The following is a 55,567-nucleotide window of genomic DNA, read 5'->3' on the forward strand; positions in this document are numbered from 1 at the left end:
AGTGCCGCACCCCACAGGCAGCAGCACAGTCTGGCCTGGCTTGAGGTTGGCAACATCCGCGGCGACTTCCAGCACTTCACCCACACCCTCGTTGCCGCCGATGGCCGGCAGCGGCGGCAGCATGCCGTATTCGCCAGTCAGGGTGAGTACGTCGGAGGGGTTGATCGGCGCGGCCAGCACCTTTACCAGGGCCTGGCCGGCGCCCACCGGCGGCAGCTCGAACTCCACGGCTTCGATCACGTCCTGGGGCGCGGGGCCACGGGTCTTGTATTCGGCTTTGAGCATGACGCTTCTCCTGGCGGCTCTGAGGGGCCTTGAGTCTAGCCGCTGATGGGCGAGAGGCGCTGAATCCCTTGGCATTTGCATGGGTGATGCAGTGGCGCGATGAGGATGCTGGAGGTCGTTCTGGAGCGGGGGCCGGGCGAGGCCTTTGCTAGGTTCGGCTGCGAAGCAGGAGTAGCGCTTCCTCACGCCATCCATCGAAGGAATAAGAAGAAGATGAAGATCGCCAAGACCCTAATGTCCATCGCGCTGTGCCTGGGGTTGGCCGGCGGCGCCCAGGCCGCTACCGAGTTGAAGCACTGGCCGGAACCCGCTGCCAGGCAGCTGGACGCGCTGATCGCCAAGCATGCCAACCAGGGCAACTTCGCCGTGTTCGACATGGATAACACCAGCTATCGCTACGACCTGGAGGAATCGCTTCTGCCTTTCCTGGAGATGAAGGGCGTGCTCACCCGCGAGAAGCTCGACCCATCCCTCAAGCTGATTCCCTTCAAGGATGTGAAGGGGCATAAGGAAAGCCTCAACAGCTACTACTACCGCCTGTGCGAGGTGGACGACCTGGTCTGCTATCCCTGGGTCGCCCAGGTGTTCTCCGGCTTTACCCTGCGTGAGTTGAAGGGGTACGTCGACGAGCTGATGGCCTACGGCAAGCCGATCCCCGCCACCTATTACGAAGGTGACGAGGTGAAGACCATCGAGATCAATCCGCCGAAGATCTTCAGCGGCCAGAAGGAGCTGATGAACAGACTCAGCGAGAACGGTATCGAGGTCTACATCATGACCGCCGCCCTCGAAGAGCTGGTGCGCATGGTCGCTTCGGACCCGAAGTACGGCTACAACGTCAAGCCGGAGAACGTCATCGGCGTCACCACCCTGCTGAAGGACCGCAAGAGCGGTGCCGTGACCACCAGCCGCAAGCAGATCACCGATGGCAAATATGACGAGAAAGCCAACCTCGACCTGGAACTGACCCCTTATCTCTGGACCCCGGCTACCTGGATGTCCGGCAAGTACGCGGCCATCCTCAGCTACATCGACGAGTGGAAGAAGCCCATCCTGGTCGCTGGCGACACACCGATCAGCGACGGCTACATGATGTTCCACGGCACGGATGTGGCCAAAGGCGGTATCAACCTGTGGATCAACCGCAAGGCCAAGTACATGGACCAGATCACCGCCATGCAGAAGGCCAACGCCGAGGCCCAGGCCAAACAGGGCCTGCCGGTGACGGCGGACAAGAACTGGGTGGTGGTGACGCCCGAGCAGATTCAGTGAGGCTTCACTGACAGCAGCGGCCGCCCTCGGGCGGCCGTTTCGTTTCATGCACTAGAGTCAAGGCTGTCGGCTTGATTGGTGAGTCCGGCTGTCCTGGCTGGACAGTGAAGCCGCGCACGGCGGCTGCTACCCTGCCGCCGTGCTCGAACCTGTCATGGAGTGATCGATGAAGTACCTGGCGCTCGCCCTCAGCCTGAGCCTTGCTGGCTTGCCATCCGCGGCCCTGGCCTGGTCCAGCCACGCTCTGGGGACCGCCCTGGCGCTGGCCGGGCTGCCGCAGATCAAGGATGCGCCGCCAGTCGAGGTGGAAAACCTGGAGTTCTTCCTCGAGGAAGAGGGCGTGGCCCTGGAGCAACTGCTGGACGAGCAGGAAGAGTTCTTCCGCGAGAACCTGTCGGCTTATCCCGCACGACCTGATGACCTGCGCTGGATTCCCACCCATGGCGGCGATCGCCGCAAGGCCTTCCTGATGGCGCTGCGGGTGAACCCCGAAATCAAGCTGGCCTACTTCGTCCAGGGCCTGCCGGGGATGGACTGGAGCGGACGCACGCCTCTCGACGCGGCCGATGTGCTGGTGTTCCGCAAGCTCAGCCTGTGGCGTGAGTGGCGCTTCTACCAAGTGCAGCCCGGCGACAAGCTGCCCGCCCTGGCCGTGGTGGCCAGTGCCGCCGACGAGCCGGACTACGGTCACGACATCAACTTGTTCAGCGACAACCCCGGCGAAGTCGGTGCGCGCTACAACTTCGGCAAGCAGCCCTTCGGCGACGCCCGGTTCGAGTACTCCTCCCAGGCGCCGTTCCATATCGGCTACTACCACGAAGACAAGATCATCTACCGCGCTGCACCCTACCTGGCGCGTACCTATCCGGAGGTGCGTGTCTACCAGTACCTCGGCCTGGCGCGTTTCGCCTTCGAGAGCGGTCACCCGTACTGGGGTTATCGCTTCCTCGGCTGGGGCCTGCATTACATCCAGGATCTGACCCAGCCGTACCACGCCAAGGCCCTGCCGGGTCATGGTACGCCCCGGCTGATCTGGATCGCGCTGAAAGCCGCGGTGGGCCTGGACAGCGACAAGCTGGCGGCTATCGAACAAGCGGCCAACCGGCACACTGAGGTCGAGCAGTACCAGGCCGACTGGTTGCGCAAGCTGCTGCGAGAGGGGCGCAACGACAGCCCGCTACTGCGCGCCTACGCCGATGACCGTGCGGATGGTGAGTACCCGCCCTTCGACGGCGAGTTCCTGCGCCTGGTGGTGTCCAAGGAGTCCTACGACGCCGCCGATGACTTCGATGCGCGCATCGGCCAATGGCGCGTGGGTGGCCAGGCACCGGCGGGCTTCAGCCGGGACAACCAATTGGCGCCGTTGCCCGATGATGTGCAACTCAACCAGGCGCTGGTGCGGCTGATCCGCCATTTCGGCGCCCATAGCCGAAATGCCACGCGGGCGACTCTGCCTTAGGTCGGGCAACGCGGGGAATATCCTGTGGGAGCGATTTCAATCGCGAATGAATTCGCTCCCACAAGGCGACGCCTGTAGCCGGGTAGCCCGGATGCAATCCGGGAAATGGCGGCGCCGTTCCCGGACCTTCATCCGGGTGACGGGGCAGGGCGGGAGGGGAGGCGGTGCTCAGTGATACTGCTGCAGGCGCAGTTCGGTGCTGTCCGGCAGCACCGCACGTTCGTCGCCCGGGTTTTCCCCTTCGCTCTCCAGCGCATCCTGCTGGCGGGCCAGGAGGCCGAACAGCGTGGTGATTGGATGCAGCGGGCGCTTCTGCGCGACCTGTCCGCCGTTGTCGGCGGCAACCGCCGAGGTTGGCAGGGGTTCGGTGGTCACCTTGAAGTCGCTGATCTCGATCACGCCACGACCTTCGGCCAGCAGGTGGAAGGAGAAGGCCTTGCGTGCTTCGGGGTTGTCGAAGGCAAAGTCGACCTTCAGCGGCTTGCCCTGTTTCAGCAGCGGCATTTCGGGAATCGGCAGGGCCACGTCGCGCTCGAACTCCTTGGCTTTCAGGCGCAACTGAGCACCTTGCTTGTCCATGCGCAGCACCTTGATGGTCATCTGCACGCTGGTGCGGCTGTTCTTCGGCAATTCCATGTACTGCGCGCCGATCAGGTTGTCAGCCCAGTCATCCCTGGCTTTTTCTTTCAGGCGGATGCGGTCGCGCGTGGCGAACTGGTACTCCTGGCCCAGGGTGCCGCCTTGCAGCGATTGGTCAAGCAGCGCCGCACGCTGGGAAACCAGGCGTGCTTTCTTGCCGCTGTAGCTACCGAGATAACGGGCCTCGTCGGCAATGAAACCCTCACTCTGGTAGCGCCGGCAGACCTGACGGAAGTCGCATTCGGTAAAGGTGTCGTTGCCGTCGTGGTAGCGTAGTTTGCCGTTGGTATAGGACATCATCTCGCGGCCGATGGCGTAATCGCGGAACAGCGAGCGGCCGGAGAGGTTCTGCGGTACCCGGTAGCCGAAGTAGTCGAGGATCGAGGTGGTCAGGTCGACGTGGCCGTAGACGCCGCTCTTGATCGGTGGCAGCGACGCCTGCTCGGGGGCCAGCACCAGGTTGAAGCCCCAGGCCGAAGCGAGGCGGACATTTTCGATGCCGTGGGATTCGTCCGAGGTGACGATGACCAGGGTGTCCTTCAGCACGCCCTGTTTCTCCAGGCCGGTGAGGAAGGCGTCGACCGCATCATCCAGGTAAGCGATGGCGGCCTTCTTGGAGTCCGGGTAGCGCATCAGGTAGTCGGCGGGGGCGGAGTAGGGCTGGTGGGTGCCGACGGTGAGCAGGGTGAGCATCCACGGCTTCTTCTGCTGGCGCAGCTGCTTCACGTAGGTCTGCGCACCTTCGAAGAAGGCCTTGTCGTCCATGCCCCAGGGGAATTCCAGGTAGGCCTTGTTGCGGAACCAGTCACGCCCCAGGGTCTTGTCGAAGCCCATCTGCGGCATGATCTTGTCCTTGGCCATGAAGCGCAGCCCGGCGCCCTGCAGGAAGTGGGTGCTGAAACCATGCTGGTGCATCTGCGAGGGCAGGCAGGCCTTGGCGCGGGCCGGGTTGTTCAGCAGTTCCAGGCCTTTGGGCGTACCCGAATCCAGCTTGCTGTAGTCGCCACAGAGCATGGCGTACAAGCCGCGGATGGTCTGGTGGCTGTGCAGCACGTAGTCGGGCGTGGTCATGGCTCGCTCGGCCCAGGCGCTGAGCTTGGGCATCAGCGACTCCTGGTAGCTGCTGTTGATTGCTGCACGGTTGGCGGCAATGTACGCGCCGGGAACGCCTTCGAGGGTGATCACCAGCACGTTGCGCGCACGGCCGGGGCCCGGAAGCAGGGGCGTGCCATCGAGGTCGAGGCGCGCCAGGCCGGCGATGTCCGGCGGTGTGTCGGGCTTGTCGCCATCAAGCCAGTCTTCGACTGCCAGTTGGCCGCTGTTCACGGCGCTGGCCATCAGTTTGTGGGGCAGGTTGAACTGCCGCCACTGGTCGGCGTCGCTGGGTTGCACGGATTGCAGGGTGATGTGCCCCATCAGCAGGGCGGCCGGCGTGGCGAACCATTTCCAGTTCAGCGGGCGATGCCGGTGCCGCCAGAACAGCAGGCACGCCAGCAGGCTGGCGCCCAATGCCGCGCCCAGGTGCGGGTGGGTGATGCCGCCGCCCTGGGTGGAATGGCTGACGAATTGCGGGTCGAGCAGGTATTTCAGGTCGCCCGGTTCCGGCATCCGGCCGACGGCGCCGACCAGTTCGGCATTGCCGAGGACCATCAGGCACCAGAGCAGCATCAGCGGCAGGGCCAGCAGCAGCGAACGGCCGTACAGGAGCACGATCAGGAAGGTGCCGAAGGCGAGGTCGGAGAGATAGCCGAAGGGGTTGGACCAGCCCAGCCAATAGCGGCTGGCGAGGGGGATCGCCAGGAACAGCACGCCAAGTGTTGCGAGCGATGCGGATTGCGACAGCCAACGGCTGAATGGGCGCACAGGAACTCCTGAGATGGGACAGTGAGAATCCGTCGAGTGATGCCGGAATGCACGGAGGTCGTGGTTTCGGCGACATGATTCTGAAACATCGTTGTGCTAGCGACCAGTAGACAGTTTTGCAGAATGAAAATTCAGGCAGGTTCTTGCGACCTGTCTGGCGATGAAAGGACAGAATCTCAGGACGGGAAACGTGCCAGGCGCTGTCGGTGGCTCTCGAAGCCCGACAGGCGAATACGCCGGGGTTGAGCTTGGCTGCCGTGCTGCCAGTCCACTCGATTCACCCAGCGTCCCGGTCAGCGAGTAGAATGCCGCCTCGACATTCAGAGGTAGCGAAGATGGCACTAATCGGGCGTTTCAATTCACTTCAGGTGGCCAAGCACACGGACTTCGGCCTGTACCTGGACGGCGGCCCGGACGGCGAGATCCTCTTGCCCAAGCGTTACGTGCCCAAGGACGAACCGACCGACGTGGGCGATTGGCTGAATGTCTTCCTCTATCTCGACAGCGAAGATCGTCCGGTAGCTACCATGCTGAAGCCCAAGGTGCAGGTCGGCGGCTTTGCCAGCCTCAAGGTCGTGGAGATCAACCGGGTCGGCCTGTTCCTCGACTGGGGGCTGCCCAAGGACCTCCTGTTGCCGCATTCGGAAGAGAAGCGTCCGCTGCAGGTGGGTGACTATTGCGTGGTGTACGTCTACCTCGACAAGCGCACTCGCCGCATCACCGCCACCGCGCGCCTGGATCGCTACCTGGACGCCACTCCACCGCGCTACAAGACTGGCCAGGCGGTCGATCTGCTGGTGGCGGATCAGACCGACCTTGGTTTCAAGGCCATCATCGACGGGCAGCACTGGGGCCTTATCCACAAGAACGAGATGTTCAAGTTCCTGCGTAGCGGTATGCGTGAGCAGGGCTACATCAAGGAAATCCGTCCGGACGGCAAGATCAGCCTGAGCCTGCAGCCGGTGGGTGTGGAGGCGGTCAGTGGCCTTGGCGAGCAGATCATCGCCGCGCTGCGCGCGGAGGGCGGCATGCTGAAGTTGTCGGACAAGAGTCCGCCGGAACTCATCAGCCAGCGCTTTGGTGTCAGCAAGGGCACCTTCAAGAAGGCGATCGGCGGCCTCTACAAGCAGGGCCTGATCCGCATCGACGACGACCGCATAGAGCTGGTCTGATCCGCCCTTAGGTCGCGCCCTGCGCGACCTTGAATACAAAGCCCCCGGTCCGGAGCCTGCTCCTGCCGGGGGCTTTGCATTTCATCGGTCTTGCAAATTGCACGCTGCAAATGCCTCAAATCGTGCGCAATGCATGGCAAAAGTTGTTTAAAAATTTTGCAAACGACTGATTTATTTGGCGTTTCCGTTGTCATAGGGGTGGCATGCACGCTGCAGATGGGGTGCAGGAGCAATCAATTTTCTGGGAGAGAAGACATGGATCTGGATTTTGACAAACTGATCAGCGCCTTTCCGGAATACGAGTTGAGCACCAAGGCTCGGCCGGACGGTGGCTTTGTGCTGACACTGGAGCGCGAGGGGAAATTTTTCCAGCGCGTGGTGGCGGCTTCGGTACAGCTGGATTGGCTGATCAGCACGCTCAGGCGCGACCTGGCGCTGGAGCATGGGGAGGTTCCGCCGGTGGATTCGCTCAAGGTGCTTCACCGCAGGCCCTTGCCGCGCTATCTGCGGGCCTGACGGCTTCCAGGCCCCGATACGCAGTGGATAGTGGCCGCGACAGGACAGGACAGCTGCGGCCAGCTGTTTAAAGACTCAGGTCTCAATCCCGGAGGGTGGCAGCATGGCGTCCTCTTTCTTGCCCTTATCCTTGTTCGAAGGCGCGCGCGGCGGCTCCTCGCGGGCTTCTTCCTCTTTCTGCTCTCCGAGCAGTTCCTTGGCCGAAGCCTGGACTTCGTCCACTTGTTTGTTCAGTTCATTGACCGCTTCGCCAATGGCTTCCCGGACGATTTCCTGAGCGGCCGCCTCGGCTTTCTCCGCCAGTTTGTTGGCCGACTCCTCGGCCAGGTCGCAGCCAGCAAGGCTGGCCATCAGGCCGGCACCGAGCAGCAGGGCGGTGAGGCGGGGGACAGGTTTCATTCAGTAATTCTCCGGTTGCAACACGCGGCCGCCATCATTGCCTACGGCAGGCTCTGAGGAAACACGTCAGATTGGTGATTCTGTATACGGACGTTTCCGACATCCCGCGCACAGGAAAGCCCCGGGGTCCACAGCGGCGACTGAACAGAGCCCGGGGCTTGGGGCCGGCACTCGCCGGCCTCGAATAGACTGACCGACGGATCGGGGCGGGGTTCCGCGAATCTGCGCTTTACTGGCCCCTTCACTAGTCTTAGCCGGACAAGCCTGGCGGAAGGCAGACGTGAAATGGGCGAGCGGCTGGCGCGGATCATCCTCTGTTCGTGGTTCCTGGCGCAGGGGCCTGCGTTGGCCCAGACGGTGAGCTACGACGACATCCAGCCCATCCTCCAGGTGCGCTGCGTGATGTGCCACGCGGGTGAGGCGGCGCCGCTGGGCCTCAGGTTGACGAGTCTGGATGAACTGCTCAAGGGCAGTGTGAGCCGCCCCGTGGTCAACAGTGGCGACCCGGCGGGCAGCGAGCTGATCCGGCGCCTGAAGGGGCAGAGCCAGCCACGCATGCCCATGACCGGGCCGCCTTTTCTCAGCGATGCCGAGATCGGCGTGTTCGAACAATGGATCGCCGGTGGGTTGCAGCCGGGTAGCCGGCCGCCCTCGGTCATGGTTGAGTCCGCGCCGCTGCAGCGCCCTCCGGCAGGCCAGCCGCTCACTTACAACCATGTGGCACCGATATTTGCCAGTCGCTGCGTCAAATGCCATTCCACCAACGGCCTGATGGGGTCGGCTCCGGAAGGCCTCTTGCTCAGCTCGTACGCGGCTATTCTCGATCGCCACGAACGGGTGCGCGTGGTGCCCGGCGCTTCCGCTGCCAGCGAGTTGGTGCGACGTATTCGCGGCCAGTCGCTGCCACAGATGCCCTACGACGGCCCGCCTTTTCTCAGCGACGAGGAAATCCAGTTGATCATCGACTGGATCGACCAGGGCGCCCGCGACGCCAATGGTCAGCCCGCACCCAGCCCAGTGGGTTCGCGGGTGCGCCTGCAGGGCAGATTGGGAGAGGGCTGGACTCTGGATTCAGTGCCGCTGGTGCTCGGGCCGGGCAGCCGCATCGACAAGTCGCCAGGGGTGGGCGACTTCGTGGAAGTGCGTGGACGCTGGAGTCAGGACGGGCGGGTGCTGGTGGAGCGCATCCGCCGTCGCTGATGGGGAGTCAGACTTGCGATGGCGCCAGGACCTTGCGTTGCTGGCGCCCGCGCAACAGCTCTGCGCCACTGACCAGCACGATGCCACCGAGTACCAGGGCGGCGCCGACGGTGAACGACAGGTCGATCTGTTCGCCCAGTACCAGCACGCCGAAGGACACGCCAAACAGCGGGGTCATGAAGGACAGCACGGACAGGCGCGAGGCCAGGTAGCGGCGTAGCAGCCAGAACCACGCCAGATAGCTCATCAGTGCAATCACGACCACCTGGAAGCTGAGGCTGATGAGGGCGCGCTGGGTCAACTGCATATCGGTCTTGCCCGTGCTCAGTGCCACCCCTGTTAGCACAAGCGCTGCACCGAACAGTTGGTAGAACAGCGTCTTCACCGGATTGGCTTCGGACAGCGACGAACCACGGATCACCAATGTCGTGGCGCCCCAGGCCACGGCGCCTAGCAGCGCGTAGGTATCGCCCAGCAGGACGTTGCCGGACGCACCGGAAGGCTGGCCGAGGAACGCCGTGGCGATGCCGCCGAAGGCCACCAGCACGCCTAGCCATTGCACGGGCGACAGGCGTTCTTCGGGCAGCATCAGGTGCAGGCCGAGGGCCGCGAACATGGGCGCGGTGTAAAGGAACACCGACAGGTGCGAGGCGCTGGTGTGGTTCAGCCCCTCGCCGATGAACAGGAACTCCAGCGCAAAGAGCACGCCGACGGCGATCCCGGGCAACAGGGTTCCGTCGGTGAAGGCGCTGCGGCCCTCCTTCCACAGGACCAGGGCGCCGAGTACAAGCGCTGCGCCTCCGGAGCGGATGGCCAGCTGCAGGATGGAGGGGACGTCGTCCAGCGTCAGCTTGATCGCCACCTGCTGGAAGCCCCAGCAGATACAGAGGACGAACATCAGGCCGCAGGCGAACCAGTCCAGGGGGAGGCGGGAGGGTTTCATCGTTCAACTCGCAAGGCAGGGGGCGGTAGAGGCCGCCAATGGCAGGCAGGATCGGTCTTCTGGCGTCTTGCATTCAAACGATGATTTGTCATGATGCTTTGACTTGAACTCAAAGCGAAGCTGTCATGCGCCTCCCTTCACTCATCGCCTTGCGGACCTTCGAGGTTGCCGCCCGCAGTCGCAACTTCACCGAAGCCGCCCAGGAGCTCTCGGTGACGCCTGGCGCGGTAAGCCGGCAGATTCGCCTGCTCGAAGGGGAGTTGGGGGTCAGCCTGTTCGACCGTACCCGCAATACCGTCAGTCTCAACGAGAATGGTCGACGCCTGGCGGCTACAGTGGCCCAGGCCTTCGAGTTGCTGACCCGTGGCGCCGACGAGTTGCGTGGCCAGGACGAGGGGCCCATCCACATTACCTGCGCGCCCTCCATTGCCAGCCACTGGCTGATGCGCCGCCTCAACCTGTTCGCCGCTTCCAACCCCGACATCACCCTGAGCCTGGAGGCCACCGAACAGCTCGTCGACCTGGAGCGCGGCGAGGCGACCCTGGCCATTCGTTTCACCACCACCGATGCGCCCCTGCCTGCCAGCGAGCTGCTATTCCTCGAAGAATTTTTCCCGGTCTGCAGCCCGGCGTACCTGGATCAGTTCGGCCCTGTGCGCGACCCGCGGGACATGCTTGGCGCACGGTTGATCCACACCCACTGGAAGAACACCGCCAACCTGCACCTGCCGAGCTGGGAGGACTGGTTCGCTACCTACGTGGGGAAGCCGGGCCCGGTGAAGGGCGGCATGCGCTTTGGCCTGATCGGCCACGCCATCCAGGGCGCCGTGAGTGGCCAGGGGTTTGCTCTCGGTTCTACCGCCCTGGCATGTGACGACATTGCCAACGGCCGGCTGGTTCTGCCCTTTGGTGAGCGTTGTCGCCTGCCCACGCCCTGGGCTTATCGTCTGGCCTGGAGTCGTCGTTCGCCACCGGCGGAGAAGGTGCGCCGGCTGATTGACTGGTTGCTGGCCGAAGCGCGCGCCAGTGCTGCGCCGGAGAACTGTCCGGCCGGCGAGCACTGAAGCGACGGATATCGCACCCGCCGCCCCGCAGGGGAATTACATCATTTTGCGCAGTTGATGCAGGCGGTGTTGCAGGCCTTCCGCCCAGGCCGGTGCAGCCTGTCCGGTGCCGGCCATCCGGAGCATCGGGTGGTGGCTGACCACGCGGGCGAGTATGGCTTCCTGGGCCGGTTTCACGTCGACGAAGAACACGTGCTTGCCGGCGTCCAGGGTGGGCTGGAAGCGTTTGACCACCGCACTGGGTGTCTGTATGCCGAACAGGCTGCCTTCCCAGACGCTGAATCCGAACAGCGCGATGGCGAGGAATATGAAGGGAATCCACCCGGCTGCCGTGCCGGTCCAGCCGCTGAACCAGGCCACCAGCATCACCAGGGCAGCCAGGGTCAGGCCGATGCCTACGCCGATCAGGCCGGAGTGCACCATGTCGCGCTTCATGACGGAGGACACATCGTGCAGGTGGTGATGCTCGACGTCGGCGTCGCGTTCACTGAGCACGTGGATCTGCTCGTGGTCGATGCCTTGGGCTTCGAGCTCGCTTTCGACCCGTTCCAGGTCGTTGAGGTTGTCGCTGATGTAGTAGTGCCGCTGCATGGGACACCTCCCATCTGGCTGCCACCGGACCCCCGCCCGGCATTTACCCCCGTTTCCGGCCGCTGCGGGCCTGCGTGGAAGTTTAGCGCGATGAGATTAGGCGCAAACGGCAGCCGCCCACCGGCAGGGCAGGGCGGCGGCGCCCGGCGGCGGGACGTTTTCCCGCCGGCCCACAGGCGCCTGGAGGCCTTACTTGTTGCCGATGCGGATATGGCGGCTCGGTGCCACCTGGGCGCTGACGCCCTTGGCGATCTCCTGGATCTCGCCACCCTGCTTCAGGAAGGCGGCGATCTGGGCTTCCAGAGCTTCGCTGTTGGTGGTGGCTGCTGGTGCCTTGGGGGTGCTGCTGTGGGAGGTCTTGATGCGCATATCGCTTTCTCTGTACGTAATGGCCAGTGGGCGGCCATTCAAACTACGGAAAAAAAAACCGGCCCGAAGGCCGGTTCTTTTTCGGCTCGTGCTTACAGCACTTGCACTTCGTCGGCTTGCAGGCCTTTCTGGCCCTGCACAGCGATGAAGGAGACCTTCTGGCCTTCCTTCAGGCTTTTGAAGCCGGCGCTTTGGATAGAACGGTAGTGAACGAACAGATCCGGGCCGTTATCGGTGGTAATGAAGCCGAAGCCTTTTTCATCGTTGAACCACTTGACGGTGCCGGTTTGGCGCTCGGACATTGGAATGTCTCCTAAAAACTGAGTTATAGCTGGGCTGGATCATTCCAGCCTGTCACTGAGTGCAGAAGGTCGGCAACCGATGAAGAAGGGACCGCTAAAGTACAGACCGTTTCCCGGTGACACATGCATCACAGCGTCCGACACAATACCTGTGCTTTCGAGGATTTCCTAACCTTTTATTTGCCGGCCGTCTGATCAGCGCGTCGGGTAAAGGGGCGAATTCGTTGGCCAAGGGCCGTAGGAGCGAGCTCTGCTCGCGAAGAGCCCGAGCACGACGTTCCCAGGGAGCGCCGGGCGGCGCTCCGCTTTAGCCCACGCAGAACGGCCGCAACCGTTGCATCTATGTGTCCTGGCTCCTGGGGGGCTGCCGGCGGCCTGGGTAAAACTTGACAGTTCGCAGACCCGTACGAAGGTTTTCAGTAGCTCCCGCTTGTTCATCCGTGTGGTGCCTCCCTGCGGATTGTTCGCGATGGTCGATCAGTGCGTCCGATAGCAGAATGTTTATTGGCCTCACTCCGGACAATGAGCTCCTCTCCATTTCCCACCTGTCACCAGGAGCACAGCAATGACCCGCAAGATCGCTCTCATTACCGGCGCCAGCCGTGGCCTCGGCAAAAGCATGGCGCAGCACCTGGCAGCCCAGGGCATCGATATCATCGGTACCTACCACAGCAAACTGGAGGACGCCGAATCCCTCAGCCGCGAAATCATGGACCTTGGTGGTCACGCCGCCATGCTTCAGCTCGACGTGAGCAAGAGCGCCACCTTCGACACCTTCACCGCGAGCCTCGGCCGCCTGCTGAAAAACGAGTTCGGTCGCGACAATTTCGACTTCCTGGTGAACAACGCGGGCATTGGCATCCACGCCAGCTTTGCCGAAACCACCGAAGAACAGTTCGACCAACTGGTGAATGTCCAGCTCAAGGGGCCGTTCTTCCTGACGCAGAAACTGCTGCCGTTGATCGCTGATGGTGGGCGCATTCTCAATATCTCCACCGGCCTCGCGCGCTTCGCCCTGCCGGGTTATGCCGCCTACGCGGCAATGAAGGGCGGCATCGAAGTGCTGACGCGCTACCAGGCCAAGGAACTGGGCGCCCGTGGCATTTCGGTGAACGTGCTGGCGCCGGGCGCTATCGAGACCGATTTCGGCGGTGGTGTGGTACGCGACAACGCCCAGGTCAATGCCTTCATCGCCGGCAACACTGCCCTCGGCCGCGTCGGCCTGCCGGAAGACATTGGCGCTGCCGTGGCCATGCTGCTCTCCGATGCGGGCCGCTGGATCAATGGCCAGCGGGTGGAAGCCTCGGGCGGTATGTTCCTCTGAAGTCGTCCCGGCAAGGGCAGGGCGATGCAGCGCGCCCTTATACCTCCAGGGCCAGTCTTAATAACCAAACAGGCTTGGCCCTGCGATGACCTGCCTTGCCCGACCGGGCAGGGAGGCCATACTCCAATCCCCTGAAAACGCTGGCACCCGGATGCCGGGTGCGGCAACGAAGCCAGAGAGGTCAGCCTGCAATCGCGTTGCATGAACAGGAGGACGATTGCCATGCACTCGATAACGAAGATCCTCGTCGCTGTTCCACCCACTCTCGAAAGCCCCGCACTTGAGCGTGGCCGCCAGCTTGCCCTCAAGCTCGACGCCAACCTCCACCTGCTGCTTTGCGATGCCAATGCCGATCCGTCGCGCGTGCTCGACCAGCTCCTGGTCGGTCTGTTGCGCTCGGGTGTGCATGCGCGCGGGGAAGTGGCGCCCGTGGATATTGATCACGCCAGCGCCGCCGTGATGGCCGTCTGTCGTGCTCAGCGTTGCGATCTGATCATCAAGCAGCACAAGCCGGGTGGGCGCCTGAGCCACCTGCTGATGACGCCGGATGATTGGCAACTGCTGCGCCAGGCGCCCACGCCGCTGTTCCTGATCCGCAGTGGCCGTGACTGGGAGGGCGGCACCGTGCTCGCGGGCATGGATGTCGAGCATCAGGATGCGGCGCATGTCACCCTGCAAGGCAGCGTGATGGAACACGCCAGCTTCCTGTGCGGCCTGTTCCGCACCAGCCTGCACGTGGTCAGCGCGTATTCCCCCGCCCTGTTGCCCCAGGCCGACCCGACCCAGACCATCGATCAGGCCGTCGCCAGCCATTGCCAGGACCAGTGCCAGTGGTTCATGCAGGAATACGAACTGCCCCGGCACCGCCTGCACATCGGCGAAGGGCCGGCCAGGACGCTGATCCCGCAGGTCGCTCGCGAGTTCGAAGCGGTGCTGACGGTGCTGGGCACCGTCGGGCGCGAGGGCGTCGCGGGGATGCTGGTCGGCAACACGGCCGAAGCGGTGCTCGACCATCTGGAGGGTGACTTGCTGGTGATCACGCCGATGGCTGCGTCGCGGGAGCAGAGCGAGCCCGCTGGACATCGCGCGGCGTGACGGGCGACGGCTAGGGTCCGTACGAAAAGTCGTCGAGCGAAGATCAGGCAAGGTGCAACGACCGTCGGGAGTAACAGCCGAAGGCTGGCCCGAAGGGCGAGCGCGAGCGAGTCAATCGGCCGAAGAAGCGCAGTTTACGCGTCGTAAATGAGCATTCTGATCGGACTCGCGCACGAGGCCGATTTCAACGCAGCATCACGCGCGAAGCCCGCAGGCACTTTTCGTACAGAACCTAGAAAGTCGACGCCCTCCATTCAAGAGGGCGTCTTCGGTGCGGTTGAGGTCTCACGGATTCGGTGCATGGCTGCCGAGAAGGCCGCCGCCGGATTTCTTGCTGCGCTTGGCCGAGCGTTTTTCCAGGAGGGTCTTTTGCGGCTTTTTCTTCGCCGCGCGTTTTGCATCGAGGCCTTTGCTCATGATGGTTACTCCGCTAGAGGGTGAATGGATCAGCGCATCCCTGCCTTGAAGCGCTCTTTGGCCATTACCACCTCCTGGGCTGCATGAGCCTGCGCATTGAACAACCAATGCAAGAAGCATAGTCGCGTTGCGCGGGGCTGCTTGGTCCGGTAAACCCTCGACTGCTTAACACTTCATGCGCCAGGCGGTGACAGCGTCCGGCCGCCGCCGCATCATGCGGTACCACCGCTGGCCGGCAACAGGAAGCCCGATGCCCGAGATACTGGGATACGCCGCGCAGTCCATCACCGGCTGTGTGCGCTCGCACAACGAAGATTCGCTGCTCTGCGCCCCCGACCTGGGGCTCTGGGCGGTGGCCGACGGCATGGGCGGCCACCAGCGCGGCGAGGTGGCCAGCAGCGTTGCGGTCGCCACCTTGCGGGAAACCGTTGCGCTGGGACAGCGCCTGCCGAACGCGGTGCAGGCCGCGCACAACGCGGTGCTGTCGGCGGCATCAGGCTCCGGCATGGGCACCACCCTGGTGGCGGTGAAATTCGACGGCGCTGCCTTCGACCTGGCCTGGGCGGGCGACAGCCGCGCCTACCGGGTGAGCGCCGACGGCATCAGCCGCCTGAGCCATGACCACAGCCTGGTGCAGGCCCTGGTGGACGCCGGCGAGCTGACTGCGCACGAAGCGCGCAGGCATCCGCAACGCAACGTCGTGACCCAGTGCCTTGGCCAGGCGCACCAGGCACTTGAAGTCGGCTGCGCACAGGGCACACTGGCACCCGGCGAGCTCTTGCTCCTGTGCAGCGACGGCCTCACCGGCGAGCTGGACGATGACCAGATCCAGGCCCAGTGTGCTATCGCCGATACCCTGGAAGACCTGGTGGCCGGGTTGCTGCAGCAGGCCTGCGACGCCGGTGGTCGGGACAACATCTCCTGCATCGTGATCGGCCTGTTGTTGCCGGAAACCACTGCGGCGGCCAGCAGGTCCAATTCGTTCCTGAGCCGGTTGCTCAAAACCCGAAGACTCTGAATCCATGAACGACAATCTTCTCGATATACCCGGCTATCTCGTGCACGGACGCCTGGGCAAAGGCGGGATGGCCGAGGTCTACCTCGCCACCCAGGAGTCCCTCAATCGCAAGGTGGCGGTGAAGGTGCTGGACAGGCTGGACGACGAAGCCTTCACCGAGCGTTTCGTCCGGGAGGCGCGCATACTCGCGTCCCTGCGTCACCCGTCCATCGTCACCATTCACGACATCGACTCGCTGCCCGATGGCCGCCACTACCTGGCCATGGAGTTCCTCTCGGGCGGCGACCTTGGCCGCTACAAGGGCCAGGCACTGGAGCCCCTGGAAGCGCTGCGCATCGTTCGGCAGATCGCCGGTGCCCTGGCGGTGGTGCACGACAAGGGTCTGGTGCACCGTGACATCAAACCGGCCAACATCCTCTTCCGCGACGACGGCACCGCGGTGCTCACCGACTTTGGCATCGCCAAGGACCTGGAACTGGACACCGAGCTGACCCAGTTCAACGTCGCCGTCGGCAGTCCGGCCTACAGCAGCCCGGAGCAGGCCCAGTGCCAGACGCTGGATGCGCGCAGCGACATCTACAGCCTGGGCGTGATCCTACTGGAGTTGCTGACCGGTGATAACCCGTATCGCGGCGCCAGCTACGCGGAAACCGTGCTCAATCACGTGCAGATGGACCCGCCGTTGCTGCGACGCGGCCTGTCCGACTACCAGCACGTGATCGACCGCATGCTGGCCAAGGACCCGGACGAACGCTTCGCCGATTGCCGCGTGCTGCTGGACAGCCTCAATGAGCTGTGCGATCTCGACCTCGACTTCACCCGCATCGCACCCGCCATGCGCGTGGACCGGCCGGCCGAGCAGTCCGTGGCACGTCGCCGGTACCGGGGCCTGCTCTGGGGCCTGGTCGGGTTGATGCTGCTGGTGGTTTCCACGGGTGGCGGCTACTACGTCGTGCTGCGGATGAAAATCGCCGACCTGCTGGAACTGGGGGAGCAGCGCCTGGCCGAAGGCAAGCTGGTGGAACCGGCCGCAGACAACGCCGATTTCTACTTCCATGAGGTGCTGCGCCTGGACAACGACAATGCCAAGGCGGGCGACGGCCTGCAGCGTGTCCTTGCCGCGCGCATCAGCAACATCCTGGCGCTGGCCGAACAGCGCCTGGCAGAAGACAACCTGTTGCAGCCGGAACAGGACAACGCGGTGTTCTATTACCAGCAGGTGCTGACGTTGGCGCCGGGTAACGAGCAGGCCCTGGCGGGACTGGAAAAAGTCGCGCAGCGCTTCGTCGACCACAGCGAAGAGGCCTACCGCCGGCGCGAGTTCGCTCTCGCGCTGGAATACATCGACGCCGGCCTGCAGGTGGCGCCGACGAACCCGACCCTGCTGGAGCTGCGCGCCGTTCACGAGCAGCGGGTGCGCAAGGCCAAGACCAAGGCCGTGCGGGTGGCGGCGAATCGGGCGGCCAAACCTCAGGCGAAGCAGCCAGAGCAGACCAATCCCATCAAGAAGCTGTGGAATCGCCTCTTCAATTAACTGCCAACTCCAGCAAGGTCAGGTTGCAGGCACATGGCTATCATTGTCCCATGCCCTGCCTCCAAGGACCTCGTATGCTCAGGATTCATTTTGCCGATAACCGCCAGGCGCCCATCTGGCTGGTGGACGAGCGCTTCACCATCGGCCAGGACAGTCGCAACAGCCTCGTTCTGGCGGAACCGGAGATCAGTCTGTTCCACGCGGAAATCCGCCAGGAGCACGGTCAGTACTACCTGAGCGACTGCGGCACGCCCGGTGGCACCTTCGTCAATGGCGAACGTATCGGCGCACGCTTCCAGCTGCGTTCCGACGACCGCGTACGGGTTGGCCAGCTCGAACTGCTGCTGGTGGACCCGGCCAAGGCCCGGCCGAAGGCGGAAACCACGGCGCGCTGGTACCTGCAGGTGATCAAGGGGGAGCACGAAGGGCAGAAATACCACGTCACCGGCTCCATGACCTTTGGCCGCTCGGTGAAGTGCGAGCTGTGCTTCAGCGATCAGGAACTGTCGCGCCGGCACTGCGAGTTCTTCCTCAAGGACGACGTGCTGGAGGCCAAGGACCTGGCCTCGGCCAACGGCGTGTTCGTCAACCAGCAGAAAGTCAGCACCGCCGTGCTGCAGCCGGGTGACCAGATCCGTATGGGCACGGTGACCCTGCTGGTCATTGGTCCCAAGGTGGCGGCCCCCCAGGCCGTGGACGAAGATGCCACCCTGTTCATGCCGGTCGTCCAACTGCCCAAGGCCGCCGCGCCACGTCCGGCAGGGCGCCAGCCCGTGGCGAACCCGCTGCGAGCGGCGGCGCAGAAGCAGGCCGCGCCCGCCGAAGCGGCGCGGCAATCGCCGAACAGGCTGCTGATCGGGCTGCTGGTGCTGGTCGTTGCCGCGGCGGCAGCGTTCGCAGGAAAGACGATGCTGTAGGGGCGAATTCATTCGCCAAGGGCCGCGCAGCGGCCCCGTGCGGGCTCACTTCTGAGTGCCAAACACCTTCGCCAGGTGCTCTTCATAGCGCTTCACATCCGCTTCGATGTTCGGGCGCTTCATCACGTCCACGCAGAGGAAGGTGGGCAGGGCGCTCATGCCGAGGAACTCGTTGGCCTTGTGGAAGGGGAAGTACACGGTATCCACGCCCTTGCCCTCGAAGAAGTCGGTCGGGTCGTCGAAGGCCTGCTGCGGAGCGTTCCAGGTCAGCGACAGCATGTACTGCTTGCCCTGGATGAGGCCACCGCTGCCGTACTTCTGCGACGCGTCGGAGCGGGTGCGGCCGTCGTTGGCGTAGAGGCTGCCGTGGCCGGCGGTGAACACCTCGTCCAGGTAGCGCTTCACGGTCCAGGGCGCGCCCATCCACCAGCCGGGCATCTGGTAGATCACCACGTCGGCCCAGAGGAATTTCTGCACCTCTTCGGCAATGTCGTAACCGGCGTCGATCTGGGTTTCCTTGACGTCGAAGCCGGCGCGGTCGAGATGGGCCAGCGCGGCATCGTGCAGGGTGGCGTTGTAGCGGCCGTCGGAGTGGGCGAATTTCTTGCCGCCGTTGAGCAGAAGGATCTTTTTCATGGCAGGTAGTCTCCGTAAGTCGATGTGGCGGCAGACTACCGGTCGCGTCTTCGCGGAAACACCGTCCAGAGCGCAATTGATACTTGCTTGAAAGTCATGAATTGGCGGGTTCGCCTTGCGATAAGGTTGATAAAACAATCGACGCAAGGTTTATCGACATGACCCAGCCCTACGGCTTCATCCTTCATGCGTACACGAAACCCGAGAAAGCCGATGCGTTCGAAGCGCTGTTCCGCGCCTATGTCGAACCCAGCCGGGCGGAGGCGGGTTGCATCGAATACCACATGCTGCGTGATGCACAGGACCCGAGCCTGTTCATCTTCTTCGAGGTCTGGCAGAGCCATGTCCACTTCGAGACGCACTGCGCGCTGCCGCATATGCGCCGCTTCCATGAAAACCGCATGGATTACCTGCGCCGCGATTTCGACATCCGCGAAATCGAGATGCTCAGCCCGTCGTCCGCGGGGCGTTAAAGGCCGCTGCGAATCAGTTCCAGATACTCCGGCCGGCCGCCAATGTCGTTGTGTCCAACACCGGGGATCACCTCCCGCCGTGCTACTCCCGAGCGGAACTGGGCGAAGAGCTTCTCGCTGCTCCAGCGTGGAATCACCTCGTCGCGTTCTGCGACGATCAGCAGGGTGGGGATGCTGATGGCCGGGGCGTAGCGCCAGGACTCGTACGTGTCCTGAAGCATCCAGCGCACCGGGTAGATGGGAAATTGCCGCTGGGCCAGTTCGAGGATGCTGTTGTAAGGCGTGACCAGTACCAGGCGCGCCACCGGGCGCTGGCTGGCCAGGCGAATGGCCACGCCGCTGCCCAGGCTGCGGCCGACCACGGCCACTTCGCCGTGCAGGGCGCTGACCTTGTCGAACAGCTCCAGGGCGTCGTTCTGGATGGCTGCCTCCGAGGGCTTGCCCGTGCTGTCGCCGAAACCCCGGTAGTGCAGCAGGTAGAGGGCGTGGTCGGGAAACGCCTCGCCAAAGTCCGGCAGGCTGCGCGACACATCCTCGGCATTGCCGCCGAAGTAGATCAGCGCCTTGGGGCTGGCGAGCGGCCGCACGGTGACGGCGATCTGCTGGTCCGTCACCGGCAGCATCAGCAGCCGGTCCGGGCCGCCGATTGCGCGGGGCTGCGGGAAGTAGATCAGCGAACGCTGGAAGACGAAGAGCAGCCCGCCCACACCCAGATAGAGCGCAAGGGCTAGCAGGATGACGCCGATCAGGCTGCGGGCCATGGCATCAGCGCTGGCAAATGTGGAGCGGATGGCTGAGCCCGCTGTTGCGGTGAGTCCTGAGCATTGAACGTCTCTCCCAGTGGCGAATCGGGTCCATTCACCATAGTCGAGGCAGGCTTGCCTAAGCTGTAAGGGCATGCCCATGCGAGGTGGCCACAATGGAACGCAAGCACGATCTCGACACCTACAAGCGCTTCAAGAAGCAGCATCCAGCGTACTTTCAGGCGGTGGAAACCCTCGGCGCCGTGGTGCGCCAGGCCGGTCCGCTGGATGAACTCAGCCTGCAACTGATCCAGCTCGCCGCCGCCGCGGCGATTCACTCCGAAGGCGCTGTTCACAGCCACACCCGGCGCGCCCTGGAAGCCGGTGCCACTCCCGAGCACATCCACCACACCCTGCTGGCGCTCACCAGCACCATCGGCTTCCCCACCGTGATGGCCGCCCTGAGTTGGGCGGGAGATGTGCTGGAGCACCGTGAGTAGGCGTTTCGGATGCCCATGTAGGGTGGAAATCCACGAGGTGGATTTCCACCGCAGCGGCCTCAATCCTGCGTGGGCGAGCCCTCTGTTTCGGGCTCCTGTTGCTGAAGCAGCCACATCTGCGCGTAGGTGCCGCCGGCTTCCAGCAGTTCGCGGTGGGTGCCTTTTTCGAGCACGCGGCCGGCGTCGAGCACCAGGATCTGGTCGGCGTCCATCACGGTGGAGAGGCGGTGGGCGATGACCAGGGTGGTGCGGCCGACCTGAATACGGTCCAGTGCGGTCTGGATAGCCTTTTCCGACTTGGAGTCCAGGGCCGAGGTGGCTTCGTCGAAAATCAGGATGGCCGGGTTCTTCAGCAGTGCGCGGGCGATGGCCACGCGCTGCTTCTCGCCGCCGGACAGCTTGAGGCCGCGCTCGCCAACCTGGGTTTCGTAACCGTCCGGCAGGCGCAGGATGAAGTCGTGGATATGCGCGGCGCGGGCGGCGGCTTCCACTTCCTCGCGGCTGGCACCGGGGCGGCCATAGCTGATGTTGTAGTAGATGCTGTCATTGAACAGCACGGTGTCCTGGGGAACGATGCCGATGGCGCCGCGCACCGACGACTGGGTCAACTCGCGCAGGTCGTGGCCGTCGATACGGATATGCCCGGAGTCGATGTCGTAGAAGCGGTACAGCAGGCGGGCGAGGGTGGACTTGCCCGAGCCGGAATGGCCGACCACTGCCACCGTGCCGCCGGGCGGAATCTCGAAGTCGACGCCATGGAGGATTTCCCGGCGCGGGTCGTAGCCGAAGTGCACGTTCTCGAAACGCACGCGGGGACGGGGGGCCTCCAGTGCGACGGCGCCCGAGGCGTCCTGCACATCCTGGCGTTCATCCAGCAGGCCGAACAGGCGTTCCATGTTGGTCAGCGCCTGCTTCACTTCGCGGTACATCATCCCCAGCATGAACAGCGGTGCGGAGAGCTGCAGCAGGTAGGTGTTGACCAGCACCAGGTCGCCAATGGTGAGTTCGCCGGCCACCACGCCGGCCGCGGCACGCCACATCATGGCGGTCACGCCCATGGCGACGATGGCTGTCTGGCCCAGGTTGAGCAGCGCCAGGGACTTGGTGGCCTTGACCCGGGCGTTTTCCAGAAAACGCAGGTTCTCGTCGTAGCGCGCCGCTTCATGGGCCTCGTTGTTGAAGTACTTCACCGTCTCGTAATTGAGCAGCGAATCCACGGCGCGCTCGTTGGCGCGGGTGTCGGCCTCCACCGAGGCGCGGTAGAAGCGGGTACGCCACTCCGTCACGGCGAATGTCCACATGCCATAGGCCAGCAGGGTGCCGAGGGTGATGAAGGCAAAGCCCCAGTCGTACGCCCAGACCAGCACCACCGTCACCAGCAGTACTTCCAGCAGGGTTGGTACGATGGTGTAGAGCGTCCAGTCCAGCAGGTCGGAAATGGCACTGCCGCCGCGCTCCACGTCGCGGGCCACGCCGCCGGTGCGGCGGCCGAGGTGGAACTTCAGGCTCAGGCCGTGCAGGTGCTGGAACACCTTCAGGGTAATCTGCCGCGAGGCCCTGGCCATCACGCGGGCGAAGATCACCTGGCGCAGTTCGGTGAACAGCGTGACGCCGATACGCGAGGCGCCATAGGCCAGCAGCAGGCCCGCCGGCAGGACCACCAGGCTGGGTTCGACGTTGAGCTGGTCGACGATCTGCTTGAGGGCGATCGGCACATAGAGGTTGGCCAGCTTCGCTGCAACGATCAGCCCCAGAGCCAGGGCGATGCGGCCCACATAGGGCCGCAGGTAGGGCAGCAAGGTGGCGATCACGTCGGCGTCACCACGGGAGCCGGTCTTGCGCGCTATGGGCGCTGCGCCGTCGTTCTTGTTACCAGCCGAGTCCTGCGGTGCCGGGTTGTCATCCAGGGCTGCCATTGCCCACCTGCCTTGTCCGGGAAAAGTCTTGTGACATTAACCCACTCCCGGGGCGGGCTGGAATTCCAGGCCCAGGACAACCTGCGACGCTCGGCCGTTCCCGGGCCGCTGGCGCCCGGCCTTGGAGCCAGCGGACATAAGCCAGCGCTCCGTTCTCGCCGAATTGCATAGGCCGGGCGACCAGTTACCTCGCTGTGATACTGGCCAACTACCATAATTCGTCTCTGAGCGAGCAGGGCCAACCCACTCGTGCCCCCATACCGAACGTTTCCCGCAAAGCACCTCGTGGATATTTGATGATCGGGGCGCTTGGTGTGCCTCTCGGCCTCTGACCAGCACAAGGCGGGAGTATTGGCGGGGAGGCGGTCGTCCGTGCCGGGCCAGAGACACAGGACCTGGTGCTGCTTTCTCGATGTGAATGCAGTGGAACAGCAGCGCTTGCGCTGTGGAAGCGGCTTTCTCGTTTGCATGAACGATCAGCAGCAGTTCCGTGGTCATCGAGGCCGATTCGATCTGGTTAGCCGCCAGCAAAGCGGATCGGCAAGTCCTGATTTCGGCTGTCGCGTGCAGGGTGTCGGTGGGTGAGCTTCCTCCTGACGGATAGAGTGGCGAGGGTGGGTAACCGCGCTCCCGATCCGCTCGCAGGGGCATCTGCGACGCATGTCGTGCCTCATCCACCCGAGAATCCAATGCGCGCGGGAAGATCGTCATGCATACCATCCGTAACACGCTGGTAGTGATGGATCCGCAGCAGTCCGAAGAGCAGATCCTGAACCGAGCCAGAATGATTGCCAGCTCTACTCGATCACATCTGCACCTGCTGGTTTGCGACAAGCGTCCCGACCTTTCCCCTCACCTCGAGGAGGTGCGGGGCGCGTTGGAAAAGGAGGGGTTCAGCGTCAGTGCCCAACGGGCCTGGCACCACAGCCTGCACCAGACCGTGATCGCCGCGCAGCAGGCGGAAGGCTGCGGCCTGGTGATCAAGCAGCACCGCCCTGACAACCCCCTGACGAAGTCGATACTCACCCCAGAGGACTGGAAGCTGCTGCGATATTGCCCCAGCCCGGTGCTGATCGTGAAAACCACCGCACCCTGGGCCAGCGGCACCATTCTCGCCGCCGTCGATGTCGGCAACAGTGATATCGAGCACCGCGTCCTGCACGCCGGTATCGTCAGCCACGGCCACGACGTCGCCAAGCTGTCCGGCGGCACCCTGCACATGATGAGCGCCCATCCTTACCCGATGCTCTCGGCGCCCGACCCGGTGTTCCAGCGCAAGGAGAGCATTGAGGATTTCTACCGCGAACAGTGCCGGACACTGCAGAAGGAGTTCGGCATCGATGACGAGCGCCTGCATATCGAGGAAGGCGCGGCCGATATCCTGATCCCGCAGGTGGCCCGCAAGCTCAAAGCCGCGCTCACGGTGATCGGCAATGTGGCGCGCACCGGGTTGGCCGGGGCCATGATCGGCAATACCGCCGAGATGGTTCTCGACAGCCTGGAGAGTGATGTCCTGGTGCTCAAGCCGGATGACATCATCACCCATCTGGAGGAGCTGGCAGCCCCGGCACAAGGCCCCCAGGAACAAGCCACGCTATCGTCCTGGCCCTACAACCACCATAACCATCGGCAGTAGCCAGCTCCGGGTGGCCCATGCCCAATCGCAGGTTTTCGTAGGGTGAAAATCGCTTTTCAGTTCCACCGTCGCGCCATGCCGCATTCCGATGGTGGATCGATGACGCGTGATCCGCCCTGCAAGGGCTCCGGAGGGATCTCGCGCCTCAATGCACTTCTTTCGATGCCTGGCCGAACTGGAGGTCTGCCGTATTCAGGCGTTCAAGCTCGCGGCGCACCATGTTGGCGAAGGCCGATGGCTTGAGGTGGTACAGCTCGGTGGCTACCCAGGCCAGCCAGCGCGGGCCCATGGCGTCGCGCTGCGCCAGCAGGCGTAGCGCTTCGTCACGAGCCTGTCCGGCATGTTCCTGATGGAACTGCCGGCGACTCACCGGATCAGTTGGCTTGCAGGCCGACATAGACGTTCTGCACGTCGTCATGGCTGTCCAGGGCTTCGAGGAAGGCTTCGACTTCCTCCAGCTCGGCGCCAGACAGGCCGACCGGGTTCTTCGCCTTGTAGCCCAGGTTGGCGGACTGCACGGTGAAGCCGAATTCCGGTAGCGCCTTGCACACGGCGTCCAGGTCGGTGGGGTCGGTGTAGAACAGGGTGGCGCCTTCATCGGCCGCTTCGAAGTCCTGGGCGCCCGCCTCAATGGCGGCGAGTTCGGCGTCGGCATCGGCGCTGGCCGGTTCGGCCTCGATCATGCCCAGGTGGTCGAAGTCCCAGGACACCGAGCCGGAGGTGCCCAGTTGGCCCTTGCGGAACAGCACGCGCACTTCTGCGACGGTGCGGTTCAGGTTGTCGGTCAGGCACTCGACGATCACCGGTACGCGATGCGGCGCGAAGCCTTCATACAGGGTGCGTTCGTAGTTGACCACTTCACCCGTCAGGCCTGCGCCTTTCTTGATGGCGCGCTCCAAGGTGTCCTTCGGCATGGAGGCCTTCTTGGCCTGGTGCACGGCAAGACGCAGCTTGGGGTTCATGTCCGGATCGGCGCCGTTACGCGCGGCGATCATGATCTCTTTCACCAGTTTGCCGAAGATCTTCCCTCGGGCGTTGGCGGCGGCTTCTTTAGGTTTGGCTTTCCACTGGGCGCCCATGGCGGCTCTCTCGCTGGTTCATAAGGGAAATGGCGCGGGATTTTACTTGGGCGGTGAGGCGGCTGCCAGCCAGCTCGTCAGTTCCGTAAAGGGCCTGTGGGGCATCTGGCGTCGAATGGCCATTATGGATAGATTGCTGATTTCCAGCCTGATCAACGCCTAGCGGCGCCCACGGCCCCTGCGAGCGGAGAGCGAATGCAGTTGCCCAGTAGTTCCAGTGCGCCCCGTGGCGCGAGCGAAGAGCGATTCGACAACCTGATCCGCTTGCTCAGGCGCCGGTTTGGTGTCATGGCCACCTTGCTGACCACGGGCGCCGGGGACATCCAGCAGGTCCGCAGCTACGACGGGCCGGCATGCGCCCCGGCGTTGCCAGATGGCCTGGTTCTGTTCCCGCCGGGCATTCGTGGGGCTGATCCGCTGGTCATGCCCGATATCCTTCAGCAACCGCACTGGTACCCGGATGGGCTGGCGCAAGCGTTGCCCGGCCTGCGCTTTCTAGCCGCCTGTCCCCTGTTGGTGCCCGATGGCGGCCCGACGGGCCTGCTCTGGCTCCTGCACGATCAGCCCCGCGATCTGGACGTTGAAGGGCAGCAAGTGTTACGCGATTTCGCCGCGCTGGCTGCCGGGATGCTGGCCGACCGGTTGAAGCTGAAGCATGTCCAGGAGCGCGAGGAGCGTATGGCCCTGGCCATCTCTGGCAGCGGCACCGGTATCTGGGACCGCAATGCCGTGACCGGTGAAATCCATTACTCCAGCGATTGGAAGGCGCTGCTCGGGTACGCCGACAACGAGGTGGGCAACCGTATAGAGGAAAGCTACACCCGCATCCATCCCGAAGACCTGGCCTATGTGCAGGCCACCATCCAGGCCCACTTCGACGGCCGCACCGAAGCCTACGAGGTGGAGCACCGCTTGCGTTGCCGGGACGGCCGCTACAAGTGGGTGTGCAGCCGCGGCAAGGTGGTGGAGCGGGACGAATCGGGCAGGCCCCTGCGCATGGTAGGCACCACCACCGACGTGACCGCCATGCGCAACCTTGCCGAGAAGGCACAGCAGGCGGCGGCGCTGATGGCCGACCTGACCAACGAAATCCCCGGCATGGTCTTCCAGTACCGGCGCCAGCTGGACGGCCGCTCGTTCTTTACCTATGTCAGCAACGGTGCCCGCGAGATCTATGGGGTGACGCCGGAGCAGTTGACGCAGGACGCCGACACGCTACTTGGCATCATTCACCCGGATGACCTGCTGGTTTACTTCGATTCCCTGGAGCGCTCCGCTCGCGACCTCAAGCCCTGGCACCTGGAGTACCGTGTGCAGTTGCCCGGGCGCGGCCTTTCCTGGCGCCAGGGGGACGCGCGCCCCCGGCCGCTGGCGGACGGCAGCGTGCTCTGGCACGGCTTCATCACCGATGTCACCGAGCGCAAGCTGATCGAGGCCGAGCTACAAGTCTTCGCCACCACCGATTCCCTCACCCAGCTTTCCAATCGCCGGCACTTCATGACGCAGCTGGATGCCGAGCTGGCGCGTGTGCAGCGAACCGAGGGTTACGGCGCGGCTATCCTGATGTTCGACCTGGACCACTTCAAGGCCATCAACGACCGCTGGGGCCACTCGGTGGGAGACCAGGCGCTGCGGCATTTCTCGTCGATCCTCCGTGCCCAGCTGCGCCGCACTGATGCTGCCGGGCGCATGGGCGGGGAAGAGTTCGCCGTGGTGCTGAGCAATGCGTCCATCGAGGAAGCCCGGTTGTTCGCCGAGCGGGTCCAGGGCGAGCTGGCCAGTTCTCCCGTGGTACATGGCGACGAGCGCCTGGTGCTGGCCGTCAGCGTCGGCGTCGCCACGTTGCTCCCCGCCGACAGCAGCGGCGAAGTCGCCCTGTCGCGCTGCGACATGGCGCTGTATCGGGCCAAGCGGGGTGGGCGCAACCGGGTCGAGTGCCACTGAGCCCGTCGTCGCCCGGCCCGGTCGCTAAATGCCACGGAGAGTGCACAGGAAGGGGCGGAATCGCGCATCATTGGGCGCAGCCAGCTTGAAGGAGGTTTCCATGGCGGTCATGTCATCCGTTCTGCGCCTTGCCGCACTGCCGCTGGGGCTGGTGCTTGCCGGCACTACCGTGGCGAGTGAGGAGACGCAGCTGGTCGAGTCGATCAACGTCTATCGCGGTCAGGTGCAGCCTTGTGCCGGCCAGGCTTCGATGGAACTGCCGCCGCTCAAGCCCGATCCGCGCCTGATCCTGCCGGCCGGTGGCATCGGCGACCTGCAAGCGGCGCTGACCCGCACGGCCTATCCGCTGGTCAATGTGCAGGCCATCAACCTCTCCGGCCCGCGTGATGCCCAGTCGGCCATGAAAGCCCTGCAGGAAAGCTTCTGCCAGGTGGTGCTGGACCCGCAGTTCGTGGATGTTGGCGTGAGCCGCGCGGGCGAGGATTGGCGCATCGTCCTGGCGCGGCCGCTGTTGGCCGGTGGCCTGGGGGACTGGCAGGCGGAAGGGCAGAAGGTGCTGGAACGCATCAACGCCGCCCGTGGCCAGGCCCGCCAATGCGGCGCCCAGTCCTTTGCCGCCGCCGCGCCGCTGACCTGGAACGCGACCCTGGCCGGGGCAGCCCAGGAACACACCCGCGCCATGGCCAACCAGAACTTCTTCGACCACAAGGACCGCGACGGCCGTACCCCCGGCGACCGGGCGGAACTGGCCGGTTATTCCGCCCAGCTGATTGGCGAGAACATCGCCGCCGGCCTGGATACCTCCAGCAAGGTGGTGGACGGTTGGCTGGCCAGCCCGGGCCACTGCGCCAACCTGATGAACCCGCAGTTCCGCGAGCTGGGCGCGGCCTACGCGGTGGACCCGAAGAGCGACGCAGGCATCTACTGGACGGCGATGTTCGGGGCGCAGTAAGCGCCCCTTCTTCAATGCGGTAGGGTGCGCCGCGCGCACCAGCGGCTGAGCGTCGCGCCGGACCGATCCCATAGTCGGTGCGCACAGCACACCCTACAGTCAGGTGCCAGCGTCATATCGAGAAGTCCAGGTACTCCGAACGTGGATACTCACTGGGGACCCGCGCTGCGCCTTCAGTCCTGGCTGAGATGGGCTGCGAAACCGCTCAGGCTCGGGGCGAGGTCGGATCGAAGGGTGAGGGCGGGGATTTCGTATTCGCCCGCGTTCTGCTTGCGGTAGGGGATGGGGGGCGTCTGCCAGAGCGTGTCCAGGCGCTGCCCCAATTCTTCGCGAACGGCAGCGAAGCGGGGTTCGTCCATGCGGCTGGTGCGGTAGACCAGGAAGGGCGGCAGCACATCAAAGCCGGGGTAGTGCAGGATGCCGTGCTGGATGGGGAATAGCAGCTCATCGATAGGGCCGTTGATGCCTCGTGGGCTGTAGTGGGAGTCCCAGCCGCCGGTGGTGACGATCAGCATGGCGCGCTTGCCGGCCAGGTTGCCCTCACCGTAGCGAGAGCCCCAGCGGTTGTCGGAGTGCTCGCCCACGCCGTAGGCGAAACCATAGGCGTAGACGCGCTCGACCCAGCCCTTGAGGATCGCCGGCATGGTGAACCACCACATCGGGAACTGCAGGATCAGCGCATCGGCCCAGCACAGCTTGTCCTGCTCGCGGGAGATGTCGTCGCTCTGCCGGCCATTGGCGAACGCCTGCTTGGAGTCTCCGGACGGGGAAAATGGCATACCAGGCTGGTAGTCGAGGTGGTCATCGGCGTCCAGCGTGGCCTTCCAGCCCATCGCATAGAGGTCGCTGACCTGTACCTGGTGGCCGGCAGCTTCGAGACGTTGCACGGCGAAATCCTTGAGGGCGCCGTTGAGAGAGCGGGGTTCGGGGTGGGCAAAGACGATCAGGACGTTCATGGGGACAACCTCCAGTGCGAGATGGGCGCAGGATGGTACTCCGCCAGGTATATTGGAAATGAATATCCAGTATTCCAGGTATTGCAATGAATAATTTAAGGCGGCTGGACCTCAACCTGTTGGTAACCCTGGACGTGCTGCTGGCCGAGCACAACGTGACCCGCGCGGCGGAGCGGCTGAACTTCTCCCAGCCTACGGTGAGCGTGCATCTGGCCAAGCTGCGAGAGGTTTTCGACGATCCGCTGCTGCTGCCGGGACCGCGCGGCATGCGCCCGACCACGCGCGCCGAGGAGCTGCGCGAGCCCTTGCGCCAGGCGCTGGAGACCCTGGAGCAGGCGGTGGCGCCGGCCAGTGCCTTTGATCCCGTCCAGGCGCAAAAGACCTGGCGCGTGGCCGCCACCGACTATGGCGAGTCGTCCATTGTGCTGCCGGCCCTGGCCGGACTGCGGGCTCGGGCCCCAGGCACCCGGCTGGCCGTGGTGGAGATGGCACCCGCACGCATCGCCCGACAGGCAGAGCAGGGGGAAATTGACCTGGCCTTCCACACCGTCGAAGGCTCACCGCACAACCTGCGGCGCCGCACTCTGTTCGCCGAACGCTATGTGCTGGCGGGCCGTGTCGGTCATCCGGGGTTGACGCGACGGCCGACCTTGAAACAGTTCTGCGCGTTGGAGCAGGTGATCGTCTCGCCCGATGGTGGCGGTTTCCACGGCATTACCGACGAGACTCTGGCGGAGCGGGGGCTGGAGCGGCGGGTTGTGCTGTCGGTGCCGCATTTCCTCTTCCTGCGCTCGGTGCTGGAAAGCACCGACCTGGTGGCCATGCTGCCCGAGCGCCTGGTACGGGGCAGCACTTCCCTGACCGTGGTGGAGGCGCCGCTGGAGATACCGGGCTACGAGATGGCCATGTTGTGGCACGAACGCTCCCACCGCGACCCGGCGCACCAGTGGCTGCGGGAGCAGATCGTCCAGGCGGTGTGAAACTTGTAGGAGCGAGCTTGCTCGCGAACCTTCTGAGCCGACCTTTCGCGAGCAAGCTCGCTCCGACACAAAGTCCGCATTGAAGGCGGAAACGACGACGGGAGCCCTTGGGCTCCCGTCGAGGTGATCAGTGCGGCTGGTTCAGGGTCAGTCGCATGTGGCGGTTCACATCCTTGTACAGCAGGTAGCGGAAGCGACCCGGGCCACCGGAGTAGCAGGCCTGCGGGCAGAAGGCGCGCAGCCACATGAAGTCGCCGGCTTCCACCTCGACCCAGTCCTGGTTCAGGCGATACACCGCCTTGCCTTCCAGCACGTACAGGCCGTGTTCCATCACGTGGGTTTCGGCGAAGGGGATCACGCCGCCCGGCTCGAAGTTGACGATGTTGACGTGCATGTCATGACGCATGTCGGCCATGTCGACGAAGCGGGTGGTGCTCCAGCGGCCTTCGGTATCCGGCATCACCTTCGGCTCGATGTCCTGCTCGTTGGTGACGAAGGCTTCCGGCAGCGGTACGCCGTCGACTTTCTGGTAGTGCTTGCGAATCCAGTGGAAGCGGGTGTGCTGGCCGGAGGTATTGCGCACCTTGTAGTCGGCACCCGGCGGAATGAAGGCGTAGCCTCCCGGCTGCATGGTGTGGACCTGGCCTTGCAGGGTAAGGGTCAGCTCACCTTCCACGATGAACAGTACCGCTTCGGCGTTGACGTCCTGCTCGGGCTTGTCGCTGCCGCCATTGGGGGCGAGCTCGACGATGTACTGGGAGAAGGTCTCGGCGAAACCGGACAGCGGGCGGGCGATGACCCACATGCGCATGTTGTCCCAGAAGGGCAGGTGGCTGGTGACGATGTCACGCATCACGCCCTTGGGGATCACGGCATAGGCTTCGGTGAACATCGCGCGGTCGGTGAGCAGCTCGGTCTGTGCCGGGTGCCCGCCGTGCGGCGCGTAATAGCTAGATTTGGCCATGGGGTAGTTCCTCATTGTTGTCTTGCTGCCTGGCGCGCGGCGCCAGGGCGAACAATTCGTGCAGATCGGTGCGCCACCGGGGCGCTGGCCGTCGCTGGGAACCACGATATCCAGCGACGGTTTCATGCACAAATTAAATGTTGGAATCCGCCGTATTCAGTTTTCAAATGCGAGATTTGCACCGCTCAGCCTCGTGTGTCCTGGGCCAGCACCCGCGAAAGCACACGAGCGAGCTCCTTAACCATCGGGTCTGCCGCCGGGCGATGGAGCAGGGCCACTTCGAACACATCCACCGGCGGCAGCCCCGTGTCCTTCGGCACCACGGCATGGCCCGCCATCACCGCTCGCAATGGCAGCAGACCAATGCCCATGCCGTCTGCAATGGCGGACTGGATGCCGCTCAGACTCGAACTGGTAAAGCTGATGTGCCAGCGCCGTCCTACGGATTCCAGCGCGGCGATCATCTCGTCGCGGTACACCCCGCGCGGCGGGAAGGTGACGATGGGCAGCGGGTCGAGGTCGATGCAGGGGTTGTTGGCGCTGTCGACCCAGCGCGTCTTCTCCGGCCAGCAGGCCACCGCTTCGCGGCTGTTCTGGCGTTGCTTGAGCAGCACCAGGTCAAGTTCGCCGCGATCGTAGCTGGCGGAAAGGTCGCGGCTGAGCCCGCTGGTGACTTCCAGCTTCACCTGTGGATAACGCCGGTTGAAGGCCGCCAGCTGCTCGGTGGTGCGTCCGCTGGCGAAATCGTCCGGCACGCCGATGCGTACCGTCAGCGCGACCGTGGCGCCAGAGAGCGCCTCGACCATCTCGTCGTTCAGGGCCAGCAGGCGCCGCGCATAGCCCAGCAGCGTCTCGCCGGCATCGGTGGGCAGCACGTCGCGGTTGCCGCGCTCCAGCAGACGATGCCCGGCCATTTCCTCCAGGCGGCGGATCTTCTGGCTGATGGTGGATTGGGTCGAATGCAGGCGCGTTGCGGCCGTGGTGAAGCTGCCGCAGTCAGCCACGGTGACGATGGCTCTCAGCAGGTCGAGGTCGAACAGGCGGGTATTCGATTTGTCACTTTCGCTCATGGCGGTATCGATTTTCTGAATGTCGATTCCGCTTTTAACAGCTCGCCTGCGCCCCGGCAATGCACCCCGCGTCCGCTGCGATCAGAGATCGGCGTTCTGACTCCAGGGATCGCTGCTTTTCCCGCGCCTGTCGACTTGGCGGCGGTCCTGCTCGAAGCGGATTGACTGACGACGATCAGCGCCCTTGCGCCGATCACCACCTCCACGGGTATCGATCTTGAACACCGCCTTGCCACGGGAAGACGGCGCCGCTGCAGTTGGCGCAATGGGTTCAAGGCTGAGTGCGTCGAGGTTCAGCTTGTCGTTGGTGTTCATCGCTCGCTCCGGTGGATCGACAACAACCAGAGGGTAGATTGGGGACTGTCCCCACACTTGGGGGATGGCATGAGCGGGCGATTGCGTTGACCGATGGGTAACTGTGTCGCAGTCCGCTGGATATCGAAGGCGGTGATCGTATCTGACAGGTTCGCGATCCATGGGGAAACTGTATTGGGCTCAGGCAGCGTGGCAAATCTCGTCCCGCGTGAGCTTCCGTAGGATGGGTGGAGCTTGCGATACCCATCAGCCTGATCACGATTGGCATCACTGTGCTCGTTTTGCCACACGAACTGGTCGACCTACGGGGCTAGGCCGTCCAGTCGATATTGTGCCCCTCGAGGTACGCATCCACCGCCGAGCCTACCGTCGGATGGAATACGTCACTGCCTATCTGCTCCAGCACGCCCAGGCGCAGCATCTTGTCCTTGACCGGGTCCTTCATCTCGGCGAAGCGCAGTTCGATCCCCTCCTTGCGCAACCAGCGCTCCAGCTCCACCAGCATGTCCGCCGAGGTGACGTCGACGCTGGTGACCGGCTCGGCGGCCACCACCACCCGGCGGACAGGCGTGGGGGACTGGGCGATGGCCTCCTGAATGCAGTTCTGGAATTGCTCGGCATTGGCGAAGAACAGCGGCGCGTCCCAGCGGAACAGCACCAGGCCGGGGGGCCGTCGGGCTTGCGGGTAGCGCGAGATGTCATGGTAGCCACGTAGGCCGTCGACGCGGCCGAGGACCGCGTGATGCGGGCGCCAGCCATCCCAGAGGAACTCGATCACCGCGATCACCACGGCCAGGCCGATGCCGGGCACGGCGCCAAGTACGACGACACCGATCAGGCAGACGATGGACAGCCAGAACTCCCAGCGCTGGATGCAGTAGAGGCGCCGCAGGTCCCTGAACTCGAATAGCCCGATGGCAGAGGCGATGACCACCGCGGCGAGTGCGCTTTCGGGCAGGTGTCTGAGCAGGTTGGGGCCGAGCAGCAACAGCAGGGCCACGCCCAGGGCACCGAATACACCCGTCAGTTGGGTCTTGGCGCCGGCTGCCTCGGCCACCGGTGTACGCGACGAACTGCTGCTGATCGGAATCCCCTGGAACAGGCTGGTGGCGAAGTTGGCCACGCCCAGGCCGATCATCTCCTGGTTCGGGTTCACCCGCGTATTGGTCTTGGCCGCATAGGTGCGGGAGAGCACGCTGGTATCGGCGAAGGCCACCAGTGCCACGGTGAAGCCGCCGATCAGCACGGCGGTCAGGTCCTCCATGTCGATCAGGGGCAGGGCGAAGCTTGGCAGTCCTTGGGGAAGTTCGCCCACCACCTTCACCGCGTGGTTGGCTTCCAGACCCAACGCTCCCACCACCAGGGTGGCTGCTACCACCGCAATGAGAATGCCCGGCACGCGCTCGAAACGCTTGAGCAGGAGGATGATCGCCAGGCTCCCGAGGCCCATGGCAGTGGCGTATCCGTTGGCCTCGCCGTCGAACACGGCCTCGAACAGACCCAGGGTATCGCGCAGCGGCCCGGCACTCTCGATGGAAACGCCAAAGAGCTTTGGCGTCTGGCTTATCAGCACCGTCAGCGCAATGCCGTTCATGTATCCGTAGCGAATCGGCTTGGATAGCAACTCGGTGACGAACCCCAGCCGCAACAGGCCGGCGGCGATGCAGATCAGTCCGGATACCAGCGCCATGGCACTGGCCAGGACGATGGCGCGTTGCGGGTCGCCGGCGGACAGCGGCAACACCACCGAAAGAATGATGGCGACCAAGGCCGAGTCCGGCCCGAGCACCATGAAACGGCTGGGGCCGAACAGCGCGTAGGCGAGCAGTGGAACGATGGTGGCATACAGGCCGTAGATGCCCGGAACCCCCGACGCCTCGGCATAGGCGATGCCCACCGGCACCAGCATGGCCGTGAGTACTAGGCCGGCGAGCAGGTCCCTTGGCAGCCAGCCGGGCTGGTAACCGCGTAGGACCTGCAGGCCAGGCACCCAGCGCCGCCAGCCGGAGGGCGCTGGGACAGGGGCGCCCGGCGGCCGTTCTGGCTTGGTGGGTTCGCGGGATGGGGCTTGGTCCATGGAGCGTTCCTGCCTCGTGTTGGCCTGATACCGGAAAGCAGCGTGTCATGAGAGGAAAGGTAGACCCACGGAGAGTGGGGGCGGTCTTTTTCCGCAGGGAAGTACGCCACCGACCAACCGCCTGACGGTGGCCGGACCAGTGCCTAGACTCATCAGGCATATGTCTCGTTGTCGTCCCTGACGGTGGGAAGTCTGACGCACCGCCAATGCTACGACTGGGTCCTTACTGGGAGGAGGCGGACGTGGGCAAGTATCGAATGAAGGGCGCATACATTTCACGGCGGTATTTCCTGGGCGGCAGCGCAGTCCTCCTGGGAGGCGGCCTGCTGGCCGGGCCGACCTTCGCCGCGCAGGGTTGCCTGCTCACTCAGGGCGATATCCTCGGCCCCTACTACCGATTCGGCGCGCCTTTCCAGTCGAAGCTGGCCGGGCCCGACGAGCCGGGCGAGCGCCTGGTCGTGACCGGCACCGTATTCAGTTCGGACTGCCGCACTCCGGTCCCGGGCGCTCTGGTCGAAATCTGGCAGGCCAACAGTGCCGGCCTCTACGACACGGAAAAGCCCGGCAACTTCACCGACAAGGGCGACTTCCACCTGCGCGGAATGCTCTACACCGACGCGCAGGGCAAGTACCGCATCGAGACCGTCATGCCGGGCCGCTACCCCGTGCCGCCGAACCTGCCCGGGCTGGAAAAGTACGCCGGTCTGATGCGTCCGGCGCATATCCACTTCCGCGTGATGGAGTCGCTGCATGTGCCCGTTACCCTGCAGCTCTACTTCAAGGGCGACCCTTTCATCGTCGGCGATCCCTGGGCCCATGACCGATCCACCAACACCATCGAGCTGGAGCAGGACGGCGAGTTGCGGCGGGGTGTATTCGATATCGTGTTGGCGCGGGGCTTTGCGTGAACTGAACCGGCCAGCTGTACTCCGGGGAGTTCGTTGTGATGGGTTTCGTTCCTCTACCCATCCTACGACCCTGATCAGGTTCTGGACGTAGGTTGGTGTAGAGCGAAGCGAAACCCAACAAGCAGAGGCAGGTCAGCCAATCACAAGGGGAGGGCGCTGGAGCAGGTCCGGACAATCGCCCAGATGCAGCCATGCCTTGCCCTGCCAGTGCAACACCTCCAACTGCCGTTGCTGCCACTGAATCACTTCGCGATAGGGGCGCTGGGCGTCGAAGCGCACCTCTTCCCGCAGGCGAGGAATCACCTCGCGGGTGAGCCATTGGCGGATGCAGCGGTTTTCCGGGTGGTAGTAGAGGATCAGCACGGCGTAGACGCCGGACTCGCTGATCAGCAGTTCCTGCTCGAAATCGCCATGGCCGTTGCGCATCCAGGCACGCTGAAACTGGTCCTTATCCAGATTGCGGCCCACGCGTTCGGGCAGGAGCGGGTGGTTGATCAGCCGCGCCAGATCGCCGGCGGCAAACCAGGGTTCTTCATCCAGCAGCACGGCGCGCAGTTGGCGTTTGTGGCGGACGAAGGTGGCGGGCATCAGGACTTCGGCGTCCGGGGGAGGGGCGGGGTGAAACTGGGGGAACTCGGGCATATCCATTACCTCTACGTGATTTGGACAGCTTTCTTAGGGCTGTTGGCGTCGGGAGTTAAGAAACCCCACGTAGAAGGCCGGGCGTATTCCCCTTTCGGGTCTTGTATTAGCCCACTCCCGACAGAGCAGAGGTTTTGAGCGTGCGCGAGTATGCCGCAGGCACAAAAAAGCCGCTGAGCTTTCGGGAGCGGTCTGGCCGCTACGTGGGTAAGCGTTTCTTAGGCGCCGGGGACAGAGCCTATGGATGGAGCGGGGGAGGGGCAATGCCGTTGGATTGTGGGAAAAGTCTGTTTAGCGAGGGCCGGCGGGTTCAGGGCTGTCGGAGCAACTGCGGTTTCCTGGCCAGCAGGTAAACACTTAGTCCCCCCGTGAAGAACAACAACAGGCAGATGCCGTAGAACCAGAGCGCACTACCCAGACATCGATGTGGAAGGGGGACGTTGTTTGACCGTCCTCACCACGGTTCGCAGCAGGTTAATTTCGCGTACCAGCAGGTTGTCGCGGCGGTTACGCAGGTCGACAGTGAAGAAATAGCGTCATCCACCCTGCAGAGCTTGAACGTTGGGAGTTTCCTAGCTACCTCGCTCACAGGCGCCTCATTGGAGAAAACAGAAATACTCATTTGGTTTAGTCCCTAAACTCCTCTTCCTATGTTTTTTGTATGAATTCTGCTGCGGCCCTGTAGGGCGTAGGCGGCTTGGATTTTATTTGTAGGAAAATAAACTGGCACGTGGTGTTTATTTCTTCGTCTGTTTGCTCGTTTTCTAATGTTCTGGCTAGTTGTTTATAGCTTGTTTCCTAGGGTGGTTGTCATTATACGATTTTTGCTTGTTATTCCTGGGAAGGATGTAAAGCAATGGATGAGCATGAGTTTTCTAGGTGGCGCTTTTGTTTGGAAAGAGATATCTCTTTGGTTTGTAGTGAAGAAGAAATGTGCTTTTGCTTGAGAGGCGCTTTTCTTGACTTTGGATTTGACAGGTTTTCTTGTGTTATCTCCCATGTTGTGCCGTTTGTAGATAGGTGTATTTTGGATTTCGGGGATTTTCCTCAGGGTTGGGCTGATATTTTCCTGAAAGGGAACTTGGTGCTGCATGACCCCGTTGTGGGGCTATGTGCCAGGAATAGTGGTGTGGTTGCGTGGAGAGGGAAGGATATTTGTTCTAGTAAGTCTGTGTTGGAAGTGCTCGCCCGCAGTGGCATAAGTTCTGGATTGTCTTGCTTGGTTTTTCCTATGAAGTCGGTGGGTGGGATTCTTACTTTGGCAAGATCTGGTTGTGATATTTCTGAAGTTGAATGCTCTATTTTAAAGCAGCGATTGAGGCAAATAGCGCTGCTGGTAGTTGATAGAATGATGCCATTAGGGGTGTTTGACTCATTTGGTGAGTTTTGTTTGCTTAGCTATCGAGAGATTCAGATCCTTCGTTGCGTTGCGGATGGAGGAACATCAAAGATAATTGCGCGTGCTCTATCAATATCTAGTGATACTGTGAACTTTCATCTGAAGAATATTTTTCAAAAACTCGGTGTGTGTAACAAGGCGCAAGCTGCTGCTTACGCGGCGATCCATGGTCTAATTTAGCGGGCTGTAAGATTAATTGTTTTTTGGTAGAGGAGTTTTCTGGCGGGGAGTTGACTACCAGTTTTGGTGGTTATCAAGGTGCTTGGATTTCTATTTACTGTTGCTGCCGTCGGATGATGAATGTCCTTCGGAGATAAAATTTCAGTTACTGAACGATAGGAGGTTAGACATGGGACGTAAACGCTCGGAACGTACAGGTGGTATCTGGCATATGCACCCTCAGCAGGGTGAGCTGGTTCAGGCAGAAACTGAGTTCTTCAAAGAAGAGCTTATGAGCTCTAAGCCTCATGAGGCAGCTAAGAACCAAGGCCAGACCGGCTCGTTCGAGTAAGCAAGAAAAGGAGCGCGAAGAATTCCTTCGCGCTCCTTCATGTGAGGTGGGTATGGAAATTCAGAATTATGAAAGGACTCAGCTTGATGTTTCTAGAAAGGAGTTGCTCAAACAGGCTATTGATGGTCTTGGTCTCAGGTGTGTAGTTGATAAGGTGGATGCATATGTTGCTATTTCAGCTCTTTATGATCCGGCAGGAAATCTGGTATCGGAAGGCGCTGGAAAAGGTTTTGGTTGCGATATAGGGGCAACGGCTGAAGCAATTGAACACTACTGCTTGCAAATGGAGGGAAGAAGTGAGACTTGTCTTTACCCAAATGAATTCATTTCTTTGCAAGAGTCTGTTCTTAAGGACGGGGTTATTCGTAATATTTCGAACTTTGATGGTCTCTTGGAATGTGTGGAGTTCAAGGCGGTTTACGGGGATGGAAAGGTAATCATTCCAAAAATCCTTGTTTCTCCCGAGGACGATATCCAGACGTCACCTGATTGCTTGTTTTTGGAGCGCTACTCGACAAATTCGGGTTCTGCATTTGGATGCACGTTTGAAGAAGCGATTTTGCATGGGGTAAATGAAGTACTTGAACGTCATGTTTTGTCATTGGTGATGCTTGATATCGTTGATGAGTCTTCACTTGTTAAGGTTAATAAACTCTCGTCTGAGTTCCTGGATAGTGTTTTCCTTCCCTTCGATCTGGCGTTGAGTGGGGAAGCTAGAGTCTATTATGTGTCTGATGTTTTTGGGGGCTTCTTTTGCTTGGCGGTTAGGGACTGTCAAGAAGAAGATTTTTTATTACCACAGATAGGTTCGGGGTGCTCGCAGTCATTTACATTGGCTCTGACCAGAGCTGTATTCGAACTGAGGCAGGCTGAGGCGCTTTATGGATATGAGGAACGTCTTGTAGATGAGCAGGCTGCTAGGATTATGTCGAAATCTAAACGACTAGAGGGGCTGCGATCTCTCTATCCGCGGTGTACTTGTAGTTCGGATGAGATGCCCTCGTTGATCGACGTTAACAGCCAGCAACCAGTTCGCCAACTAGAAGAAATTATTCGGAGGCTAAATGCGAATGGCTATGAGGTGTACTACAGGGTCGTGCGGAAAATAAATTCCTCTTCAATTGTGACGCAAGTCTATATTCCGGGGATGGAAAGATTGAATTTGATTAGAAGCGGGAAATGGGTAGCCCCACAAAAGGCGCTTCTGAAACCATTTTTCTGAGTTTGGAGCAATAGGATGCTGTCGCTAGACTCACGAATTACCTACGCGATTCTTTCACGGCCTTGGCAAATAGTCCAAGTGATGATTTTCGTCTCGCTCAGTAAATTGACTTTGATAGCCGCGCCGCTGTTGCTTGGGCATATAGTCGATGGTTTGACGTCAGGGAAGGGAATTGCCTCGCAAGAAATTTCTTTGCTCCTGCTGGCATTCTGCATTGCAGGCGTTATTCAGGTCATCATAAATCCCATCCAGTCGCTTTATCTCTCAAGGCTCGTGCAAGAGTGTGTTTGCGAAAGCTCTTTGCAGTGGGCGCGCTGCGTGATGGGCAAGGAGTTCGAAGTCTTTTCCTCAATGCGGATTGGAGGGCTGATCAGTACTGTTGACCGAGGCGTGAATGCCTACGAGCGACTGCTGAACTTCATGCTCTTGTCCGGTGTTCCGCTCGTGGTGGAGACGCTGATCGTCGGAGGTGTCCTGCTGCTTTATGGTGGCTGGGAAGTGTTTCTGACGGTGCTGCTGACGGCGGTTGGATACCTTTACCTCAATCACAGAATCATTCGCTGGCGCCGCAGCCATATCGATGCACTGAACGACCAGGAAGATGAGGTGGCTTCGAGCTTTGCTCAGACTTTCGGGTCGGCGAAGGCTATCAAGTGCGAGGGCACCCCTGAGCCAGCACTGACGTCATTGGATGACGCTTATCGTGGCTACGCGGCTGCGGCAATCCGGATCGGTTATTCAGCCTCGATATTGGGTTCCGCCAAGGCGCTTTTTATCTGCCTGTCGACGGCGGGAATCCTGCTGTTCGGCTTCATGGACCAACTATCGACCCAACCCTTCATGACGGTTGGGGAAATGGTTGCGATGTTTACCATTGCCACCGCCTTCTTCAACAGTGTCGCTTCAGTAGCTGAAGCTCACCGGTTCACCGATCAGTTCGCTTCCGATCAGGGGCGGTTTCAGCAATTACTGGATTTGCCGGATTTCGAACCTGCCGATCTGAATGTCGCAGACACGCCAGCGATCCCGGACAGGCTGACGCTCGGCCCGGTCCGAATCCAGCGGCCGGAGGCTGATCTGCTGGAACTGTCCACCCCCCTGTCGTTGAAGAAAGGGGAGAGCGTGGCCATTATCGGAAGCAGCGGAGCAGGCAAGACGACTCTGCTCGAAGCGTTGGCTGGCATCCTCGTCGAGTCACGGAACAAGCTGCAGCTTGGAGATGCTTCGTTGTGCGACGTGGGTGGAGCGGAGCAGTTCGCTCGCCTTCGCTATTGCCCGCAATCGCCTAGCCTGCTGAGCGGGCTTATTGCGGATGCGGTTCTCTTCGGCCAGCCACATGATCGCCAGACGCTATCCGAGTATCTGCATGCGCTGGGTTTGCGGAAGCTCGCTGGGGAGCTGGACAGTTTCGAGGTCGAGAACCAGGGAGTGAATCTCTCCGGCGGCGAAGTGAAGCGCTTGTCGTTGTTGCGAGTGCTGATGAGGCCAGGCGTGTTCAACCTGTTCGACGAGCCGACAGCTTCACTCGATTCCTCTACAGCAGAGCAGGTATGGGATCTTCTGTTCCGACACTTCGCAGGGCAGTCCCTGGTTTGCGTCACCCATGACCTGAAGGGCCTGGATCGCTTTGATCGAGTACTGGTGGTGGATGGCGGGCGGGTGATTGCGACGGGTCATTGGCAGGAGTTGTCGAAGGATGAGCGGATCGTGGCCATTCTCCGGTACATGGGGAAATCCATTGATTCTGATAGCGAGCAAGTAGTGCTTTATTAGTGCGTCTGGTGGATGACGCTCTTTTCATCCACCAGACAGAGCTAATCTCGTGCTCACTCGCCCCAACTTCCAGCATCGTCCTCCGATGCATTTCCGTAAGCGCTCCACAAACCCCACCTTCAACTGAACGATCCGCTTGCGGATGCTGGGCTCCCGTTTTCCCAGTGGAGCCCCGTCATGATGCGTCCGGACGCCAAGGTCAAAGCCGTCTACCTCTATCCGAAACCCGTCGACTTCCGGAAATCCATCGATGGTCTGGCGGCCTTGGTGGAGCTGGATATCAAGGTGGCCGTGTTCGACCCGGTGTTGTTCGTCTTCCTCAACAAAACACGCAACCGGGTGAAGATCCTCTATTGGGAACGCAATGGCTTTTGCCTGTGGCTCAAGCGCCTGCAGGCCGAGCGTTTCAAGACCAAGCCTGATGCTGAAGAGCCCATCGTGTTGACGGTGCGGGAACTCAATCAGTTGCTGGCCGGTTTCGACCTCTGGGGGAACCAGCCACACAAGGTGCTGACCCCGCGTTTTGTGAGCTGAGTCGGTATAATCCGGCGCCATGAAATCTGGCGCAGACTCCCTTCCCGACGATCCCGTCCTGCTCAAGGCCTTGGTTCTGCAATTGCAGGAACAGGTTGCTCTGCTGCGCCACAAACTGCGGATTCCGCATCCATCCGGCCACCTATTCCATGAACATCCGGCCACTGATTTCACGCTGATCCGGCCACCCATTCCACGCGCATCCGGCCACTGATTCCACAGCCATCCGGCCACCCGTCAGGCAGGCAGCCACGCAGGATTTCTTCACTACCATCGGCCTCTTTTTCGGAGCAGAGAGGTCGCCGTGGAGCGTTTATCCATGCGTAAGATTCGCGAAGTACTACGTCTCAAGTTTGAGGTTGGTCTATCTGCCCGCCAGATCGCGGTCAGCCTGCAAGTTGGTCGCGCCACCATCGGTGACTACCTCAATCGCTTTGCTGCCTGTGGGCTGACCTGGCCCTCTGCCCTGACCGACGCCGAGCTGGAGCGGCAGCTTTTCCCGCCGTCGCCCTCCGTTCCCAGTGAACAGCGCCCGATCCCTGACTGGGCTTGGATACATGCCGAGCTGCGTCGTCCCGGGGTCACCCTGGCGCTGCTCTGGCAGGAGTATCGACTGAGCCAGCCACAGGGGTTCCAGTACAGCTGGTTCTGCGATCACTACCGCGCCTGGCAGGGCAAGGTGGATGTGGTAATGCGCCAAGAGCACCGGGTCGGCGAGAAATTGTTTGTCGACTATGCCGGCCAGACAGTGCCGATCATTGACCGGCGTACCGGCGAGATCCGTCAGGCGCAGATCTTTGTCGCGGTGCTCGGCGCCTCCAGCTACACCTTTGCGGAGGCCACCTGGTCACAGCAGTTGTCGGACTGGCTGGGTTCTCATGCTCGCTGCTTTGCCTTTCTCGGCGGGGTGCCGGCGATCGTGGTGCCGGACAACCTACGCAGTGCAGTGAGCAAGACGCACCGCTATGAGCCGGACATCAACCCCAGCTATCGCGATCTGGCCGAGCATTATGCGGTGGCTATCGTGCCAGCCAGAGCCCGAAAGCCGCGTGACAAGGCCAAGGTTGAGGTCGGTGTGCAGGTGGTGGAGCGCTGGATTCTGGCGGCACTGCGCCACCGGCAATTCTTTTCGCGGGAAGAGCTCAACACCGCCATCGGTGCGCTACTGGTTCGCCTGAATCAGCGCCCGTTCAAGAAGCTGCCGGGTTCCCGGCAGTCAGCCTTCGAAACGCTGGATCAACCGGCACTGCGCGCTCTTCCGGAGCAGCCCTATGTCTACGCCGAATGGAAGAAAGTCCGGGTGCATATCGACTACCACGTCGAGGTCGATGGGCATTACTACTCGGTGCCCTACCAACTGGTGAAGCAACAACTGGAGGTGCGCCTGACGGCGCGCACGGTGGAGTGCTTCCACGGCAATCAGCGGGTGGCCAGCCATGTCCGCGCCCAGCTTAAGGGGCGGCATAGCACCCAGGTCGGGCACATGCCCAAGAGTCATCGCGAACATGCCGAGTGGACGCCCCAGCGCCTGGTGCGCTGGGCGGAGCAGACCGGCCCCCATACGGCTGGCGTGATCCAGCACATCCTCGAACGGCGCAGCCATCCGAGCCACGGCTATCGGGCCTGCCTGGGCATCCTGCGCCTCGGCAAAGCCCATGGCGAAGATCGTCTGGAGGCGGCCTGCCAGCGCGCATTGAGCTTGGGGGCCTGTAGCTACAAGAGCCTCGAATCCATCCTGCGCCAAGGCCTTGAGCGTCTGCCGCTGCCTCAACAGCACCTGCCGCTGCTGCCGGATAACCACGAAAACCTGCGTGGCCCGCGCTACTACCACTGACCTGAAGGAACGCCCCCATGTTGCATCACCCGACTCTGGACAAGCTCCAGAACCTGCGCCTGCACGGCATGCTCAAAGCGCTGAGCGAGCAGCTGACAACCCCGGATATCAGCAGCCTGAGCTTCGAGGAACGCCTCGGTCTGCTCATCGACCGTGAACTGACCGAGCGCGAGGACAAGCGCTTGAGCAGCCGGCTGCGCCAGGCCCGACTCCGGCATAACGCCTGTATCGAAGACCTCGACTACCGCAGTCCGCGCGGCCTGGACAAGGGGCTGATCCTCCAGCTGAGCAGCGGCCAGTGGCTGCGTGAAGGGCTCAACCTGATCATCGGCGGCCCCACCGGCGTGGGCAAAACCTGGCTCGCCTGTGCCCTGGCCCACAAGGCCTGCCGGGATGGTTTCAGCGTGCGCTACCTGCGCCTGCCACGCCTGCTGGAGGACTTGGGCCTGGCTCACGGCGATGGTCGCTTCGCCAAGCTGATGAGCAGCTATGCCAAGACCGACCTGTTGATCCTCGATGACTGGGGACTGGCCCCGTTCACCGCCGAACAGCGCCGCGACATGCTGGAACTGCTGGATGACCGCTACGGCCAACGCTCGACCCTGGTGACCAGCCAGATGCCCGTGGAAAACTGGCACGAGCTGATCGGCGATCCAACCCTGGCCGATGCCATCCTCGACCGTTTGGTACACAACGCCTATCGCCTCCAGCTCAAGGGCGAATCGATGCGTAAAAGAACTCGGAAATTGACGGCACCCGGGCAATCAGATTAACGTAAGCGCTCCATGAACCCCACCTTCAACTGAACGATCCGCTTGCGGATGCTGGGCTCCCGTTTTCCCAGTGGAGCCCCGTCATGATGCGTCCGGACGCCAAGGTCAAAGCCGTCTACCTCTATCCGAAACCCGTCGACTTCCGGAAGTCCATTGATGGTCTGGCGGCCTTGGTGGAGCTGGATATCAAGGTGGCCGTGTTCGACCCGGTGTTGTTCGTCTTCCTCAACAAAACACGCAACCGGGTGAAGATCCTCTATTGGGAACGCAATGGCTTTTGCCTGTGGCTCAAGCGCCTGCAGGCCGAGCGTTTCAAGACCAAGCCTGATGCTGAAGAGCCCATCGTGTTGACGGTGCGGGAACTGAATCAGTTGCTGGCAGGATTCGACCTCTGGGGGAACCAGCCACACAAGGTGCTGACCCCGCGTTTTGTGAGCTGAGTCGGTATAATCCGGCGCCATGAAATCTGGCGCAGACTCCCTTCCCGACGATCCCGTCCTGCTCAAGGCCTTGGTTCTGCAATTGCAGGAACAGGTTGCTCTGCTGCGCCACAAACTGTTCTCGCCAAAGTCCGAGCGTAGCCCCGAGGATGCCGACTCCCCTCAGTTGGCCATGTTCAACGAGGCTGAGGAGTTGCTCGAAGAACCTGCTGGCGGATCGGGTGAAGCCGAAGAAGTCGTCGCCCCAGTGAAGCGACGTGGCAAGCGCAAGCCCCTCCCGGCTGACTTGCCGCGCGTTGAAATCATCCATGAACTGCCCGAGCACGAGTTGACCTGTGCCTGCGGCGCCTGCAAGCAGGTGATCGGCGAGGAGACCAGCGAGCAATTGGAGATCATCCCGATGCAGGTACGGGTGATCCGCCATATCCGCAAAACCTACGCCTGCAAAGCCTGCGAAAGCGCTCCGGTCACGGCCGACAAGCCGGCCCAACTGATCGAGAAAAGTGTGGCCAGCCCTAGCGTGCTGGCCATGCTGCTGACCACCAAGTACGCCGATGGCATCCCGCTGTATCGCTTCGAGAGGATGCTCAGCCGCCACGGCCTCGACATCCCCCGCCAGACCCTGGCGCGCTGGGTGATCCAGTCTGGCGAGCAGTTGCAGCCCCTGCTCAACCTCATGCGCGACCAGTTGCTGGGCTACCCGGTGTTGCACTGCGACGAAACCCGGCTGCAGGTACTGCACGAACCCGGGCGCGATCCCACCGCGCAGTCCTGGATGTGGGTACAGAGCGGCGGCCCGCCGGAGAAACCCGTCGTCCTCTTCGACTACAGCACCAGCCGCGCGCAGGAGGTGCCGTTGCGCCTGCTCGCCGGCTATCGCGGCTACCTGATGACCGACGACTATGCCGGCTACAACGCCGTGGCCGCGCAAGACGGCATCGAGCGCCTGGCCTGCTGGGCTCACGCTCGACGCAAATTCATCGAGGCACAGACGGTGCAGCCCAAGGGCAAGATCGGGCGCGCCGACATGGCCTTGAACCTGATCAACCAGCTGTACGGCATCGAGCGCGATCACAAGGACAGCGGCAACCTGGAACGTCACGCCGCACGACAGCAGCGCAGCCGGCCCCTCCTGGAACAGCTCAAGGCCTGGCTGGACAAGACCCAGCCACAGGTCGCCGCGCAGAATGCCCTGGGCAAGGCGGTGAACTACCTGGCCAGCAACTGGAGCCGGCTCGTGCGCTATGTCGAAGGCGGGCATCTGCCCATCGACAACAACCGTGCCGAGAACGCCATCCGTCCTTTCGTGATCGGCCGCAAGAACTGGCTGTTCAGCGACACGCCCAAGGGCGCCACGGCCAGCGCGCAGCTCTACAGCCTGATCGAAACGGCCAAAGCCAACGGGCAAGAACCCTATGCCTGGCTGCGCCACGTCCTGGAGCGCCTGCCAACGGCCAACAGTGTCGAAGACTACGAAGCCCTGCTGCCGTGGAACTGCCCGCCGACTAGCACATCCTGATCGCGATACCCCGTCAAAGGAAGACGGGGTTTATGGAGCGGTTACAGATTAACAATGCCAGCCCTGCGTCGCTGCGCTCCGACTGCCCGGCCGGATGGCCGTGGAACAGGTGGCCGGATGTGCGTGGAATACCCGGCCGGATCAGCGTGGATTGGGTGGCCGGATGGCGTGGAATCCGCACCACAAACTGTTCTCGCCAAAGTCCGAGCGCAGCCCCGAGGATGCCGACTCCCCTCAGTTGGCCATGCTCAACGAGGCTGAGGAGTTGCTCGAAGAACCTGCTGGCGGATCGGGTGAAGCCGAAGCCGAAGAAGTCGTCGCCCCAGTGAAACGACGTGGCAAGCGCAAGCCCCTCCCGGCTGACTTGCCGCGCGTTGAAATCATCCATGAACTGCCCGAGCACGAGTTGACCTGTGCCTGCGGCGCCTGCAAGCAGGTGATCGGCGAGGAGACCAGCGAGCAATTGGAGATCATCCCGATGCAGGTACGGGTGATCCGCCATATCCGCAAAACCTACGCCTGCAAAGCCTGCGAAAGCGCTCCGGTCACGGCCGACAAGCCGGCCCAACTGATCGAGAAAAGTGTGGCCAGCCCTAGCGTGCTGGCCATGCTGCTGACCACCAAGTACGCCGATGGCATCCCGCTGTATCGCTTCGAGAGGATGCTCAGCCGCCACGGCCTCGACATCCCCCGCCAGACCCTGGCGCGCTGGGTGATCCAGTCTGGCGAGCAGTTGCAGCCCCTGCTCAACCTCATGCGCGACCAGTTGCTGGGCTACCCGGTGTTGCACTGCGACGAAACCCGGCTGCAGGTACTGCACGAACCCGGGCGCGATCCCACCGCGCAGTCCTGGATGTGGGTACAGAGCGGCGGCCCGCCGGAGAAACCCGTCGTCCTCTTCGACTACAGCACCAGACGCGCGCAGGAGGTGCCGTTGCGCCTGCTCGCCGGCTATCGCGGCTACCTGATGACCGACGACTATGCCGGCTACAACGCCGTGGCCGCGCAAGACGGCATCGAGCGCCTGGCCTGCTGGGCTCACGCTCGACGCAAATTCATCGAGGCACAGAAGGTGCAGCCCAAGGGCAAGATCGGGCGCGCCGACATGGCCTTGAACCTGATCAACCAGCTGTACGGCATCGAGCGCGATCACAAGGACAGCGGCAACCTGGAACGTCACGCCGCACGACAGCAGCGCAGCCTGCCGATCCTGGAACAGCTCAAGGCCTGGCTGGACAAGACCCAGCCACAGGTCGCCGCGCAGAATGCCCTGGGCAAGGCGGTGAACTACCTGGCCAGCAACTGGAGCCGGCTCGTGCGCTATGTCGAAGGCGGGCATCTGCCCATCGACAACAACCGTGCCGAGAACGCCATCCGTCCTTTCGTGATCGGCCGCAAGAACTGGCTGTTCAGCGACACGCCCAAGGGCGCCAGAGCCAGCGCGCAGCTCTACAGCCTGATCGAAACGGCCAAAGCCAACGGGCAAGAACCCTATGCCTGGCTGCGCCACGTCCTGGAGCGCCTGCCAACGGCCAACAGTGTCGAAGACTACGAAGCCCTGCTGCCGTGGAACTGTCCACCGACTAGCACATCCTGATCACGGCAACTCGTCAAAGGAAGACGGGATTTATGGAGCGCTTACCGTTCCTCGGCCTGTGCACCATCTTGAAACTCTTGAGCAGAGACCCCTGCATTCACGCCATTTAGTCGAAGTTCAGTAAGGTATTGTCGAATAACTGGGCCAGGTAAGCTTTTGGCTGAGGCTCGGAAGCGAATGCTTTTTTCACTTTTCTTTACAATATAAAAATTTCCAGCTTTCTTGGGTTGAGCCCCCATTGCTTTAACGCTTTTAATGAAGCTTGATGGAGTCATGTTGCTAATTTTTACTGCGACAGGGATGCTTCGTGCTCGTATCCACTTGTCAACTTCCTTGACCGCGGAATCCACATCAAGCCCGTGATTTGGTTCTGGGAATTCGTCTGCAGTTACGGCAACAACGAAGTCGTAAATTTGGTCGTCCGTAACGTCATTAATAAGCCTTCTATCATTTCTATGAAGGGTTGTTAGTAAACTTGCTAAGGCTGTTCGCCTGTTTCCATTATGGAATGGATGATTCTTGGTAAGCGAATGAAATAATGCTGCAACTTTCTATTCTAGGGTAGAGTACTTAAAGTGGTCGCCTATTCCGGTGTGAGGTCTGTTGACCGCAGAATCCAGCATGGCTTCCGACTTTACTCCAATCGGTGAAAGAGGATCATCTTGGCCCTCAAATATTCTGGCGAGCTCAAAATGAATATCAACTACATTGTCTTTAGATGGCATCCATAACATAGGCTTCTCCTGCTTATAAAAAACCCCGCACTAGGCGGGGTTTGTCTTTCTTCGCTACCCCGAACTTCCATTTCAGGTAAAGCGCTTATGTTTTCCTAATGTCTTGACCCGGATTCAATCCCAGCTCAGCGCGCCGCCAGTTTGATATTCGATGACTCGCGTCTCAAAGAAATTCTTTTCTTTTTTCAGGTCCATGATTTCGGACATCCACGGGAACGGGTTGGTGGCGCCCGGGTATTCCTCTTTCAGGCCGATCTGGGTCAGGCGGCGGTTGGCGATGAATTTGAGGTAGTCCTCCATCATCGCGGCGTTCATGCCCAGTACGCCGCGCGGCATGGTGTCGCGAGCGTATTCGATCTCCAGCTGGGTGCCCTGCAGGATCATCTGGGTCGCTTCGTCCTTCATCTGGGCATCCCACAGGTGCGGGTTCTCGATCTTGATCTGGTTGATCACGTCGATGCCGAAGTTCAGGTGCATGGATTCGTCGCGCAGGATGTACTGGAACTGCTCGGCAGTGCCGGTCATCTTGTTGCGGCGGCCCATGGAGAGGATCTGGGTGAAGCCGCAGTAGAAGAAGATGCCTTCCAGTACGCAGTAGTAGGCGATCAGGTTGCGCAGGAACTGGCGGTCGGTCTCCGGGGTGCCGGTCTTGAACTCGGGGTCGGAGATCGAGCGGGTGTACTTGAGGCCCCAGGACGCTTTCTTCGCGACGCTCGGAATCTCGTGGTACATGTTGAAGATTTCGCCTTCATCCATGCCCAGCGACTCGATGCAGTACTGGTAGGCGTGGGTGTGGATCGCCTCTTCGAAGGCCTGGCGCAGGATGTACTGGCGGCACTCGGGGTTGGTGATCAGGCGGTACACGGCCAGCACCAGGTTGTTGGCAACCAGGGAGTCGGCGGTGGAGAAGAAGCCGAGGTTGCGCATCACGATGCGGCGCTCGTCTTCGGACAGACCGTCCTTGCTCTTCCACAGGGCAATGTCGGCGTTCATGTTCACTTCCTGCGGCATCCAGTGGTTGGCGCAACCATCCAGATACTTCTGCCAGGCCCAGTCGTACTTGAAGGGTACGAGTTGGTTGAGGTCGGCGCGGGCGTTGATCATCTGCTTGTCGCCAACCTGCACGCGCGCGGCGGAGCCTTCGAGGTCGTCCAGGCCTTCCTGGATGTCGAGGGCGTCGAGGGCCTTCTTGGCGCGGGCGACGGCGTCGGAGTCGTCGGCCGATACGGCACGGGCGTCTTCAACGGAGCCGGCGGCTTCGTCGTCGAGCTTGTCGATGTTCTTGGCGGCGGCCTGGGCAACGGCGGGGGCTGCCTTGGCTTCGGTGGGGTCTTCTTTGTCGAATTCGTCCCAGCTGAGCATTGTTCCTCTCCTGGTCTGCGGGCCGGTCTGTGCCGGCCTGGGTGTTTGGGTGCGTGGGTAGGTGCACGCAAAAGCTTCAGAGCTACTTCTGGTTCACTGACCCGGCCTGTTGGCGGGAGGTGTGGAAGAAGCTGTTGTATCTGTGCAAGTTCGAGGGTGGTGTGCCCTTTCCCTGAAGGGAGAGGGGACTATCAAGTGCTGCCTGTGAGCCTGTGCCTGACATTTCCCTCTCCCCCGGCCCCTCTCCCGGAGGGAGAGGGAAGCGGCCTGTTATTGGCAGGCTTCGCAGTCGGGGTTATCGATGGAGCAGGCCTTCGGCACCGGGGCCGGCTGGGGCTGAGCCTGCGGAGCCGGGGCGGCTTGCAGGGTTTCGCTGCCACCTGCGGATACGGCGTTCAGCTTGCCGGTGTTGATGGTCGACTTCTCGGTGCTGGTGGCGGCCAGGGCGCGGAGGTAGTAGGTGGTTTTCAGGCCACGGTACCAAGCCATGCGGTAGGTCACGTCCAGTTTCTTGCCCGAGGCGCCGGCGATGTAGAGGTTCAGGGACTGGGCCTGATCGATCCACTTCTGGCGGCGGCTGGCGGCGTCGACGATCCACTTGGTATCGACTTCGAACGCGGTGGCGTACAGGTCTTTCAGGTCTTGCGGGATGCGCTCGATCTGCTGCACGGAGCCGTCGTAGTACTTCAGGTCGTTGACCATGACCGGGTCCCACAGGCCACGGGCTTTGAGGTCGTGTACCAGGTAGGGGTTGATCACGGTGAACTCGCCGGAGAGGTTCGATTTCACGTAGAGGTTCTGGTAGGTCGGCTCGATGGACTGCGATACGCCGGTGATGTTGGCGATGGTCGCGGTCGGCGCGATGGCCATGATGTTCGAGTTACGAATACCTTTCTTGACGCGCTCGCGAACCGGGGCCCAGTCCAGGGACTCGGTCAGGTCGACGTCGATGTATTTCTGGCCACGGGCCTCGATGAGGATCTGCTGGGAGTCCAGCGGCAGGATGCCTTTGGACCACAGGGAGCCGTCGAAGGTCTCGTAGGCGCCGCGCTCGTCAGCCAGGTCACAGGAGGCCTGGATGGCGAAGTAGCTCACCGCTTCCATGGACTTGTCGGCGAACTCGATGGCCGCATCGGAGCCGTAGGCGATGTGCTGCAGGTACAGGGCGTCCTGGAAGCCCATGATGCCGAGGCCGACCGGACGGTGCTTGAGGTTCGAGTTGCGAGCCTGCGGGACCGAGTAGTAGTTGATGTCGATAACGTTATCGAGCATGCGCACTGCGGTCTTGACGGTCTTCTCGAGCTTGGCGGTGTCCAGCTTGCCATCGATGATGTGGTTGACCAGGTTGATCGAGCCCAGGTTGCAGACCGCGATCTCGTCCTTGTTGGTGTTCAGGGTGATCTCGGTGCACAGGTTGGAGCTGTGGACCACGCCCACGTGCTGCTGCGGGCTGCGCAGGTTGCACGGGTCCTTGAAGGTCAGCCAAGGGTGGCCGGTCTCGAAGAGCATCGAGAGCATCTTGCGCCACAGGTCTTTGGCCTGGATGGTCTTGAACAGCTTGATCTTGCCGTACTGGGTCAGGGCTTCGTAGTACTCGTAGCGCTCTTCGAAGGCCTTGCCGGTCAGGTCGTGCAGGTCCGGTACTTCGGACGGCGAGAACAGGGTCCACTGGCCATCGTCGAACACGCGCTTCATGAACAGGTCGGGAATCCAGTTCGCGGTGTTCATGTCGTGGGTACGGCGGCGGTCGTCACCGGTGTTCTTGCGCAGCTCGATGAACTCTTCGATGTCCATGTGCCAGGTTTCGAGGTACGCGCAGACGGCGCCCTTGCGCTTGCCACCCTGGTTCACGGCTACGGCGGTGTCGTTCACGACTTTCAGGAACGGAACTACGCCCTGGGACTTGCCGTTGGTGCCCTTGATGTAGGAACCCAGTGCACGGACCGGGGTCCAGTCGTTGCCCAGGCCACCAGCGAATTTCGACAGCATGGCGTTGTCGTGGATGGCGCTGTAGATGCCCGACAGGTCGTCCGGCACGGTGGTCAGGTAGCAGGACGACAGCTGCGGACGCAGGGTGCCGGCGTTGAACAGGGTCGGGGTCGACGACATGTAGTCGAAGGAGGACAGCAGGTTGTAGAACTCGATGGCGCGTTCTTCTTTCTGCTTCTCTTCGATGGCCAGGCCCATGGCCACACGCATGAAGAAGACTTGCGGCAGTTCGAAGCGGATGCCGTCCTTGTGGATGAAGTAACGGTCGTACAGGGTCTGCAGGCCGAGATAGGTGAACTGCTGGTCACGCTCGTGGTTGATGGCCTTGCCCAGTTTTTCCAGGTCGAAGGTCTTCAGCTGCGGGTCGAGCAGCTCGAATTCCACGCCTTTCTCCACGTAGGCCGGCAGGGCCTTGGCGTAGAGGTCGGCCATCTCGTGGTGAGTGGCGCTCTCGGCAACACCAAGGAAGCCCAGCGCTTCGGCGCGCAGGGTGTCCATCAGCAGGCGGGCGGTGACGTAGGAGTAGTTCGGCTCGCGCTCTACCAGGGTACGGGCGGTCATCACCAGGGCGGTGTTGACGTCCTTCTCGGCCACGCCGTCGTAGAGGTTCTTCAGGGTTTCACGTTCGATCAGCGAGCCGTCGACTTCGGCCAGGGCTTCGCAGGCTTCGCTGATGATGGTGTTCAGGCGGCCCATGTCCAGCGGCACGAGGCTACCGTCGGCACGGGTGATGCGGATGCTCGGGTGCGGCTGGGCCACATCGCTGGCGGCGCTGCGCTTGGAGCGCTCCTGGGCGCGGGATTCGCGGTAGATTACGTAGTCGCGGGCGACTTTCTGCTCGCCGGCGCGCATCAGGGCCAGTTCGACCTGGTCCTGGATCTCTTCGATGTGGATGGTGCCGCCGGAGGGCATGCGGCGCTTGAAGGTCGCGGTGACCTGCTCGGTCAGGCGCGCGACGGTCTCATGGATACGCGAAGAAGCTGCGGCAGTACCGCCTTCCACGGCGAGGAACGCTTTGGTGATAGCAACGGTGATCTTGTCGTCGGTGTACGCAACGACGGTGCCGTTGCGTTTGATCACGCGCAGCTGGCCGGGCGCGGTGGCTGCCAGATCCTGGTTGGAATCGGCGGCCTGCAGCGCTGCAGCCTGCGGGTTCTCGCGAGTGGTGTCGGTCTGCATGGGGTTCTCCATGTTCTGATTTATGTAAGAGCGCCTGAGTCGCCTTCATTCCTTTTCACAACGCCGTACGCACGGCGAGACGCCGGGCGCGAAGGTGTGGTGCTACGAGGCAGAAAGGACAGGACTCAAGTGCCTTCCTGGCCCTACAAGTCAAACGTCACGGTGTTAAACCGCCGTGACAACACAATACCTAGTGGTGGGCGTTGTTCACGCCGCACCGGCTTCCGGCCCCCAGTCACGGTCGTTGTGTCCTGGGCCGGCACCATTCGCCAGGGGCGGATGGTGGGTGAAATACCGCATATGACGCACCGGTGGTCAGGCCCTGAAAAAGCCTTTAGCGCTTGGTTCTAGTTGTGTCCGGTGGTACGCCCTCACCCCAATATGTAGGGGCTGGGCTCGATGGGGGTACAAGATAATGCGCTGCTGGGGGTATTGCAAGGTGACCCACAACATCTAGCCTGTGGATAACTTGTGGGTGATTTGTGGGTGACTGCGGAGTAATGAACGCCAAGGCCCACTGGCTCTAGGTTCTGCCGTTCGTCGCCGCCGAAAGGCAGGTTTACGAGGGGGAAGGATGCTGTCGACGGCGTCGCAAGCTAACACAATATCTTGTGTTTTCGTGGTGGCTTGGCATGCGCTGTGCTATTGAGCCGGCATTGATACAATGCGAACCCTTTTCCGATGGTCCGGACGCTGTCTGCGGGAGTGCGTGGTGGAGCAAGAAGCCTGGCGAATTCTCATTGTCGAAGATGATCAGCGACTCGCTGATCTGACGCGCGAATACCTGGAAGGCAATGGCTTGCAGGTAGCCATCGAGTCCGATGGCGGCCAGGCGGTGGCGCGCATCCTCAAGGAACGCCCGGACCTGGTGGTGCTGGACCTGATGCTGCCCGGCGAAGATGGCTTGTCCATCTGCCGCAAGCTGCGCGGCCAGTACGAGGGGCCGATCCTGATGCTGACCGCGCGCACCGACGACATGGACCAGGTGCTGGGCCTGGAGCTGGGTGCCGATGACTATGTATGCAAGCCGGTGCGCCCGCGTGTGCTGTTGGCGCGCATTCGTGCCCTGTTGCGGCGCAGCGAGGCGATCGTCGAGGCACCCGCACCGGAAGCGCAGCGGCGCCTGGAGTTCGGTCCGCTGGTGATCGACAGCGCCATGCGCGAAGCCTGGCTCAACGAGCGCAGCATCGAGCTGACCAGCGCCGAGTTCGATCTGCTGTGGCTGTTGGCATTCAACGCCGGGCGCATCCTGTCCCGCGAGGAAATCTTCAACTCCCTGCGTGGCATCGAGTACGACGGCCAGGACCGTTCCATCGACGTGCGCATTTCGCGCATTCGCCCGAAGATCGGCGATGACCCCATGCACCCGCGTCTGATCAAGACGGTGCGCAGCAAGGGCTACCTGTTTGTAAGAGAGGCCGCCGAAGGCCTGGCCTGAGCCGCTTTTTCTCGCTGCTACGGTCACCATTTGAGCAATTGGGCATGAACTCGATTTTCCTGCGCATCTATGGCGGCATGCTGGTGACCCTGGTGCTGGTGGCATTGCTGGGTGTCTTCACCATTCACCAGGTCAACCAGGTGCGCGCTGACCAGTATCGCGAGAGCCTTGCACGCGGCACCTTCCGCCTGATGGCGGATAACCTGCAACCCATGAACGAGGTTGAGCGCCGCCGCGCCATCGTGCTCTGGGGCCGGTTGCTGGGCATTCCCCTGGAGCTGCAGCCGATGGAGGGCTCGGGGCTCGACACTAGCGCACGTGGCCGCCTGGTGCGCGGGCAGGTGCTGGTGGAGCAGACTGGGCCGCATGCGGCGCGGGTGTTCAGCCTGGTCAGCGTGGGCGAGCGGCTGATGCTGACCGGCGAGGTGGAGCAGATCAGCGAGCAGCTGGCGCGGGCCACCGTCTATTTATTGATGGATGAGCTGGTGCGCTTCCCGGTGAACGAACAGCCGCAGCGCCTGGCATCCCTCAAGGAGAACAAGCAGTTCGGTTTCGACTTGCGCTTGATCCCCCTGAAGAGCGCCGACCTCGACGTCGACCAGCGCCGCCGGGTGGATGAGGGCGATACCGTGATGGCCCTCGGCAAGGACGGCGACTCCATCCGTGTGTTCGCCGGCATGGTGGACACGCCCTGGGTGCTGGAGATGGGGCCGTTGCACCAGATGAACCCCTATCCGCCGCAGATGCTGGTGCTGATTGGTTTCCTCGGCCTGACCCTGATCGGGTTGACCGTGTACTTCCTGGTGCGCCAGCTGGAGCACCGCCTGATGGGGCTGGAGAGTGCTGCCACCGCCATCGCCCAGGGCAAGTTGGATGCGCGGGTACCGGCCAGGGGGGCGGACTCGGTGGGGCGGCTGGCGGCGGCCTTCAATGGCATGGCCGAGCAGTTGCAGCGGCTCATCTCCCTGCAGCGGGAGCTGATCCGCGCGGTGTCCCACGAGCTGCGCACCCCGGTGGCACGCTTGCGCTTCGGCCTGGAGATGATTGCCGACGCGGAGAGCGACACGGCCCGGCGCAAGTACATGGACGGCAT

At 62.2% G+C, this 55,567-nt stretch carries 52 protein-coding genes and 2 pseudogenes (2 of these 54 only partly in view); 31 read left to right on the forward strand and 23 right to left on the reverse strand.

What is annotated here, in order from left to right; translation table 11 throughout:
- Window positions 1-285, reverse strand: partial view of a zinc-dependent alcohol dehydrogenase family protein gene (locus THL1_RS08675; protein WP_069082890.1) — the beginning only. It extends 693 nt beyond the left edge of the window; the window shows 285 of its 978 coding nt (coding positions 1-285); the start codon lies at window positions 283-285; its stop codon lies beyond the left edge, outside the window.
- A gap of 213 nt (window positions 286-498) precedes the next feature.
- On the opposite strand from THL1_RS08675, the gene THL1_RS08680 reads away from it, so the two are divergent.
- Both THL1_RS08680 and THL1_RS08685 read left to right on the forward strand, forming a co-directional pair.
- Entirely contained in the window at window positions 499-1,557 is a 1,059-nt protein-coding gene (locus THL1_RS08680; RefSeq protein WP_069082891.1) for a phosphorylcholine phosphatase, read from the forward strand.
- Between the two features lie 166 nt (window positions 1,558-1,723).
- The gene (locus tag THL1_RS08685) at window positions 1,724-3,016 is read left to right on the forward strand and encodes a phospholipase (protein ID WP_069082892.1); all 1,293 of its coding nucleotides are present in this window, start codon (window positions 1,724-1,726) and stop codon (window positions 3,014-3,016) included.
- Window positions 3,017-3,184: 168 nt separating this feature from the next.
- On the opposite strand, the gene THL1_RS08690 is transcribed toward THL1_RS08685, so the two are convergent.
- Complete coding sequence (locus THL1_RS08690; RefSeq protein WP_069082893.1) at window positions 3,185-5,518, reverse strand: LTA synthase family protein; 2,334 nt, start codon at window positions 5,516-5,518, stop codon at window positions 3,185-3,187.
- A 335-nt stretch (window positions 5,519-5,853) separates the two neighbouring features.
- Between THL1_RS08690 and THL1_RS08695 the strand changes: the two genes are divergently transcribed.
- Both THL1_RS08695 and THL1_RS08700 read left to right on the forward strand, forming a co-directional pair.
- Window positions 5,854-6,690 carry a CvfB family protein gene (locus THL1_RS08695; RefSeq protein ID WP_069082894.1) on the forward strand — a complete coding sequence of 279 codons (837 nt, stop codon included), beginning with the start codon at window positions 5,854-5,856 and terminating at the stop codon, window positions 6,688-6,690.
- Window positions 6,691-6,945: 255 nt separating this feature from the next.
- Window positions 6,946-7,206, forward strand: a complete 261-nt coding sequence (locus THL1_RS08700) for a DUF3509 domain-containing protein (RefSeq protein WP_069082895.1) — start codon at window positions 6,946-6,948, stop codon at window positions 7,204-7,206.
- Window positions 7,207-7,281: 75 nt separating this feature from the next.
- On the opposite strand, the gene THL1_RS08705 is transcribed toward THL1_RS08700, so the two are convergent.
- A complete protein-coding gene (locus THL1_RS08705) occupies window positions 7,282-7,605 on the reverse strand; it encodes a hypothetical protein (protein WP_069082896.1) in 324 nt (107 codons plus the stop codon).
- A 285-nt stretch (window positions 7,606-7,890) separates the two neighbouring features.
- Between THL1_RS08705 and THL1_RS08710 the strand changes: the two genes are divergently transcribed.
- On the forward strand, window positions 7,891-8,805 hold the full coding sequence (locus THL1_RS08710) for a c-type cytochrome domain-containing protein (RefSeq protein ID WP_069082897.1): 915 nt from the start codon (window positions 7,891-7,893) through the stop codon (window positions 8,803-8,805).
- A gap of 7 nt (window positions 8,806-8,812) precedes the next feature.
- On the opposite strand, the gene THL1_RS08715 is transcribed toward THL1_RS08710, so the two are convergent.
- Entirely contained in the window at window positions 8,813-9,748 is a 936-nt protein-coding gene (locus THL1_RS08715; protein ID WP_069082898.1) for a DMT family transporter, read from the reverse strand.
- Window positions 9,749-9,873: 125 nt separating this feature from the next.
- Between THL1_RS08715 and THL1_RS08720 the strand changes: the two genes are divergently transcribed.
- Entirely contained in the window at window positions 9,874-10,812 is a 939-nt protein-coding gene (locus THL1_RS08720; RefSeq protein WP_069082899.1) for a LysR substrate-binding domain-containing protein, read from the forward strand.
- Window positions 10,813-10,848: 36 nt separating this feature from the next.
- On the opposite strand, the gene THL1_RS08725 is transcribed toward THL1_RS08720, so the two are convergent.
- The 3 genes from THL1_RS08725 to THL1_RS08735 form a co-directional block, all read right to left on the reverse strand.
- Window positions 10,849-11,403, reverse strand: a complete 555-nt coding sequence (locus THL1_RS08725) for an NAD/FAD-utilizing enzyme apparently involved in cell division (protein WP_069082900.1) — start codon at window positions 11,401-11,403, stop codon at window positions 10,849-10,851.
- A 189-nt stretch (window positions 11,404-11,592) separates the two neighbouring features.
- Window positions 11,593-11,772: a hypothetical protein gene (locus THL1_RS08730; RefSeq protein WP_069082901.1), complete on the reverse strand. Its 180-nt coding sequence runs from the start codon at window positions 11,770-11,772 to the stop codon at window positions 11,593-11,595.
- Between the two features lie 92 nt (window positions 11,773-11,864).
- Complete coding sequence (locus THL1_RS08735) at window positions 11,865-12,074, reverse strand: cold-shock protein (protein WP_069082902.1); 210 nt, start codon at window positions 12,072-12,074, stop codon at window positions 11,865-11,867.
- Between the two features lie 565 nt (window positions 12,075-12,639).
- Here THL1_RS08735 and THL1_RS08740 point away from each other — a divergent pair.
- Entirely contained in the window at window positions 12,640-13,398 is a 759-nt protein-coding gene (locus tag THL1_RS08740) for an SDR family NAD(P)-dependent oxidoreductase (protein WP_069082903.1), read from the forward strand.
- Between the two features lie 222 nt (window positions 13,399-13,620).
- The gene (locus THL1_RS08745; protein ID WP_069082904.1) at window positions 13,621-14,493 is read left to right on the forward strand and encodes a universal stress protein; all 873 of its coding nucleotides are present in this window, start codon (window positions 13,621-13,623) and stop codon (window positions 14,491-14,493) included.
- A 285-nt stretch (window positions 14,494-14,778) separates the two neighbouring features.
- On the opposite strand, the gene THL1_RS30980 is transcribed toward THL1_RS08745, so the two are convergent.
- The gene (locus THL1_RS30980; RefSeq protein ID WP_257785019.1) at window positions 14,779-14,910 is read right to left on the reverse strand and encodes a hypothetical protein; all 132 of its coding nucleotides are present in this window, start codon (window positions 14,908-14,910) and stop codon (window positions 14,779-14,781) included.
- 250 nt (window positions 14,911-15,160) lie between these two features.
- On the opposite strand from THL1_RS30980, the gene THL1_RS08750 reads away from it, so the two are divergent.
- From THL1_RS08750 to THL1_RS08760, 3 genes are all read left to right on the forward strand, one after another.
- Window positions 15,161-15,928: a PP2C family protein-serine/threonine phosphatase gene (locus THL1_RS08750; RefSeq protein ID WP_069082905.1), complete on the forward strand. Its 768-nt coding sequence runs from the start codon at window positions 15,161-15,163 to the stop codon at window positions 15,926-15,928.
- A 4-nt stretch (window positions 15,929-15,932) separates the two neighbouring features.
- On the forward strand, window positions 15,933-17,462 hold the full coding sequence (locus tag THL1_RS08755) for a serine/threonine-protein kinase (protein ID WP_069082906.1): 1,530 nt from the start codon (window positions 15,933-15,935) through the stop codon (window positions 17,460-17,462).
- Window positions 17,463-17,536: 74 nt separating this feature from the next.
- Window positions 17,537-18,379, forward strand: a complete 843-nt coding sequence (locus THL1_RS08760; RefSeq protein WP_069082907.1) for an FHA domain-containing protein — start codon at window positions 17,537-17,539, stop codon at window positions 18,377-18,379.
- Between the two features lie 45 nt (window positions 18,380-18,424).
- On the opposite strand, the gene THL1_RS08765 is transcribed toward THL1_RS08760, so the two are convergent.
- The gene (locus tag THL1_RS08765) at window positions 18,425-19,015 is read right to left on the reverse strand and encodes an NAD(P)H-dependent oxidoreductase (protein WP_069082908.1); all 591 of its coding nucleotides are present in this window, start codon (window positions 19,013-19,015) and stop codon (window positions 18,425-18,427) included.
- A gap of 158 nt (window positions 19,016-19,173) precedes the next feature.
- Here THL1_RS08765 and THL1_RS08770 point away from each other — a divergent pair, with 158 nt between their 5' ends.
- Window positions 19,174-19,488 (forward strand): putative quinol monooxygenase, encoded by a 315-nt coding sequence (locus THL1_RS08770; protein WP_069082909.1) that lies wholly within the window; start codon window positions 19,174-19,176, stop codon window positions 19,486-19,488.
- On the opposite strand, the gene THL1_RS08775 is transcribed toward THL1_RS08770, so the two are convergent.
- Window positions 19,485-20,249, reverse strand: coding sequence for an alpha/beta hydrolase (locus THL1_RS08775; RefSeq protein ID WP_069082910.1), 765 nt, complete (start codon window positions 20,247-20,249; stop codon window positions 19,485-19,487). The two genes, THL1_RS08770 and THL1_RS08775, sit on opposite strands and share 4 nt — an antisense overlap.
- A gap of 158 nt (window positions 20,250-20,407) precedes the next feature.
- On the opposite strand from THL1_RS08775, the gene THL1_RS08780 reads away from it, so the two are divergent.
- Window positions 20,408-20,731 (forward strand): carboxymuconolactone decarboxylase family protein, encoded by a 324-nt coding sequence (locus THL1_RS08780; protein WP_069082911.1) that lies wholly within the window; start codon window positions 20,408-20,410, stop codon window positions 20,729-20,731.
- Between the two features lie 59 nt (window positions 20,732-20,790).
- Here the strand turns inward: THL1_RS08780 and THL1_RS08785 are convergent, their stop codons facing one another.
- Window positions 20,791-22,647, reverse strand: a complete 1,857-nt coding sequence (locus THL1_RS08785; protein WP_069082912.1) for an ABCB family ABC transporter ATP-binding protein/permease — start codon at window positions 22,645-22,647, stop codon at window positions 20,791-20,793.
- 709 nt (window positions 22,648-23,356) lie between these two features.
- Here THL1_RS08785 and THL1_RS08790 point away from each other — a divergent pair.
- The gene (locus THL1_RS08790) at window positions 23,357-24,283 is read left to right on the forward strand and encodes a universal stress protein (RefSeq protein ID WP_069082913.1); all 927 of its coding nucleotides are present in this window, start codon (window positions 23,357-23,359) and stop codon (window positions 24,281-24,283) included.
- 145 nt (window positions 24,284-24,428) lie between these two features.
- On the opposite strand, the gene THL1_RS08795 is transcribed toward THL1_RS08790, so the two are convergent.
- Window positions 24,429-24,680: a hypothetical protein gene (locus THL1_RS08795; protein WP_335721580.1), complete on the reverse strand. Its 252-nt coding sequence runs from the start codon at window positions 24,678-24,680 to the stop codon at window positions 24,429-24,431.
- A complete protein-coding gene (locus tag THL1_RS08800) occupies window positions 24,658-25,362 on the reverse strand; it encodes a YebC/PmpR family DNA-binding transcriptional regulator (RefSeq protein ID WP_069082914.1) in 705 nt (234 codons plus the stop codon). The genes THL1_RS08795 and THL1_RS08800 overlap by 23 nt, the downstream gene beginning before the upstream one ends.
- 195 nt (window positions 25,363-25,557) lie before the next feature.
- Between THL1_RS08800 and THL1_RS08805 the strand changes: the two genes are divergently transcribed.
- Complete coding sequence (locus tag THL1_RS08805) at window positions 25,558-27,306, forward strand: sensor domain-containing diguanylate cyclase (RefSeq protein ID WP_069082915.1); 1,749 nt, start codon at window positions 25,558-25,560, stop codon at window positions 27,304-27,306.
- 100 nt (window positions 27,307-27,406) lie between these two features.
- The gene (locus THL1_RS08810; protein ID WP_069082916.1) at window positions 27,407-28,258 is read left to right on the forward strand and encodes a CAP domain-containing protein; all 852 of its coding nucleotides are present in this window, start codon (window positions 27,407-27,409) and stop codon (window positions 28,256-28,258) included.
- Between the two features lie 173 nt (window positions 28,259-28,431).
- Here the strand turns inward: THL1_RS08810 and THL1_RS08815 are convergent, their stop codons facing one another.
- Window positions 28,432-29,214, reverse strand: a complete 783-nt coding sequence (locus THL1_RS08815; protein WP_069082917.1) for an NAD(P)H-dependent oxidoreductase — start codon at window positions 29,212-29,214, stop codon at window positions 28,432-28,434.
- Between the two features lie 86 nt (window positions 29,215-29,300).
- On the opposite strand from THL1_RS08815, the gene THL1_RS08820 reads away from it, so the two are divergent.
- Window positions 29,301-30,194 carry a LysR family transcriptional regulator gene (locus THL1_RS08820; RefSeq protein WP_069082918.1) on the forward strand — a complete coding sequence of 298 codons (894 nt, stop codon included), beginning with the start codon at window positions 29,301-29,303 and terminating at the stop codon, window positions 30,192-30,194.
- A 127-nt stretch (window positions 30,195-30,321) separates the two neighbouring features.
- On the opposite strand, the gene THL1_RS08825 is transcribed toward THL1_RS08820, so the two are convergent.
- From THL1_RS08825 to THL1_RS08840, 4 genes are all read right to left on the reverse strand, one after another.
- Entirely contained in the window at window positions 30,322-31,158 is an 837-nt protein-coding gene (locus THL1_RS08825) for a bifunctional allantoicase/(S)-ureidoglycine aminohydrolase (RefSeq protein WP_069082919.1), read from the reverse strand.
- Window positions 31,159-31,343: 185 nt separating this feature from the next.
- Window positions 31,344-32,228, reverse strand: a complete 885-nt coding sequence (locus THL1_RS08830; RefSeq protein WP_069082920.1) for a LysR family transcriptional regulator — start codon at window positions 32,226-32,228, stop codon at window positions 31,344-31,346.
- Between the two features lie 81 nt (window positions 32,229-32,309).
- The gene (locus THL1_RS08835; protein WP_069082921.1) at window positions 32,310-32,543 is read right to left on the reverse strand and encodes a hypothetical protein; all 234 of its coding nucleotides are present in this window, start codon (window positions 32,541-32,543) and stop codon (window positions 32,310-32,312) included.
- A gap of 310 nt (window positions 32,544-32,853) precedes the next feature.
- Window positions 32,854-34,620 (reverse strand): SulP family inorganic anion transporter, encoded by a 1,767-nt coding sequence (locus tag THL1_RS08840; protein WP_083245850.1) that lies wholly within the window; start codon window positions 34,618-34,620, stop codon window positions 32,854-32,856.
- 242 nt (window positions 34,621-34,862) lie between these two features.
- Between THL1_RS08840 and THL1_RS08845 the strand changes: the two genes are divergently transcribed.
- Entirely contained in the window at window positions 34,863-35,528 is a 666-nt protein-coding gene (locus tag THL1_RS08845; protein ID WP_237234780.1) for a twin-arginine translocation pathway signal protein, read from the forward strand.
- A gap of 132 nt (window positions 35,529-35,660) precedes the next feature.
- Here THL1_RS08845 and THL1_RS08850 read toward each other — a convergent pair whose 3' ends face one another.
- Complete coding sequence (locus THL1_RS08850) at window positions 35,661-36,170, reverse strand: BRO-N domain-containing protein (RefSeq protein ID WP_237234781.1); 510 nt, start codon at window positions 36,168-36,170, stop codon at window positions 35,661-35,663.
- Between the two features lie 856 nt (window positions 36,171-37,026).
- Here THL1_RS08850 and THL1_RS28830 point away from each other — a divergent pair.
- From THL1_RS28830 to tnpC (THL1_RS08885), 11 genes and pseudogenes are all read left to right on the forward strand, one after another.
- Window positions 37,027-37,749, forward strand: coding sequence for a LuxR family transcriptional regulator (locus THL1_RS28830; protein WP_083245851.1), 723 nt, complete (start codon window positions 37,027-37,029; stop codon window positions 37,747-37,749).
- A 169-nt stretch (window positions 37,750-37,918) separates the two neighbouring features.
- Window positions 37,919-38,080, forward strand: coding sequence for a hypothetical protein (locus THL1_RS30080; protein WP_161490962.1), 162 nt, complete (start codon window positions 37,919-37,921; stop codon window positions 38,078-38,080).
- Window positions 38,081-38,132: 52 nt separating this feature from the next.
- Complete coding sequence (locus THL1_RS28835; RefSeq protein ID WP_161490963.1) at window positions 38,133-39,302, forward strand: YcaO-like family protein; 1,170 nt, start codon at window positions 38,133-38,135, stop codon at window positions 39,300-39,302.
- A 15-nt stretch (window positions 39,303-39,317) separates the two neighbouring features.
- Window positions 39,318-41,075 (forward strand): ABC transporter ATP-binding protein, encoded by a 1,758-nt coding sequence (locus THL1_RS08855; RefSeq protein ID WP_069082924.1) that lies wholly within the window; start codon window positions 39,318-39,320, stop codon window positions 41,073-41,075.
- 177 nt (window positions 41,076-41,252) lie between these two features.
- Window positions 41,253-41,609 carry an IS66 family insertion sequence element accessory protein TnpB gene (tnpB, locus tag THL1_RS08860; protein WP_003449170.1) on the forward strand — a complete coding sequence of 119 codons (357 nt, stop codon included), beginning with the start codon at window positions 41,253-41,255 and terminating at the stop codon, window positions 41,607-41,609.
- Window positions 41,610-41,628: 19 nt separating this feature from the next.
- Window positions 41,629-41,823 carry a hypothetical protein gene (locus THL1_RS28840; RefSeq protein ID WP_083245853.1) on the forward strand — a complete coding sequence of 65 codons (195 nt, stop codon included), beginning with the start codon at window positions 41,629-41,631 and terminating at the stop codon, window positions 41,821-41,823.
- A gap of 105 nt (window positions 41,824-41,928) precedes the next feature.
- Entirely contained in the window at window positions 41,929-43,443 is a 1,515-nt protein-coding gene (istA, locus tag THL1_RS08865; protein ID WP_069082058.1) for an IS21 family transposase, read from the forward strand.
- Window positions 43,444-43,460: 17 nt separating this feature from the next.
- Window positions 43,461-44,216: an IS21-like element helper ATPase IstB gene (gene istB / locus THL1_RS08870; protein ID WP_069082059.1), complete on the forward strand. Its 756-nt coding sequence runs from the start codon at window positions 43,461-43,463 to the stop codon at window positions 44,214-44,216.
- Between the two features lie 83 nt (window positions 44,217-44,299).
- Window positions 44,300-44,656, forward strand: a complete 357-nt coding sequence (gene tnpB, locus THL1_RS08875; RefSeq protein WP_003449170.1) for an IS66 family insertion sequence element accessory protein TnpB — start codon at window positions 44,300-44,302, stop codon at window positions 44,654-44,656.
- Window positions 44,657-44,675: 19 nt separating this feature from the next.
- A complete protein-coding gene (gene tnpC, locus THL1_RS08880; RefSeq protein WP_083245827.1) occupies window positions 44,676-46,175 on the forward strand; it encodes an IS66 family transposase in 1,500 nt (499 codons plus the stop codon).
- Between the two features lie 184 nt (window positions 46,176-46,359).
- Window positions 46,360-47,772, forward strand: a pseudogene (gene tnpC / locus THL1_RS08885) (IS66 family transposase); the annotation flags it as partial.
- A gap of 41 nt (window positions 47,773-47,813) precedes the next feature.
- Here tnpC (THL1_RS08885) and THL1_RS30590 read toward each other — a convergent pair.
- The 4 genes and pseudogenes from THL1_RS30590 to THL1_RS08895 form a co-directional block, all read right to left on the reverse strand.
- Entirely contained in the window at window positions 47,814-48,047 is a 234-nt protein-coding gene (locus THL1_RS30590) for a hypothetical protein (RefSeq protein ID WP_237234783.1), read from the reverse strand.
- Window positions 48,048-48,248: 201 nt separating this feature from the next.
- A pseudogene (locus THL1_RS31295) lies at window positions 48,249-48,311 on the reverse strand (Fic family protein); the annotation flags it as partial.
- Between the two features lie 309 nt (window positions 48,312-48,620).
- The gene (locus tag THL1_RS08890) at window positions 48,621-49,868 is read right to left on the reverse strand and encodes a ribonucleotide-diphosphate reductase subunit beta (protein WP_028628950.1); all 1,248 of its coding nucleotides are present in this window, start codon (window positions 49,866-49,868) and stop codon (window positions 48,621-48,623) included.
- A 270-nt stretch (window positions 49,869-50,138) separates the two neighbouring features.
- Window positions 50,139-53,036: a ribonucleoside-diphosphate reductase subunit alpha gene (locus tag THL1_RS08895; protein WP_069082925.1), complete on the reverse strand. Its 2,898-nt coding sequence runs from the start codon at window positions 53,034-53,036 to the stop codon at window positions 50,139-50,141.
- 712 nt (window positions 53,037-53,748) lie between these two features.
- On the opposite strand from THL1_RS08895, the gene THL1_RS08900 reads away from it, so the two are divergent.
- Both THL1_RS08900 and THL1_RS08905 read left to right on the forward strand, forming a co-directional pair.
- Window positions 53,749-54,474: a response regulator gene (locus THL1_RS08900; protein ID WP_069082926.1), complete on the forward strand. Its 726-nt coding sequence runs from the start codon at window positions 53,749-53,751 to the stop codon at window positions 54,472-54,474.
- Between the two features lie 44 nt (window positions 54,475-54,518).
- A protein-coding gene (locus THL1_RS08905; protein ID WP_069082927.1) for an ATP-binding protein crosses the window boundary here: on the forward strand, window positions 54,519-55,567 show its 5' portion. The gene runs 568 nt beyond the window's last position; only the first 1,049 of its 1,617 coding nucleotides appear in the window; its start codon is at window positions 54,519-54,521; its stop codon lies off the right edge, out of view.

The sequence above is a fragment of the Pseudomonas sp. TCU-HL1 genome, from assembly GCF_001708505.1.
Classification (GTDB): Bacteria; Pseudomonadota; Gammaproteobacteria; order Pseudomonadales; family Pseudomonadaceae; genus Metapseudomonas.

Excerpts from the sequence above, each read along its gene's own strand:
- tnpC (WP_083245827.1), top strand. The coding sequence starts at position 44,676 with ATGAAATCTGGCGCAGACTCCCTTCCCGACGATCCCGTCCTGCTCAAG.
- THL1_RS08835 (WP_069082921.1), bottom strand. The coding sequence starts at position 32,543 with ATGAACACCAACGACAAGCTGAACCTCGACGCACTCAGCCTTGAACCC.
- THL1_RS28840 (WP_083245853.1), top strand. The coding sequence starts at position 41,629 with ATGAAATCTGGCGCAGACTCCCTTCCCGACGATCCCGTCCTGCTCAAG.
- THL1_RS08830 (WP_069082920.1), bottom strand. The coding sequence starts at position 32,228 with ATGAGCGAAAGTGACAAATCGAATACCCGCCTGTTCGACCTCGACCTG.
- THL1_RS08760 (WP_069082907.1), top strand. The coding sequence starts at position 17,537 with ATGCTCAGGATTCATTTTGCCGATAACCGCCAGGCGCCCATCTGGCTG.
- THL1_RS08685 (WP_069082892.1), top strand. The coding sequence starts at position 1,724 with ATGAAGTACCTGGCGCTCGCCCTCAGCCTGAGCCTTGCTGGCTTGCCA.
- THL1_RS08715 (WP_069082898.1), bottom strand. The coding sequence starts at position 9,748 with ATGAAACCCTCCCGCCTCCCCCTGGACTGGTTCGCCTGCGGCCTGATG.
- THL1_RS08805 (WP_069082915.1), top strand. The coding sequence starts at position 25,558 with ATGCAGTTGCCCAGTAGTTCCAGTGCGCCCCGTGGCGCGAGCGAAGAG.
- THL1_RS08820 (WP_069082918.1), top strand. The coding sequence starts at position 29,301 with ATGAATAATTTAAGGCGGCTGGACCTCAACCTGTTGGTAACCCTGGAC.
- THL1_RS08810 (WP_069082916.1), top strand. The coding sequence starts at position 27,407 with ATGGCGGTCATGTCATCCGTTCTGCGCCTTGCCGCACTGCCGCTGGGG.
- THL1_RS08720 (WP_069082899.1), top strand. The coding sequence starts at position 9,874 with ATGCGCCTCCCTTCACTCATCGCCTTGCGGACCTTCGAGGTTGCCGCC.
- THL1_RS08735 (WP_069082902.1), bottom strand. The coding sequence starts at position 12,074 with ATGTCCGAGCGCCAAACCGGCACCGTCAAGTGGTTCAACGATGAAAAA.
- THL1_RS08890 (WP_028628950.1), bottom strand. The coding sequence starts at position 49,868 with ATGCTCAGCTGGGACGAATTCGACAAAGAAGACCCCACCGAAGCCAAG.
- THL1_RS08795 (WP_335721580.1), bottom strand. The coding sequence starts at position 24,680 with ATGTCGGCCTGCAAGCCAACTGATCCGGTGAGTCGCCGGCAGTTCCAT.
- THL1_RS28835 (WP_161490963.1), top strand. The coding sequence starts at position 38,133 with ATGGAAATTCAGAATTATGAAAGGACTCAGCTTGATGTTTCTAGAAAG.
- THL1_RS08840 (WP_083245850.1), bottom strand. The coding sequence starts at position 34,620 with ATGGACCAAGCCCCATCCCGCGAACCCACCAAGCCAGAACGGCCGCCG.
- THL1_RS08755 (WP_069082906.1), top strand. The coding sequence starts at position 15,933 with ATGAACGACAATCTTCTCGATATACCCGGCTATCTCGTGCACGGACGC.
- THL1_RS30080 (WP_161490962.1), top strand. The coding sequence starts at position 37,919 with ATGGGACGTAAACGCTCGGAACGTACAGGTGGTATCTGGCATATGCAC.
- THL1_RS30590 (WP_237234783.1), bottom strand. The coding sequence starts at position 48,047 with ATGACTCCATCAAGCTTCATTAAAAGCGTTAAAGCAATGGGGGCTCAA.
- THL1_RS08785 (WP_069082912.1), bottom strand. The coding sequence starts at position 22,647 with ATGGCAGCCCTGGATGACAACCCGGCACCGCAGGACTCGGCTGGTAAC.
- istA (WP_069082058.1), top strand. The coding sequence starts at position 41,929 with ATGCGTAAGATTCGCGAAGTACTACGTCTCAAGTTTGAGGTTGGTCTA.
- THL1_RS08770 (WP_069082909.1), top strand. The coding sequence starts at position 19,174 with ATGACCCAGCCCTACGGCTTCATCCTTCATGCGTACACGAAACCCGAG.
- THL1_RS08895 (WP_069082925.1), bottom strand. The coding sequence starts at position 53,036 with ATGCAGACCGACACCACTCGCGAGAACCCGCAGGCTGCAGCGCTGCAG.
- THL1_RS08815 (WP_069082917.1), bottom strand. The coding sequence starts at position 29,214 with ATGAACGTCCTGATCGTCTTTGCCCACCCCGAACCCCGCTCTCTCAAC.
- THL1_RS08725 (WP_069082900.1), bottom strand. The coding sequence starts at position 11,403 with ATGCAGCGGCACTACTACATCAGCGACAACCTCAACGACCTGGAACGG.
- THL1_RS08705 (WP_069082896.1), bottom strand. The coding sequence starts at position 7,605 with ATGAAACCTGTCCCCCGCCTCACCGCCCTGCTGCTCGGTGCCGGCCTG.
- THL1_RS08730 (WP_069082901.1), bottom strand. The coding sequence starts at position 11,772 with ATGCGCATCAAGACCTCCCACAGCAGCACCCCCAAGGCACCAGCAGCC.
- THL1_RS08790 (WP_069082913.1), top strand. The coding sequence starts at position 23,357 with ATGCATACCATCCGTAACACGCTGGTAGTGATGGATCCGCAGCAGTCC.
- THL1_RS08780 (WP_069082911.1), top strand. The coding sequence starts at position 20,408 with ATGGAACGCAAGCACGATCTCGACACCTACAAGCGCTTCAAGAAGCAG.
- tnpB (WP_003449170.1), top strand. The coding sequence starts at position 44,300 with ATGATGCGTCCGGACGCCAAGGTCAAAGCCGTCTACCTCTATCCGAAA.
- THL1_RS08765 (WP_069082908.1), bottom strand. The coding sequence starts at position 19,015 with ATGAAAAAGATCCTTCTGCTCAACGGCGGCAAGAAATTCGCCCACTCC.
- THL1_RS08695 (WP_069082894.1), top strand. The coding sequence starts at position 5,854 with ATGGCACTAATCGGGCGTTTCAATTCACTTCAGGTGGCCAAGCACACG.
- THL1_RS28830 (WP_083245851.1), top strand. The coding sequence starts at position 37,027 with ATGGATGAGCATGAGTTTTCTAGGTGGCGCTTTTGTTTGGAAAGAGAT.
- THL1_RS08855 (WP_069082924.1), top strand. The coding sequence starts at position 39,318 with ATGCTGTCGCTAGACTCACGAATTACCTACGCGATTCTTTCACGGCCT.
- THL1_RS08680 (WP_069082891.1), top strand. The coding sequence starts at position 499 with ATGAAGATCGCCAAGACCCTAATGTCCATCGCGCTGTGCCTGGGGTTG.
- THL1_RS30980 (WP_257785019.1), bottom strand. The coding sequence starts at position 14,910 with ATGAGCAAAGGCCTCGATGCAAAACGCGCGGCGAAGAAAAAGCCGCAA.
- THL1_RS08710 (WP_069082897.1), top strand. The coding sequence starts at position 7,891 with ATGGGCGAGCGGCTGGCGCGGATCATCCTCTGTTCGTGGTTCCTGGCG.
- THL1_RS08750 (WP_069082905.1), top strand. The coding sequence starts at position 15,161 with ATGCCCGAGATACTGGGATACGCCGCGCAGTCCATCACCGGCTGTGTG.
- THL1_RS08825 (WP_069082919.1), bottom strand. The coding sequence starts at position 31,158 with ATGGCCAAATCTAGCTATTACGCGCCGCACGGCGGGCACCCGGCACAG.
- THL1_RS08800 (WP_069082914.1), bottom strand. The coding sequence starts at position 25,362 with ATGGGCGCCCAGTGGAAAGCCAAACCTAAAGAAGCCGCCGCCAACGCC.
- THL1_RS08700 (WP_069082895.1), top strand. The coding sequence starts at position 6,946 with ATGGATCTGGATTTTGACAAACTGATCAGCGCCTTTCCGGAATACGAG.
- THL1_RS08850 (WP_237234781.1), bottom strand. The coding sequence starts at position 36,170 with ATGCCCGAGTTCCCCCAGTTTCACCCCGCCCCTCCCCCGGACGCCGAA.
- istB (WP_069082059.1), top strand. The coding sequence starts at position 43,461 with ATGTTGCATCACCCGACTCTGGACAAGCTCCAGAACCTGCGCCTGCAC.
- THL1_RS08775 (WP_069082910.1), bottom strand. The coding sequence starts at position 20,249 with ATGGCCCGCAGCCTGATCGGCGTCATCCTGCTAGCCCTTGCGCTCTAT.
- THL1_RS08740 (WP_069082903.1), top strand. The coding sequence starts at position 12,640 with ATGACCCGCAAGATCGCTCTCATTACCGGCGCCAGCCGTGGCCTCGGC.
- THL1_RS08745 (WP_069082904.1), top strand. The coding sequence starts at position 13,621 with ATGCACTCGATAACGAAGATCCTCGTCGCTGTTCCACCCACTCTCGAA.
- tnpB (WP_003449170.1), top strand. The coding sequence starts at position 41,253 with ATGATGCGTCCGGACGCCAAGGTCAAAGCCGTCTACCTCTATCCGAAA.